This is a genomic window from Arthrobacter sp. 01T428 (genome assembly GCF_056398685.1).
Genome location: NZ_JBFTPW010000010.1, coordinates 1 through 55,644 on the forward strand (window position 1 = coordinate 1; position 55,644 = coordinate 55,644).

Sequence of the window (55,644 nt, forward strand, 5' to 3'; positions counted from 1 at the left end):
TTATCTACACTCGGAATAGTTGCGCCGTCGCTGGAGTCCTGTGATGACGGGCTTTCAGCCGACCCGAGGACAGCTCCAGAATCTGAGGGACCTGTGTGACGAGCGTCGTTCCTCCGCCCCATCATCTAAGCTTTCATACCTGCTGGTTGGGGCTCTTGTGGTTTCGGCGCTGGCCGGTTGCGGAGCCGCGCCAACTGTCGCGCCGGTGCAGGTGCCAGCTGGTAAGCCGAGCGCCGCGATGGCGGGGCTCGATACCCTTCAGATCAAGGGACGCGCTCCGATGACTGGTTACGCGCGAGCTGAGTTCGGCGACGCGTGGACCGATAGCAGCACTGCGCCATGGTCCGGAAACGGACTTTCAACGAGAGACGATGTTCTCTCCCGCGACCTCACCTCAATTGTGTGCAAGACGCCTGCTCCGAAGAAGGCCGCTCCTCATTGCGTTGTGAACTCCGGGATCTTGGCCGACCCATACACGGGGCGGACGATCCAATTTAAGCGTGGTGAGACGTCGTCGATGGCAGTTCAAATTGACCACGTTTCGGCAGAGGCGGATGCATGGCAAAAGGGGGCGCAGCAGCTCACACGCGAGGAGCGAACCGCGTTCGCTAATGATCCTCTGAATCTCATTGCCGTCGACGGTCCGACAAATCAGCAAAAGGGCGCATCAGATGCGGCATCCTGGTTACCTCCGAACAAGAAGTTCCGGTGTTCGTATGTCGCGCGCCAGGTCGCGGTGAAGGTGAAGTACCACCTGTGGGTCACAGCCGCTGAGAAGAACGCAATGACAAACGTTCTTACTTCGTGCCCTGGTCAACCGCTGCCGACTGCCGCTGACGCGACCCGCCAGCCCTAGCGCCCTGGGCTTCAAGAGGAGAGTCGTGCGAGGATCTAAGTCAGAGCCGATGACTGCTGGCGCACCATTTGGCGGAGCGCGAGCCGTGTCCCTTCGAGTTCGGTTTGGGAATTGTCGAGTTCACGCCGAATGGCCGCGTGGTCCTCGGTGGTCGCCCGAAGGGACGTCTGCAACTGGTTGTTCTCGTCTTCGAGCACGCGGAGGCGTTCTAGTAGCTCACGTTTTTCCATGGTGCTGATTTGGTCGCCCAGGTTGCGCTGGAGCCTTCGGCGGAGGCGTTCACGTTCCTCCCGGAGGTCGCGGATTTCGGCCCTGGCGTCGGCTAACTCGGCGCGAAGCCCACGGATGGTGCGATCGTCGGCTGGCTTAACAGCATCGATCGAGCGAGCGGTGCGCTGCTCGCGCATCGCGTCTTCGATTGCTGCACGGACCACCGGGTTGTTGTAAACAAACCAGGTCGACACACCTGCGCCGCGTTGCACGTCCACGAACGTCACACGCCCTTGGGAGGCAAGTAGACGCTCGATGAACGCGAGGGTGTGAGCCTGTTTCTCCGCCGCGGCGAGCTTGCGTTTCGCGACTAGCCGCTCGGTGCGAGCGGTGACGCTAGATGATGCTGTCATCGGGTCTCCGTTTGAGGGATTCAGCCGGGATCAGGAGAGTCTGCCGGGCTTTCCTGAGGTCGGAACATGCGGACTTTACCGTCTGTTGTTCTGGTTCATCGAGGGCGGCCAGTTGCTCCCGCATGGTGGAGGCGATCCGGTCATAGGACTTGATCTGCTCGTCGAGGTTGTCCAGTACCCAGGTCGCGACGTCGACGGCGAGGGCGATGGCGCGGTCTGCACGAAGTTGGGCAAGTTGCTGCTCGATCGCGGCCAGATACGACGGGTCAGGCCGATAAAAGCCGCATCCGCTGCACTGGAAGCGAATGGGACAGCTCTTTCCTCCGGCCTTGACGTTGCTCGGTTCCGTGCAGTTGCCATATGCCGTGGCAACGCTTGCGCGTTCATAGGCGATTTCGCTAGGGAACGGCGCCGGTGAGCCATGCCTATCGAGTGCCAGTTTGGCGACCAACTCGACGGCTCTCTGCTTCCGGGCCAACGTCACCCGGTAATAGCCCATTGTCGTTTCGATTTCTTTGTGGTCCATCAGGTCGCGAAGTACATCGATCGGTGTTCCGTTGTCCGCATGCCGCTGGGCGTAAGCGTGCCGGAATCCGTACGGATCGATGTTGTCCACGGGGAAGTCTGAAGCCTCCTCCGAGAACCCTGCAGCTGTGGGGAGACCCTCGATCCAGGCTACGAACGCTCTTCGGAACTGATTGGCATTCAGATGAACGCGCCGTGCACGATTCTGGGCGCCCGGCGCCGGAAACAAGTGACCCTCGGAAGCGCTTGGGATGAGCATGGTGGTCAGCCGCGCTGCCCACTTTTCGATGATTTCCGCCGTTGACGAGTCGATGGGCAGCCGTCGGCCGAGACGCCCGGCCTTGCGGTTGTCATAGATCAGTGACGGTTGGCCTTTGGAGTACTCGATGGGCCGATCCGACAACCGTGCGATCTCGCTCGGCCTGCGCCCGGTGTCTCGGAGCAATTGGTAGAAGACGCGATACATTTCGCGAAGATCTTCAGCGGTCCAACCGCTGGGTTGGTATTCCGACGAAGTCCCGAGCAGCTGAATGTGCGCATCAAGATGCGCGATCCACTCCTCTGGGATGGCGCGTCCCGGGCCTTCGTTTGTTTCTGTCCCGCCAATCATGTGGTCCGGGCCGACCGTGAATGTCCCCGGGATGGCGTCCATCAACCCAGCAGAGCGGGCGAAGTCGGTCAGTCGACGCCACCAGCCCAGAATTTTCCGGCGATGGCTGTCGGAATACGGCGTTCCCTTCGGCGACATAGCCGACTTGAATGCCTGACAGATTGCGGTCATGTCGCCAGCGGTCAATTCCGTTGGTTTGTTCCCGTTCGGGCGCCCGGACAGGACGGAACTGGCGATGGCGGCAGACTGAATGTAGCGGTGGCAATCTGTAACGGTGGGCCGTCTTGCACGGAGCACAGCAAGCGCAATGTCGCGGAGCCACCTTTGGCGGATCACGGTGAAATCGAGTTGTCCACTGACCGCAGGGTACGGGTCGTTTGGTCGAGATAGCAGCCCGACGAGCGCGCAGTCCCATATATCTCCAGCGGTGCCGTCGTCACCTTCGAACACGGTGCGCAGACGACGAACACGCTGCTGGATCGCCCGAAGCAGCGCGCGTTGCAGACCCGGAAGACCGGAGTCGGGCGCGTCCAATATCGACTCGATCCCTGCCGGGAGTTTCGTAAGCAGAAGAGCCACTTGTGCTGGTCGGATTGCCTTCCTATGCCGGTCGCCCTCCTGTAATCCGAACAGGACCTCGCTCCTGATGGAAGGTCGCAATCCCCCGAGGATAAACCGCTTGGCTCTGCCAGGTTGCCTTCGGGACCACTCGCCTGCGACGTAGGGTGGAAGGTCCTTGGAGCCGGCTAGTTGCCGCTCCTTGCGGCATCCATCACATATCCTGTTGGTGCCATCGACTACGACTTCGCACCCAGCTCGCATGCAGATTGAGATGTCTGTCCACGGATTGCCGAGCACACCCACGAACGTCCATGTTTCGGGGTTCCACTCGTCCTCCCGCCACACCGGGTCCAAGGACTCTTTCAGGAATTCCTGCCATGACAGGCGAGTAGAGGGGGGCGCGACCGGTAGTTCGAGGGCAACCGCGGTCACTGCAGGCCCCGAGCTGCGTGAACGACGGCAACAGCCTCCCGCATGCGCTCATCCGAAGCGTGCATGTAAATCGCTGTCGAGGAAGGTGAGGCATGGCCGAGGAGCTGCTGGACAACATCGACATCGGTTCCGGCCTCTACCCAGGCAGTGGCCGCGGAATGGCGGAACATGTGGGGAGTCGCACGGAAGCCGCACGCTCGACCGAGGCGAGTGATGACTTTGTAGGCGTTCGAGTAGGTCATCGGCTGGCCACGCTCAGGGCCGCCATAGTTGACGAATAAGTAGGCACTCTGTTCTTCGCCAAAACGCATGTACCTTTCATGTTGATACTCCCGGTAGTCTTCGATGAAGGTGTTCGCTACAGGCAGGTGACGCGGGCGCCGGGACTTCGCAAGTGCATCGTTCTGGTTATCGGTCCGACGTTGGACGTGGAAGTGAGCCCCGGCCACCGCGCATCCGAGTGATCGGGAATTCGGCAGCAGATGCACATCCTCGGTGCGCAACCCCAATGCTTCTCCAATGCGCGGCCCGCCGTCATGTAGCACTTTCAACAGGAAGCGGTCCCGGGCAGTAGCGGTCTTTGCCCGCAACGCTGAAACCTGCTCGTCGCTAAGAACCTCCGGGGGCCGCTCGGTGAGGCTGACCCGCAGTGCGTTGATCCTCGTCCGGCGAAACTGGCCGTTCTCTCCAGCGCCGCGGCGCGGTTGCACCCAGCGGTTCTCGACTAGACGATTCGCCACAGAAGGGTCGATGTGGCCGTCGGCGGAGCAGTAGCGCAGGAACTCCGCCACAGCCGTAAGAGACAGACTCACAGTCGCTGGCGACCGGGGCTTCCCGCCTCTGCCGGGCGCTTCTTGCAGGTGGCGCTTGTATCGCGCCAATTCGAGGATATTTACCTTTCGCCAGTCGACACCATGCTCATCGGTCCAAGTGAGGAAGACCGCCACCGCGCTCAGGTAGGCCTTGATGGTATTCGGGGAGCGCTCTCCTGCGTTGAGGGCTACTACAAAGCCCATCGCTTCCGGGTGGGGGTCGTAGCTTTCACTGTCCACGATGAGACGGGTCTTCCAGCCATCCTGAAGCAACGCCACCTCTACAATCCATGCCATGAAAGGGATCGTTGCTTACCGTCCCTTAGGAGTGTGGGATAACGAAGAGCTACGGCGTGTCGTCCTTTCGTCCCAACAGTGCCTCCTCACCTTCCAGGAGTGTAGATAACCCACGGAGGATTCCTCCCCTGCCGCGGTGGCCGCACCCAAGGAGGAGCGCGAGCCATTTACACCCGCGCAGCTGGCAGATTTGAGAAAGGCCTGGGCCGAGCTCAACCAGGCGGCCGAAGATGCCGGCGTGAACACGTTCCGCGCCTGCACGCGTGACGGGAGCTCTTGGGAGGACGAACCCGAGGCGGTGCGCCGCATGGCGGCCCTGATCAGGGGGCTCCCCGGCGCAGACAAAGCTGCATCCACGGACGGCGACCCGGCCCCGTAGGGATGGGGCTGTTAGGTCAGTGGCCGGTGCACCAGGAAGTCAGCCTGGCGACAGGTTCCTAAGAAACAGGCCGCTCGAGACAAACCCCTCCCTACGGATACAGTGCGGGCACGGGCAGAATCGTGTCGCGGAAATCTCAGAAAGTTTTGGGTGAACCGGCATCTTGAGCACTGTTCCAGTTCCTAGGTTCTCTCGGGGTCCGACGGGACTCCGGCAAGGAACCGACCTCGTTTGTGCAGGTCAGGCGTCGTCGGGCGCCACTCTAGCGTGGGGCCACAGGTGTGGGCCTAGTGATTACACCCGTCGGGGGGTGGCCGGTTAAGCCAAGCCCAGGCCGGAGCCCCCCGCCTGCACCAAAGCCCGACGGCGGCGGAGCGGGCCGCTGGCTACGGCACCAGGATGACTTTGCCCGCCCCGTGGCCGTCCATCAGCAGCCGGTGCGCCGCCGCGGCCTCCGCGAGAGGGAAGGTCTGCTGCACGTGGACGGTGAGCGCTCCGGCCTCCGTCAGCCGGACCAGCTCCAGCCGGGCGGCGTCGCGGATGGCGGCGCCGTTGTCCGCGCCGGGCGCACCGCCAAGCACCTTGATGCCGGCCCCAAATCCGCCGCTGAACCCGGCAATGGTGGCAATCCTGTCCCGGTCCGCCACCAGTTCCAGTGACACGTCCAGGGCCTCGTCCGTGCCCACCAGGTCCAGGGCGGCGTCGACGCCGCCGGGCGCCGCCGCCCGCACGCGGTCCGCCAGCCCGGGCCCGTAGGCCACCGGAATGGCCCCCAGCTCCGCTAGCAATGCGTGGTTCGCCGGACTTGCCGTAGCAACCACTGTGGCACCCCGGCTGGCCGCCAGTTGGATGGCCATGATGCCCACCCCGCCGGCGCCGCCGTGGATGAGCACGGTGTCTCCGGCGCCTACCGCCGTGGCCGCAAGTGCGTGGGTGGCAGTGACGCCGGTGAGCATCAGGCCCGCGGCCTGGTTCCAGTCCAAGGTGGCGGGTTTGGGCAGCACGGCCCCGGCGGGAACCAGAAGTTCCTCGGCGTAGGCCCCCGGCGCGCGGAACACGATGACCTCGTCACCCACGGAGATGCGCCCGGCCGGTCCGACCGCCTCCGGTCCGACGGCGGTGACGGTGCCCGCGGCCTCGGAGCCGATCCGCAGCGGCAGCCGTGCGTCATCGCGCCCGTAGGCGCCGCTGTAGACCTTGAAGTCCACGGGGTTGGTCCCGACGGCGTGGACCCGGAGGCGGACCTCTCCGGGGCCCGGCTCGCCCAGGGTCTCGTTCAAAACGGACAATGCCTCAGTGCCACCGAAGGCGGTGGCTGCCACGTAGCTGGTCATAGCCGCAACAACCCCGTGCAAGGCACCGCTATTCCGTTCCCGGCCCTCTATCGGGGCGGCGGCCGGGTGTACCTGGTCGCCGCGGTGAAATGCACTGTGAGGGGGCGCCAACAGCAACCTAGATTCGGACGGAGCCCGACCTCCTGGCTGCCTCAATAAACAACAGCTTTACGAGACAGCGCGCGCCCGGCCGGCCCAAATGATCAACGCCCCGGAATCACGCGGATGCCGCCAGACGCCGGACGTCTCGCAAAGTCGTCTCACTGCTCATCGCGTCTCGCGGCGTGTTTTGGGTATTTCCGAGACAGGATGATGGGGTGAGACAGCTCGGTTAGATGTCAGTTTCCGAAGTCGTGTGCACGTCAGAAGTCGGCTGCACTGCAGAGCAGGGAACAAACAACTCTGGCGCCTAAGCCCTAGTTGGGCTCATTTGGGGCGCGGGTTCATCTTCCGGAAGTTCCGCTTGCAGCTCCTCCGACGTCGGGGGGTTGGCGCCGGGACGGCGCACTGTGATGGCTGCTGCTTTTGAAGCCATGCGGCCAAGCGATTCCAGCACCGCCGGCGCGAGTCCATCTGTTCCGCGCATCAGGAGTCCGTATATCAAGGCAGCCATGTACGAGTCGCCAGCGCCGATGGTGTCGGCCACTACAGACTTGACCGAGGGAATGATCACCTGCGTGTCTGCCGTTGAAAGGAGGGATCCCTCGGACCCTTTGGTAACCGCCACAAGCCCGGCGCCCAGGCCGAGGATGTGCTTGGCCGTGTCTTCAAGCGACAGTCCTGGATAGAGCCACAATGCGTCCTCGTCGCTGAGTTTGACGACGTCTGTGAGGGGAACGAGATCCTCGAAGATGCCTCTCGCCTCTGACTGACTGCCGAGCAGTGCAGGGCGGATGTTCGGATCATAGGTGACGACACAGTGTTCGTGTGATTGCTCAAGGAGATCCTTTACTGCTGCCGCTCCCGGTGCCAGGAAAGTAGCTATGGATCCGGTGTGAAGGACTTTGGGAAGGATCGCGGGAGCGGTCTGCGGAAGATCCCATGCAATGTCGAAGTCATAGCTGGCTGATCCGTCCGCAGCAAGGACGGCGGTTGCCGTTGCTGTCCCGCCGCGGCCCTTGGATCCGGGCAAGAGATTGACGCTGGCGCTGCGAAGGTGCTTCTCGATAGCGTCGGCCAGATAGTCGTCACCGATTGAGGTCAACAAGGCAGTGCTCACTCCGAGCCGTCCGAGTCCGTATGCGACGTTCGCTGGTGATCCGCCGGGATGCTCGACGGTGCCCGTGGCGGAAATGACGATGTCCACAAGGGCTTCACCGACGACAATGACATCAATGGGTTGAGTGCGGTCATCGGCTTGCTGGGTCATTTGCATAAGTTAACCTTTCGGGAAGTTATCTGGGTCGTGGACAGCATTGAACTCGGACATGCCCGGGCTGTCATTTTCCGAAGTCCTGTGTACGCAATTTTCCGAAGTCGTGCACACTTTTCTGCTGCGGAACAATGGCGGGCGGGGTCGGAGTTCGCGATCGCCGTCGGCGATGGTGAACTGGAACCCGGCGCATCAAGATCAACGAAGCAGGATCTCCTGCCGCGGATATTCCACCGACGCAGAAGGGGCTCATGATCGTCCTGTGATCGACAAGTGCTCAACAACTGCATTTCCTCCAGTTGCATACAAGGACAGGGACGTCAGCGATCCTGTGGAGAAGACGGCGTCCGAGATGACGGTGTTTCCTTCGTCGACAAAGACTTCAATGGAGTTTGAGTCCAGATAGATGCTGGCGTGGAATGATCCCGTGGACAGGTCGATGGGGGCTGTCTCGACAGAAGCGAACCCATCATTGAAGGAGACTTCACCCGCACGTGTGCGGTCCAGACGTAGCATCCCCTCCATCGGGTTCAGCGCAAGACGTATCTCACCGTTCCGACCCCGGATCAGCAATCCCATTTCCTTTGCGTCCTGGGTCCGGAATTCAACATTTATGCAATTTGTCCGCTGGAAGACGCCTTCAAACCGCCGTGTGCTGTCCGACAGCCTTATTGGACCATCGTGGATGAACGGGTCGGGTCCCCTGAGGAGTTCATCGACCGCCGCACGTTGGACCAGCCGAGGGCGTCCGTTTCGGGTTGCCAAGGTGATTTCGCGTGGGAGGGACATCTGGCCCCGCCAAGGCGCCGTAGGGGTATTGGCGGCGTAGTCCCAGTTGCTCATCCAGCCGATCATGATGCGCCGGCCGCCGGGTGCATCGTTGAAGGAGACCGCCGCGTAGTAGTCCCGGCCCCAGTCCAGCCAGTCGTACGTTTTCAGGTCTTCCGGGCCCGCCGGGACAGTCGTATCGGACGCGAACGACACTCCGTTGAAGTGCCCGATAAAGTATTGTCCTGCGGAACCGCCGTTGGGACCACCGGGGTTCAGATTGACCGTCAGGACCCATTTGGTGGCGCCGGGGTCCCCGTCCAACGGGAGGGGAAACAGGTCCGGACACTCCCATACTCCGCCGGTGGCGTTGGCCGGGCCGAAGCTGCTGAGGTACTCCCACTGCATCAGGTCGTATGAACGGTAGAAGACAACTTCGCGCTGTTCAGCTTCCACTGCGGCCATGACCCAGTAGGTTCCAATCGTGCCTTCGTACTTGAACACTTTTGGGTCGCGGAAATGCGCGGAGCCCCGTGAGAGTACGGGGTTCCTTCTATATTTGGTCCACGTGTAGCCGCCATCGATGCTGTACGCCAATGATTGTGCCTGCGTTCCGCGGTGTGGCGAGGCCGCCGTGTAGGCGCTCGTGTAGATGGCTACCAAGGGTGGGTGCTCTGCGGTTCCCAGCCGACTGCTGTTCTTCGCATCGAACACAACGCTGCCGGAGAACACTTCCTCATCTTCGTCGCAGAGCAGGGACACCGGGTGCTCGGTCCAGTTCAACAGGTCCGGGGAGGTGGCGTGGCCCCAGGACATGTTTCCCCAATCCGTTCCGTAAGGATTGGCTTGGAAGTACAGGTGGTACAGGCCATTGTGGTGGATCAGGCCGTTCGGATCGTTGATCCACATGCGTTCCGCAGTGAAGTGGTTCAGCGGGCGATCGATAGTCGGTCCCGCCGGGGCTGTGACGGTGGAATTGGATGTCATCGTTTGTTCCCTCTTCCGGCGGCCCGCCGGACGTGGTGGCTCAGAACCGCTGCGCTTCGCGGACAGCGGATGTGATCGTAAGTATGGTCTCGGCCTTTGGCCGCGGCATTCTGGCGTGACGAGGCGCAGCCTGGCGGGGGCGCCGGGGATCGCAGCGCAGTTCGACACTGCGGCCTGGGAGTCTAGCCGGGTGCTCGAAACCTATGCGGGCGAGTGCACAGCCACGGATGCGCGTTCAATGGTGGGGCACGCGATCTTCACTGCGGAGTCGATGGGTGCTTCGTCCAAGCCCAGCAGCATGCGTACTCCTGCCGCTCCGAGTTCGTAGTGGGGCAGTGACACCGTGGACAGCGGAGGCCGAAGGTGGGCTGCGATCACTTCCTGGTTGTCGAATCCGACCACGGCGATGTCGTCAGGGATGGAGAGCCCGTGTTCCCGCAGTCCGTCGTAGAGCCCCATGGCCATGCGGTCGTTGTAGCAGTACACGGCGGTGACGTTGCGTTTGAGCAGCTCTTCGGTGGCGCCGTATCCGCCTTCCTGGTCCGGATAGGCTTCCATGACCAGGTGGGGGTCGAACCGAATTCCGGCAGCCTCCAGTGCTTCTTTGTACCCTTGGAGCCGTCCGTCCTTGGCGGGGGCGGGGATCGTGGCGTTGATGAAGGCGATGCGCCGGTGGCCGCCCCGGAGCAGGATTTCCGTCGCGGACCGCCCACCCTGGGCTTCGTCGGGTACGACAGCGCGGGCCGCCCCGGGCTCGGGAGAAAAGCAGTTGACGAGGACGAAGTCCGCCTCGCGCAGTGTTTCCGGGATGTCGGTGGGCCGGTGGAACCACGTCGAGTACAGGATGCCGCGTACCTTGTATTCCAGCATCATGGCGATCGCGTCCTCTTCCAGGTCGCTGTTGCCTTCGGTGTTGGCGATCAGCAGCGCGTACCCGTGTTTCCAGGCTTCGTCCTGCGCTCCGTGGATGATCTGGCCGGCAAAGGGGGTGGTGGCGACGCCGTCTGCGACCAGCCCGATGAACCGTGAGGTGCCGCTGACCAAGGTCTTGGCCATCGCGTTGGGGCGGTAGCCGAGCTGCCGGATCGCGTCCTTGACGCGTTGACGTGTCCCATCTGCGATGCGGGCGTTTTTCTTCTTGTTGATCACGAGCGAGACCGTGGCAGTGGAGACGCCAGCTGCTTCAGCAACTTCGCGGAGGGTAACCGGTTGGGCGCGGCCTATTCTGACAGGAACGCCGGGGGTGGCCGCGGTGCCTGCATTTTTCTCCTGCGAAATCATCTGTCCTCCATCGGGAGTATATCCGTCTGCCATGGCCGTCATCCCTTCGTCGCCCCGCTTTCCAATCCTTGGATCATGGCCTTGTTCAGGACAAGGAAGACCAGAAGCAAGGGCGTGATGGTGATGCAGACAGCGGCGAACGTTGCGGTCCAGTCGACCTTGCCCATTGCTCCGATGTAGTTCTGCAGCCCCAGTGGGATGGTCTTGAGCCCTTCGGAAAGCACGAAGGTGTTCGCGAAGATGAAGTCGTTCCAGATGAAGATGCTGTTCACCATGACCACCGTCACCACCGTGTTGGTCGAGAGCGGAAGGGTGATCAGCCCGAAGATGCGGTATGGGCCGGCGCCGTCGAGGGAGGCTGCCTCGTAGGTCTCGCGGGGAATGTACTCAAAGAACGACGAGAAGAGGTAGATCGACATGGGAAGGGCGAACCCCGCCAGGGGGATGATCATCGATTGGTAGGTGTCCAGCAGGTTCACGGACGAGTAGTCGATGAACAGCGGCACGAGCGCGATCTGCACCGGCACGATGATGCCGATCAGGAAGAGGCCCCGGACGAATTTGCTGAACCGGAATCCGAGGACCTGCAGGGCATAGGCTGCCATCATCCCGAGCAGGACGATCAGGAGGTTGGCGCCCATCGTGACGATGAAGCTGTTCAGGATGTTCTGGCCGAGGTTGCCGGTCTGGAACGCCCGGGCGTAATTCTCGAACGTCAACGATGTCGGCAGCGCGAACGGATTGCCCGTCGCGAAGTCGTGCTCGTTGCGCAGGCTCGTGAGGAACAGCCAGGCGAGGGGGTAGACCTGGACGATGACGATGAGGACGATCAGGACCTTCGACAGCGTGCGGAAGGCGTTTGGTTTGCGCCGCCGGAGCCGTGGCGGCCGGCTGCTTGGCGGGCCGGTGATCGGCCTGGTAACAGGGGCTGTTGGCGCGGTCATGCGTCGGCCTTTCGTTTGAGCATGAGCAAGATGAATCCGACCGCGACGAGGCACTCGACGACGATGAACACGGAGATGGTGCTGGCGTAGCCGAAGTCGGTGCTCGTGAAGGCGGTTTTGTACATGTAGGTGGTCAGGAGTTCCGAGGACTGTCCCGGGCCGCCGTTGGTCATGAGGTAGGGGATGTCGAATCCGCGCAGGCCGTAGGTTGTGGCCATGATCGTGGTGGTGATCCAGACGGGCCGGATGTAGGGAAAGCGGATTTTGGTGAACATTTGCCATTGGTTGGCGCCGTCCAGGCGCGCTGCTTCTTCAAGTTCCTGCGGGACGGCCAGCAGGGCGGCGTAGATGATGAGCATGTACAGGCCGGTGAACCGCCAGCCTTCGGGCGCCGAAACAGCCGCGAGGACAGTATTGACGTCGGAAAGCCAAGAACGTTCCAGGCCGCCGAGACCGATCCAGCCGAGGACCTGGTTGAGAAGCCCCACCGGGTCGATGGAATAGATGCGCACGAAGAGAAACGCGATGGCCACCGTCGAGATCACGGCCGGCAGGAGGTAGAGGGTCTTGATGATTCCGGCACCGCGGCGCAGCGAGGTCAGGAGACTGGCCACAAACAACGCGCCGCCCAATTGGAGGACGAGGCAGATGGCGAGGTAGCCGAGGGCGTTGAAGAAGGAGTGCCAAAAGACGCTGTCGCCGGTGAGCATGCGCACGTAATTCGCGAAACCCACGAACTCCATGTCGCTGATGCCGTTCCAGGAGAAGAAACTAAGGAACAGCGATTGCAGTATCGGGAACAGCACCGCGACGCCGTAGAGCAGCAGCGGCGGGAGCAGGAAGACCAGGACGGATAGTCGTGATCGGTTGGGAAGCATGGGAGTGCCTTTCGGGTGGGGGGCCCGGGCCCCCCACCGCTTGGGGTTACTTGAAGAACTTCGGAGCGTTTTGCGCGATGGTGTCATCCATCGTTTTTGTGAATTCGGCAGGCTTGATGTTGCCCTGTGCCAAGAGCACGAGCTCTTGTTGCAGCCTGCTGTTCGTGGTCGGGTCAAGCTGCGTGTCCCAAGGCATCGCCAGCTTCGTCCCGAGATCCTGCGCCTGGTCGACCGCCTTCTTGTAGAGCGGTGTCGCGTTGGCGGGAATCGTCGTCTGGACGTTCGTCGTGGGCGAGAGGGCGCCGGTGGCTGCGTACTCGGAGGGGTACTTGGCGAGGGCGAACTTCAGGAAATCCTTCACGAGCGGGTCAAAGGTCTTTGAGTTGACCGCCATGCCGATCCCGGAGGTCGCTACATACTCGTTGGCGGCCGTGGCGGAACCTGGCGCGGCCGGAAGCGTGAAGTAGTCGACGTCGTTACGCACCGCCGGATTCAGCTTGTCGGTCGCGAGGCTGGGCAGCTCCCAGGTGCCGATGTTGTACATGGCAGCCTTGCCGGAGGTGAACAGGTTCTGGGCGTCGGAGTACCCCTGGGACGAGAACCCGTCCTGGAAGCACCCGGCCGCTCCGAGCTGGCTTATCCAGTTGACTGCCTTCTGGCCGGTGGCGTCACTGAACTTCGCCTCACCCTTCTTGAGCTTCTGCACGAAGTCGGGTCCGGCGTCGCGGAAGGGCTGATAGGAGACGTAGCGCTCAAGGGGCCACTGGTCCTGGCCGTCAAGGGCGAGAGGGGTGATGCCGGCCTTGCGCAGGGCCGTGCACATCGCGGGAAGGTCGTCGAGTGACTTCGGCACCGATACCCCGGCCTGCTGGAAGAGTGCCTTGTTGTACCAGAAGTACTCGAGTTCGAATTGGAACGGGATCATGTAGAGGGATCCGTCGTCGAAGCGCTGGTAGTTCAGCGCATTGGGCCGGTAGGTGTCATAGACACCGAGGTCTTTGAGCAGCTTTTCGGCATCGACCATCGTGCCTTTCTTGGCGAGTTGCTGGGCGAACGGGGTCGCGTCCGTGTCGAACAGCTCCGGAAGCTTGTTCGCTGCGGCGAGAGTCTCATACTTCTGGATGTACGAGGGCCGGTCTGGGGTCGTGATCAGGTTGAGGGAGAAGCCCGGATGGGTCTGGGCGTACTCATCGGCGATCTTTTTCATGATGTTGATGACTGCACCGTCAGCGGGCCGGGACAGAAGCCACGAGATTTGCCGTGGTTTGATGTCCCCGGTGGGGTTGACGTTGGAGGGGCTGGCGGCTCCACCTCCGCCGCCGCACGCGGCGAGGGCAAGGGTGGCGACCGTTGCCACGGCTGCAGTTCGAAATAAGTTCTTCATTGAGACAATCTCCTTTGATTGGAACGGAGGTTTGGTGGCGGGCATTTAGTTGTCGGTGCGCTTACGTATCTCAAGTTCAGTGAGAGTGACGGATCCTTCGCCGGCGAAAACGCCGACCCGCCCGGACGGCAAGTTGTAGATCCTGGTGCTGAGGGCGACCTGCCGGTCTAGGACGGCGACGCACAGGTCGCCGTCGACGATGACTTCCAGCGTGTGTTCGCCGGGGGCGAGGTTGCAGGGGCGCTCGAGCTCGATGTCAAACGGAATGTCCCCGGAGACATGCCATTGCGCGTCTCCGGTGATGGTCCGCGGCCATCTGTCGAAGACGAGCCTGCCGCGTTTCGGTTCCAGGCGCAGAACGTAGGACTGGTCCCCGTCCTGGCCTGATCGGAGCAACAGCCCGCATTCGGTGGTGTGGGGGTCGATGTCCAGCACCGCCTTGGCGTAAAACTGGCTGGGCAGTTCTTCTTCGGACACGATGGCGGTGTACCCGTCCGGTACGTCCAGTCGTGCGGGCAGCTCGTTTGGCATGGTTACCGGGACGTCGTCCCAGAAGCTGTCTAGGAGTTCGTCGGCGAAGGAGAATCCCAGTGTTCCGTCGGGGTTCTGGCGTGCTTCCAGGACGGACATCGTGCCGGCCCACTGCCAGGGACCGTCGTCGGTGTTGCCTTCCTTGCTGGCGATCCATCCAAAGAAGAAGCGGCGTCCGTCGCGCTCTGCGGATTTGGATGCGTAGAAGGCGCGGCCGTCGATGCTGTCCAGGTTCGGTACGGTCCACGGGCCGTCGGGGCTCTTGGCGATGCGGTAACGGGTGGTGAACGATTCGGAAAACTCGGAGTACACCATGTACCACCAGTCACCCCAGGAGAAGACGTCTGGGCACTCGTGGGTGATGTAGCGGCGTGGGTCCCAGAATGGGTCGGTGTGCTGCCACGTCATGAGATCACTGGACACGCACTGTGCGATGACGCCGCGACGCCGTTCCGGCCCGGCGGAGTGGCGTGCCGCCAGCAGCATCCTCCACTGGCCCTTGCTTTCATCCCGGAACACGAAGGGATCCCGCCAGTCACCGGACTCGTATCCGGCCGGGGCCCCGAACGTGAGTTCCGGATGCTTTACCCAGCTCTGCATGCCATCGGTGCTCGTGGCGTGCATGACCAGCTGCAGGGGCGCACCGTCCGGGCCGAGGTTGCGGGGGTTCTGGCCGGTATAGAACAGGTGGTGGACGCCGGTGTCGTCGAGGACGATGCTGCCTGTGTACGCGTTGAAGTCCAGATCGGCTTCGCTGCCGTGATGCAGGGAAACGCCGTGGTCCTCAAACCGGGTGAGGTCCTTGGTGGTGACCAGATTCCATGAAGTGCCGGGTTTCGGGTCCGAGCGGTCTTCGTGAAGGTAGAAGAGCCAGAACTCCCCGTCCTTCTCGAAGGGGATGAGATCCCCAACCCATCCATCGGTGGGCTGGAAGAAGACTGAGCGTTTCATCTGCGCTGATGTCCATTCTGCTAAAGCGTTTGATCACTAGTAAATTAGCGTTAATTATTATGCCGGTCAAGCGTTTTAGCAAAGTTTTCTTCAGAAGGGGTTAGGCGTGGATCGCTCCTTCGCCGGCTCTCCTTCGGTCCTACGACATCCGACCTATCGAAGGCGATCGGGGCGATGCCGGACCGGTATGACTAACGCTTGACCAGGGCGAGGCGGTCGAATTTGGGCACGACCATGGTGTCCCCGTCCCGGCAGGCGGCCAGGGCTTCCCTGAGTCCGGGCCGGGCCCGGTTGGCACCGGTAAGGCCCTGGTCCGTGAAGGTCTTCTCGGGTGTCACCCCCAGAGCGACGAGGGCGTTTTTCTGGGCGGTGAGGTCTTGGCCGTTGGTGGAAACGCGCGCATCAGCTTTGCGGTTTACGCGTGTCTCGCGCACTCCAATATGGGGTCTTGGACCGGCGTGAATTGAGGTACTCAGGCCGTGCTGAACCGTGGGCACGGTGTGACCGGCGTTATCAGCGGATAGCTACGCCGCGGACCCTGCACGCTGGATCGCACGGTAAACGGTGGAGCGGGCGACGCCGAAGAGTTCGGCGATCTCCGTCGTGGTGTGCTTGCCGCCCCGGTGGAGGCTCACGAGGTGCACCTCCTGCGTTTTGGAGAGCTTGGGCTGCCGACCTCGAAGCTTGCCTTTGGCCTTCGCAACCGCCATGCCTTCACGGGTCCGGGATCGGATGAGGTCGGATTCGAACTCGGCGACCATGCCTAGGACGTTGAACAGCAGTTTGCCCACAGGGTCGTGCGGATCGTAGATGCTTCCGCCGACATTCAGAGTCACTCCCTTGCGGGTGAGCTCGTCGGCGATGTCCCTCGCGTCCGGAAGCGAGCGGGCGAGGCGGTCGAGCTTGGTCACCACCAGCGTGTCGCCGTCGCGGCACGCAGCCAGGGCCTTACCCAGTCCAGGGCGGTCGCGCTTGGTCCCGGTGAACCCGTGGTCGACGTAGATCGCATCGGCGTCCACACCGGCGGCCGAGAGGGCATTGCGCTGGGCGGTGAGGTCCTGAGAGCTGGTCGAACAACGAGCGTAGCCGATGAGCATACTTTGGACTGTAGCGTATAAGGTACCTTCACCGGGCATTAATTCGGGCAGGTTATACGGGAATCTCGCGAGGGCGGAATCCCGCGGATCTGAACGGGCTCAATGCTGCCGGGGAGGCGTCCGGTGGACGACCCGCTTACGGGCATCAGCATTCGGCGGCGTCCGACGAGATTCGCGTCCGGATCTCCGAGGCTGGGCTTGTCGGCGAAACAGGCTCACAACATGAATTCTGACCGAAGCTTCCATTCCTGCAGGATCTCCTATAGGATTTCCAATAGCATGATGTGGATCACATGGCAGCTTGCAACGGGATACCTTACCGAGCCGAAGGAAAGGAGGCAGTCGATGGATGCACACACCAACACCGCTGCGGCCCTCCTGCCGCGGAACAGTTCGGCTCCCTCTGCGGGTAGACCGGAGGATTACTGATGTCGTCGGTGGCCAGTTCAAAATTCGACGTCGCGGTGGTCGGATCCGGCGGTGCAGGACTTCTGGCTGCGTGTGCGGCCGCTGACTCTGGTTTGAGCGTAATTGTGTTTGAAGCGGATGAGTTGCTTGGCGGTACCACCGCCCTCTCCGGCGGCCAGATGTGGGTTCCATGCTCGGCGCCCATGGATCGTGCCGGATTGATTGATTCGACCGGCGCAGCTCGTTCGTATTTGCAGCGGGTCTCGCTCGGAGCGACGCACGACGAGATTTTAGAGTCGTTTCTGTCTAACGGTCCGGGAATGGTGGAGTACCTCGAAAATGATTTGAACGTCCCGTTGCTCAGTGTCGAGCGTGCCGACTATCATCCGGACTGGCCGGGCGCCGGCTTCGGCAGATCGCTTGAACCATTACCGGTTTCCACCGAAGGCCTCGGCGAATGGCGGGAACGGATGAGGTTATCGCCGGTCCGGCGTCCGGCCACGGGACCGGAATCGAGGCGTGGCATCAGTGGGGAAACCCTGAAACAGCGTGAGGCCGCAGGCATCCGTACCCAGGGCTCCGGTCTCATCGCCGGACTCGTTGGAGCAGCACTGCGGCGCAACGTGCAGCTGACGACGGGGTCCAAGGTGACCTCAGCAGTCCGGCAGGACGCTGACTGGTACTCATTAGGGGTCGACGGCCGTAACTCGACCGAGATCCTGGCACACAACCTGGTTCTTGCGGCTGGCGGTTTTGCACGAAACACCGCTCTTCGCCATGATTTCCTCCCGCTCGTCGATATCGTTCCGACCGGAGCGCCGGGATCGGCTGGCAGCGGGATGATGCTGGGAACCTCGCTCGGCGGGCATCTTTCGGGGATGTCCGAAGCCTGGTGGACCGCGGCCATATCCATTCCGGGAGAGTCGATCGAGGGGGCAGACTTCCACCGCAACGTCGTGCGCGAGCTGGCATATCCGGGTTCCATCCTCGTCAACCGCGCCGGGAAGCGCTTCGTGAATGAAGCGAGCTCCTATAACGACCTGGGAAAGGCGTTCTTCGATTTCGATGCCTCCTCCCACCTATTCCCCAACTCACACTCCTGGCTGATCTTCGACGCACAATTCAAGAACAGCAGGAATATTGCCGGCATTACACCATCCCACGACCCCCCGGAATGGATGATGTCGGCTCCGGACATCGAGACCCTAGCCAGCCGCGCAGGTATTACCCACTCCGGTTTGAGCCTCACCGTTTCGGCGTTCAATACCTATGCAAGGGAAGGAACTGATCCGGAGTTCGGCCGGGGCGCGAATGCCCACGACCGATTCAACGGAGATCCGGAGCACCAACCGAACCCCTGCCTCGGCCCTATCATCGAAGCACCTTTCTTCGCTGTTCCCGTTGGCCTTGGTGCCAATGGGACCAAGGGCGGGCTCGCCGTCGACGCGTATTCGAGGGTCCTGGATAACGGCGGCAACCCTATCGCCGGTCTCTTCGCAGTCGGTGAGAGCGCGGCCGCCCTGATGGGTCCCGGCTACGCCGGTGCCGGGGCTTCACTGGGACCAGCCCTGACAGCGGCCTACACACTTTCCCGCAAGCTAAACCCCCATCCCACAAATCGGCGCCACCATGGTTCCGCCCAGGCCACGAACGCCACCCGTTCCTGACCGGTTACGCCGCCACCCGAAAGGAGACCATTCGTGGCCACTTCCACTAATGCAATTCCGCGCCCCAAGCCACGCATCATTGTTGCCGCTTGCTTTGGGCACGCCGTCGAATGGTTCGAGTTCGGTGCCTACGGGTATCTGGCGACCATCCTCGGAACGCTTTTCTTTCCCAACAGTAATCCGGTGACGTCAGTACTCTCTGCGCTGGCCGTTTTCGGTGTCGCGTTTCTAGCGCGGCCCGTTGGCGCCATTATTTTCGGTCATCTCGGTGACCGTTTCGGGCGGCGCGTCACCCTTTCCACGACCATTCTGATGATGGGTGCGGCAACGGCGTGCATCGGCCTTCTTCCCACCTATTCGACTATTGGAGTGGCCGCGCCAACACTTCTGATCATCCTGCGTCTTCTTCAGGGGCTGTCCGCGGGCGGAGAAACCTCCGGCGCGGCGGCCTTCCTGGCCGAGTCCGCACCTGAAGGTAAGCGTGGTTTATGGACATCCAGCATCCAGGCGATCGGGATCGTTGCCTTTGTGGCCGCCTCGACCCTCGTAGCATTGCTGACCGGAGTGCTGGGACAGACGCAGATGCTGGCCTGGGGTTGGCGTATTACTTTCCTGCTGTCCTTCCCGCTTGCGGTAGCAGGGCTTTACCTGCGGTTCAAGGTCGAAGAGACGCCAGCGTTCAAGGCCGTTGTGGCCAAAGAAGAGGCCGTTCGCCAGCGCGTGCCGATCCGGGAGTTGCTGAGTCTACACAAGAAGGCCTTGCTGCTCCTCATCGCCATCGTCTCCGTCGAAGCAGTCGCATCCTACGTTGCGAAGACGTACGCCTCGACCTATCTCATTACGACCATCGGCTTAAACCCGAGCACGGCGCTGCTGTCCACCTCGGTGACACTGCTCTTCGCGGCCGCACTCGTCCCCTTCTTCGCCGTTCTGAGCGACAGGATCGGCCGCAAACCGCTTCTGCTCGGCGGAACCATCGGGCTTATCATCCTCGCCATACCGGCATTCCTGCTCATCGGTTCAGGCAGCCTGGCGGGGGCCGTCGTCGGCCAGGTCATCGCGATCATCCCCGGCACAGCCATTTCCGTAGCTGTCGTAGTGGCCCAGGCAGAACTGTTCCCGGCACGGGTGAGGTACTCCGGTGCTTCGCTGGGCTACAACGTCGCATACGCCATCTTCGGCGGGTCAGCGCCGTATGTTGCCGCAGCCCTGGTCGCGGCCAGCGGTCTTAAACTGATGCCCGCGTTCTACCTGATCGTCATCGGTCTCCTGGGACTGATCGCGATGGTCCGCCTTCCCGAAACCTACCGGAGGAGCATGATCGACGCGCCGGTGCAGACCGCCACATCGAACACTGCCGCCTGAGCTGACCGGCCCCGTCCTGACCGGTGGGGGCGCGACCGCCCGCGGCGCCCTCCCAACCGATGAAAAGAAAGATAGCCAGCATGAACCGCACTGAGCACCGATTTTCTGACCGCGTAGTCCTCATAACCGGAGCCGCCTCCGGACTCGGGTTCGCCACCGCGCGCCGGTTCGCCGCCGAGGGGGCACACCTGGTCCTTGTCGACTGGGCAGCCGATGCGCTGGAGGCGGCGGTGCGGGAAATCGGGAAGGCCGGAACGAAGGTCATCGGAATCACTGGCGACGTGTCCCAAAGAGAGACCGCAAGGCATGCCGTCTCTGCCGCAGTCGACGCCTTCGGTCGGATCGATGTCCTCTTCAACAACGCCGGTATCGACCCGTTGCCCGCCAAATCCCTCGTAGACACGACCGAGGACCAGTGGGACAGCATCTTCGGAGTCAACCTCAAAAGCGTCTACCTGTTCGTCAGGGAGACCATTCCGGTCATGAAAAAGCACGGCGGGGGCGCCATCGTCAACACCGCGTCCTCGGCCGGAATGAAAGCTTCCCCCCAAGAAGCCGCCTACGGTATCTCAAAGGCAGCGGTCATCGCCCTGACCCGTTCGCTTGCCCGCGACTTCTCAGCCGATGGGATCCGCTCCAACGCGATTTGCCCGGGCTTCCTGGAAGCCATGACCCGGGATCGGCGCGCCGGTGTCCCGGACGACCAGATCCGGGCGCGGTCCGCCAAAGCCAGCCAAATCGTTCCCCTCGGACGGGAAGGCACCTACGAGGAGGTATCCCAGGCGGTGCTCTTCCTCGCCAGCGACGAATCGAGCTATACAAGCGGGGCGGCCCTGCTCATGGATGGTGGCTGGATTGCCTGAGAACCCAGCCCCTTCAGGGGTCCCCGCGCTGACCACGGAAGGGGTCGACGCGCGCACGACGGTGCAGTACCCTGCCCTGGATACACCGGAGGTGATCGTTCTCGGCTCCGCCGGCGGGCCCACCCCCAAACACGGCCGGCGCCCGGTAGCCCATGCACTGACCCTTGCCGGCGAGGTGACCCTGGTCGATTGCGGAAACGGTGTCGTTGGTCAATACGTGGCAGCCGGCCTCGACCTGGCCAGGCTGCGCAGAATCCTCATCAGCCACCACCACATCGACCACGTCGCCGACGTCGCAACCCTCCTGCATCTGGCCTGGTCCCAGCTGGAGGGACCGGTCCACGTCATCGGCCCACCACCGCTGCGGAGGCTTTTTGACCTCCACTACGAAGCCTTCGACCTGGACATCCGGTCCAGGATGGCCGACGAGGGCAGGCCCCACCTGCGGGACCTGGTGAAAGTCACGGAAATTGACCAGGACTGCACACTCGAGGACGGGGAAGCAACCATCACCGCCGTGCTCGTTGATCACGGGCCTATCGAGCATGCCTTCGGCTACCGGATCGACCAAAATGGAACCAGCCTATGTTGCTCCGGGGACACCCGCCCCTCGCCCGCACTGAGCCGGCTGGCAGCCGGGGCCGACCTCCTGATCCATGAGACAACCTACCTGACGAACGCCCGCGATCACTTGCCGGCCGCCCGCGCCGGACATCTCCTGGCCCGGATGCGTGCGGTCCATAGTGATCCGGTCGGAGCCGGACGGGTAGCAGCAGCAGCCCAGGTCGGAGGCCTTCTGCTCAGCCCCGTCGGGGCGTTCGGACCCGTCTCCGATGCAGAAATACTGCGCGAGGCTGCCACCGAATACACCGGCCCCATCTGGGTGGGCCACGACCTTTTACGAATCACGCTTCCACGACGAGGAGACAGCTAGTTCCATGACGATCTACAGCACCGGCGGCGAAGCCGTCGTCAGCAGCCTGAAAGCCCACGGGCTGACCACGATTTTTGGGCTTCCGGGAGTACAGAACGACTGGCTCTACAACGCCTTCTACGATGCGCGGGACGACTTCACCGTCATTCACACCCGCCACGAGCAAGGCGCCGGCTATATGGCCCTGGGCCACACCATGGCAACTGGAAAACCCAGCGTCTGCAACGTCGTCCCCGGCCCCGGGGCGCTGAATGCCGGCGCGTCACTGGCCACCGCGTACGGCCTGAACGCCAAGATGCTGTTCCTGACCGGCCAAATTCCCCAAAAGGCCATCGGGCGCGGACTGGGCACACTGCATGAAGTGCCTGACCAGCCGGGCATGTTGCGTTCCCTGAGCAAACACTACGACCGGATCACCCACCCCGCCGAAGCCGGAACGAAGATCGCCGCCGCCGTCCGGGCGATGAACACCGACCGCCCCCGCCCGGCCACCCTGGAAGTACCCATGGACGTCCTCCAGCTCCGGGCACCGGTACCGGAGGCGGGTGTCCCGGCAGAACCGACACCCGACGTCATCGACACTGAGGGCCTGGACAAGGCGTTAGCCGTACTGGCCAGCGCCAAAAGACCAATGATTTTTGTCGCCAACGGTGCCCAGAATGTTTCCGTCGAAGTTACCCGACTTGCCGAAATCCTCCAGGCACCCGTGGTCGGATACCGGACTGGACGAGGCATCGTCGACAGCCGACACCCTTTAAGCTGCTTCCTGCCCGAGGCCAAGCCGCTCTGGGCCGACACCGACGTCATCATCGCTCTGGGCGCCAGCGCTCGATCAGCTCTGCAGGGATGGGGGAAAGGTGGCCGGACCCTGATCCGGATCGACGTGGACCAGACCGTCCACGAACGGTACGGCCAACCCGAAGTGGCCATCACGGGCCGGCTCGAATCCCACCTCCCGCTGCTTATTGAAGCGCTGGAAAAGAAGGGTGTCCGCGGGGATGACCTCACCGAGGTCATGAGGGACATTCATTCGGCCTGGAAAGAACGCAGTGCCGTACTCGACCAGCAAAGAAGCTTTCTCAATGTCATCCGCGAGGGATTGGGGGAGGATGGCATCTTCGTCGACGAACTGACCCAGATCGGATTCGCCAGCCGGATCCTGCTGCCTGTCTACAAACCGCGCACCTTCATCTCCACCGGATATATGGGGACCCTGGGCTACGGGTTCCCCACCGCGCTGGGCGCCAAGGTAGCCAAACCGCAGACCCGCGTCCTCTCCGTCACCGGTGACGGCGGCTTCATGTTCGCGGCAACCGAACTTGCCACCGCAGTCCAGCACAACATAGGCTTGGTCACCGTCCTTTTCAACAACAACCAATATGGCAACGTCCAACAGATGCAACGGGACCTCTATGGCGGGAAAGTCATCGCCACAGACCTGCGCAACCCCAATTTCGAAGCATTCGTCACCTCCTTCGGCGCCGTCTACAGTCGGGCCACCTCGCCGGCCGAACTCGCCCCGGCCCTCGAGTCGGCCTTCCGCTCCGGAAAACCGACCGTGATCGAAGTCCCCGTCGGAGACATGGTCAGCGTGGATCAGTTCCGGTGAAATCCATGCCGAGAACCGCCCCCGTCCCGTACCTCCAGGAACTATGGGACCGGCTGCCCACCCTTCAGTGCGTCGTGGTCGTCGGGCTTCCAGGCACCGGGAAAAGCCTGCTCGTCCGGGAACTTGCCCGGGCCGCGGCCGAAGCCGGACGCCGCAACGCATTGCTGCAATGGGACGTGTGCCGGGAATCCTGGGACACCCACCCGGCAGCTTTGACCAAATACCCGGAAATCGACGGGGTCACCCACAAGGCCATTCGGGTCGCTATGGGGGCCTGGCTCCGGTCCGCCGTCGGAAACTGGTTCGCCACCCACGAACCGGGGACGGACCTCCTTGTCGTCGAAGCACCGCATATCGGCGGACGGTTCTCCGAACTCGCCCACGTCATCCAGGACGACGCCGAGCCACACTTACAGGGAGCGGGGGTCCTGTTCGTGGTAGTCGCCCCCAACAGGGAACTTCAGCTGACGCTGCGAAATCAGCGGGCTACAGACCTGCAGAAGAACGGCGACGGCTATGAGCACAAGAACGCATCCCCTGACCTGCTCGATGAGCTAACCGAGGAACTGCGCGGGCCGGCCCGCGACCTGGGCCTAAGCCAAAGTGACAGGCCCGGCTATGACCCGGAACTCTACGCAACCCTCATGCAGCATGTTCTGCGGCACCGGCGCACTCTCGTCGTCCGGCCCGACCGACTTTTCGACGTCACGGGTTCCGTTTACACCCTGGCCACCAACACGGAACGGCTCTGGCCCGTCGAAGCGCAGGTCAACCGATCCCTGGCCTACGCCGATTCGCTGACCGGGACAGAGCTTGAAAAACACGTTGGCGACTGGTTCAGAACCTGAAATTCCGTCTCCGGCGGGGAGGCGTGGGTGAGCGTCCGTGGTTCGCTCCCCACGCCCCTTCTGCTCTCCGGCACTACAAACTAAGCCACGGCGCGGGCGTTCAGTTTCTCCTGCACACGCCGTACCAGCACCAGCGTGTGGTCCCGGCAGATCTCTTCCAGTGCCGAATCGGCCTGACCGCGCTCCAAGGCCTCCAGGATCCGGGCGTGCGCCTCTATGGTCTCCTTGCCGGCCGATAAGCCAAGGGTCTGGATAATGATCCCGCGCTCCCGGGCAAAGACCAGACTGCTGACGGTGTCAGCCCACTGCGAAAGCCGGTTGACCTCCTCGACCAAACGACGGTTGGGACAGTGGCGATAGATGAGGCCGTGGAAGGTCCGATTCAGTATCGACCACTCGTCGAAGTCATAGCCGTCCAGGGCCACCTGCAACTGTTCGTTGGTTTGCCGAAGGGCGACCAGGTCCGCTTCGGTCAGACAGGGCGCGGCCGCACGTGTAGCGTACGCCTCCATGACGGCTTTCATTTCCATGAGATTGAACCAGTCCTCCTTGGAGAGCTGGACAATGGAGGGACCGGAATTCGCCCCGTACTCAACGAGCCCCTCCGCTTCCAAGCGACGCAGCGCCTCCCTGATCGGCGCCTGGCTGACCCCGATCTCCTTGGTCAGGGAATCGATCACGAGGCGTTGGCCCGCCGAGTACTCAGAGTTGACGATGCGCTCGCGCAGGATCTGGTGTGCAAACTCAACCTTCGATGGAGCCACCGATGTCGTCATGTTTCCCTCTCTTTGCCGTGCTTCCACCCCACGGCAGGCTAAGGCCGGAAGGAGGCAGAGGGCGCAGCCCGTTGCCGTATAGCTAATCCTATGGGATCCCGGCCTTGTGGTGCGACGCCAGAAGCCTAAAGCCCTCCCGGAGACGGGGATGGTGGGCGAACCCGTCAGCTGGGTTCGCATCACTCAGAGCCCCTTTGGCCGGGATTCGACAACTCGACCCAGCGCTTCAAGCGTTTCGCCCACCTGTTCCGGCGTGCCGACCGTGATGCGGATGCCTTCCGGATCACCCATCGCGTTACCGGGGCGGACGATGATTCCTTCTTCTTCAAGGGCCTTGGTGAAGCTTTTGGCATCTCCGACGCGTACATAGACGAAGTTCGCATGGGATTCCAGCGGGTTGAAGCCCAGGGTCCGCAATCCGTCGCCCAGCCTGTCCCGGCCGTGCCGGTTCAGGTCCACACGGCGGCCCAGCTCTGCCTCGTCCTGGAGACTGGAGAGCGCCGCTGCCTGAGCGACGCTGGACACTTCATAATTGCTCTGGACTTTGAGGATAGCGGCGATAATTTCTTCGGATCCGGCGAGGTAGGCCACCCGCAGGCCAGCAAGGCCATAAGCTTTGGAAAAGGTGCGAAGTGTAACGAGATTGCGGCGGCGGAATGCCGTGTCGGCAATCGTGTCGGGATAGCCTGCGAAGTCCGCGTATTCGAAGTAGGCCTCGTCAATGACTATTGTCACCCTCTCGGGGACGGCCCCGACAAAAGCCAGCAGTTCGTCCCGGGTGGTGATGGCCCCGGTCGGGTTGTTGGGGTTGCAGACGTAGACGATGCGGGTCTGTTCATTGATCAAGGCCAACATCGCGTCGAGATCATAGCTTCCGTCTCTCCGCACAGGCGCGCTCAGGGTGGAAGCGCCCTGCTTGCGGGCATCCAAAGCGTACGCATGGAACGTCGGTGAGCATATGACAATATTTGTCCCCTCGTCCAAAAGGGCCACGGAGAGGTGATGGATCAGACCAATGCCGCCCGCCCCGACAGCCACGGATTCCATGTTCAAGCCAAGCTTGGCGGCCAAAGACCTGCGCAGTGTCCGGAAACCGGACTCCGGGTAAAGATTCGCCCGTTCCATCTGAGCGTTCGCCGCCACGATGGCAGACGGAAAGGGGCCATACGGGCCCTCATTTGCAGCCAGGCCCAGCAGCTGACGCTTTTGGAGGCCGTCAGCGGAAGCATCCCGAACACTGCGCCCCGCACTATAAGGCGGCAGGTCCTCTATGCTGGTCCGGATCCGCGGCCCGGTGCCCATTTCAGAAAGTGCTGTGTGCGCCTTCACTATTCCCTCACTGTCCTATAGAGTTTCCTATATGATCTTAGCGAAGGATCCGGAGAACAACAATGCTTGATACTGCAAACCTCAGCGGCTTTTTCGCCGGCGGCCGGTGGATCCCCTCCACGGGGACCGAGCGTCTCGGCGTTTACAACCCGGCAAACGGCCAACTTACCGGCGAACTGGCTTCAGCCAGCAGGAACGATGTCGACCATGCCTGCCAAGCCGCCCTGGAGGCCTTTCCCCGCTGGAGCAGGACAGACCCCCAGGAAAGGGCCATCCTGATCAACAGGATTGCCGAGGGTCTTGACGCCCGAGCGGAAGAGCTTGCAGACGGCATCACCGCCGAAGTCGGAACACCGCGGCACAAATGCGTTCAGATGCAGATAACCCCGGCCATCGGTGCCTTTGCCGGCGCCGCCCGACTTGGACCCGACATCCTGCGGGATGCGCAGTTGGATGCAACGGTGGTACGTCCCGTTCCGGTGGGCGTAGTGGCCTGCATCACGCCCTGGAACTATCCCCTGTACCAAATAGCGACCAAAGTAGCAGCGGCTCTCATGGCAGGATGCACCGTCGTCCTCAAGCCCAGTGAGGTGGCGCCCTCCAGCGTAATGGTACTGGCCGACGTCGTGGCGAAGGCAGGAATTCCCGCCGGTGTCTTCAACGTAGTTTTCGGAGACGGCCCCAACACAGGTGAAGCCCTCATCAGCCACCCTGCCATTGACTTCGTTTCGTTTACCGGATCCACACGAGCCGGAGGACGGGTCGCGGGAATCGCTGGCCAGCACATCAAGCAGGTATCCCTGGAACTGGGCGGCAAATCTGCCAGCCTCGTCCTTCCCGACGCGGACCTGAACCTGGCCATATCCAAAACGTTGGACAAATGCTTCCAAAATTCCGGACAAACCTGTGCCGCCCTGACCCGGCTGCTCATCCCCGCCAGCCGTATCGACGAAGTGACAGTGTTACTGAAAAACCAGGTCGCATTGTTCCCGACCGGTAATCCCGCGGAGAGGCAAAGCGTCCTGGGCCCCCTGGCAACGTCCGATCAACGGGACAAGGTCCTCGGACTCACCTCAGCCGCCCGCGGAGCAGGTGCTGTGCTGCTCGCGGCCGGGGCCGTATCCGGGCCGGCAGGCGGATACTACGTGCCTGCGCAGGCTTACCTCACCGACGCCGACGACAGGTTGGCCCAGGAAGAGGTCTTCGGTCCCGTCCTTGCCGTTGTCCCTTACGCCGACATCGACGACGCCATACGCATCGCCAACAACTCTCCGTACGGGCTCAGCGGCGCGGTTTGGGGGCTCAAGCGGGAGGAAGCCGGACGTGTCGCGGCAAGCATCCGAACCGGAAGCGTTTCCATCAACGGCGCCCCCACTCATCCGGACGCACCCTTCGGCGGCTTCCGGATGTCCGGGTTTGGACGCGAACGCGGGCCACGCGGCATCGAAGAATTCACGACAACACAGTCCGTTCACTTCTAACCGGAGGCATAAAACTGACGACGGACGGTCAGAACCCATCCTCGTCGAGGGCGTCCCGGTAAAGGATCCCTCAACGGACATCTTGCAAGCCACATTGGCACGTCGATCGAATCCCACCTGGCCCTCGACGAGTACGCATTTACGAAAGTAGGCTCAGGCCAAACGCCTTGTCAGCGTTTTGTGCTTCGGGGAAGAAGATGACGATGAGCGGTATTGACGATCTCATGGCGGAGTCCAATGACCGCTGGGCAGACGCGACGAGAAGAGCCCAGGGCGTCGAGGACAATGGCCTGGGTGAGCCCGTGAAAACCTATTACACCCGCTATTTCCCTGCCGGATTCTTCATCCTGGTCGCGGCCGGGACCATCGGCGGAACCCTGGCTTTCCCGGGCTCACCGGAGAGGTGGCCGACCTTCCTGACCTTCGGGATTCTCCTTGGATTTCTCGGCGCCCTGATTGGGGGCTTGGTCTACAACGCGAAGAAAGTGGTACCTGCAGCAAAGTTGGGGAAGATCGATGTGTTGCTTTCCCTGGAAAACGAGGAAAAGAAGCAGGTCCGTCGTCAGATCGCAGAGAAGGCACCCATCGATCCGGAACATCTTTCGGTCACCCGGGCCGCCGCGGTGCAATTACGTAAGGGCCTCGCCACGCAGCTGCTCCTGGCGCCGTTGTATCCGCTTATCTTCATTCCCCAAGTCATGAACTTAGCTCTCCGCGGTGACAGTCTGTTCGCTTGGCTGATGGCAATTGGTGTGGGAGTAGTGGTGGCCGGGATAGGGTTTCTCGCCCGTGACTTCCGGCGGGCGGGCCGGTTCCTTACACGCACAGCCGAGCAAACAGCCCCAGGCAACGCGCCGCTTTAATGTTCCAAAAGCGAACGTTGAACGGGACCGATTCGCTGCAGCGTGGGTCCCGGATGAGGATCCCTCAGCGTGCGCCACTGAGCTTCGCGCTGTGGCCAGCAGGGGACGTTTTGATACGCCGGTCGTGTGGTTTCGTGCTGCGCGTGGCGTTCGGCAGAGCCGCGCGTGTTGCATACTGTTCCGATGATGGGACGAACTTGGGCGGGGTTTAGGAAAAAGCGGACACCGCACGAGGTGTGGTCAGACTGGAAGGCTGCGGATGAGGCGGGAGACGCCGGCCTTGCGACAGTTCTGGCCTCCGAGCTGCTGGAGCTGACGCCCGAGTCCTATTACAGCTGGTTTCAGGCCGGTCTGCTGTCCAAGGCCCTTGGCAACTGGCCGGAAAGTCTGGACCGCAACACGCGGGCGCTGAAACTCTTCACTTCGAAGGATGCCGAGGAGTTCAACGGCGCCAATCCTGCTGCCTGGAACATGGGCATCGCATCAACAGCATTGGGTGACTGGTCCAAAGCCAGGGATGCGTGGACCGCCTACGGTCTGGATAGGTTTCAGGCCGAAACCGGGCCCATCGACGTCGACTGCGGCATGGCTCCCGTCCGGCTCAACCCCGACCAGCCCAGCCTCCCTCACCAGGTCCTGTTTTCGGTCGGGAAGACTGAGGTGGTCTGGTGCTGGCGCCGGAGCCCGGCCCATGCAATCATCGCGAGCGTTCCCCTGCCGGAGTCCGGCCATCGTTTCCGAGATAAGGTCCTGCACGACGGCGAACCCAAAGGGACCCGACGGCTCGATGGACAGGAGGTGTCGGTCTTCGACGAGCTGGGACGTCTTGAAGAATCCGGTCTTCCTACATGGCAGGCCCAGATAGTCGGTGCGACCGCCGATGATGTCCAGGCACTGTCGGACCTCCTCGGACAGCGGGGACTCGGACTCGACGATTGGTCCGGGATCCGGCTGATGTGCTCGAAATGTTCGCACGGCGCACCCGAGGACGGACACGACCACATCCACACCACGTCGGAGGATGCGATACGACTTGGACTCGCCGGCCACGAAGCAGACCTCGGCGGAGTTATAGACGCATGGCTGGCCGGCAGGCACGGAATCGACGTGCTGAACCTCGACCTGCTCTGGTAGTCCCCACCATTCGGTCAGCCGATTCACAGAGCTCGGCCCCGCTTCCGGATTTTTCGGCGGCTGCGGCGGTGCGACAGCCTCTGTGTGCTCCCCTGATGCGGGCGGCACAATCAGCAACGTGCGTTTAGGGATCGCCTTCCGGGCAGTCGTGACACCGCTGCTACATTGGGCAAATGACTGCTGACGTGCAAAACGTGAAGAACGCCCTCGCCTCGATCTCGGACCATTGGCAGCCGCACCGGCTGACCAGCATCAACGACTACGACATCAAGCTCGTGAAACTCCAGGGCGAATTCGTTTGGCACACTCATCCCGATACTGACGAATTGTTCATGGTGATTTCCGGCGAGCTAACAATCCAGCTCCGCGACCGAAATGTGATACTCGGCCCCAACGACGTTTTCGTCGTACCCCGCGGGGTAGAGCACTGCCCCAAGGCAGTAGCAGAAGTCTCAGCTCTCCTCATAGAGCCCAAAGGGACAGTGAATACCGGAGACGCCGGCGGCGACATGACAGCAGAGCTGCAGGAGTTCGACGTCTCGAACGACGTCCGTTGAACCATCGGCTTACGCGCGGCGAGGTGACAGTCAGTGCTGCAATGAAATGCCGCCATTTAGCGCTGAGATTCATACCCTTGAGGTTGTGAACGCGGTAGCCTCGAAACGTGCTCCGCGCGCGGATGCGGCACCAGCCGCAATCGATAGGGTCGGTGTACCGTCAGGAACAAGTCCCCACGGCGCCGGACATCACGTACCAGACTCTTCGTCGCACCCAGGGGAGACTCAGCGACTTGTTTGAGGAGAGATGACAACAGTGGGAATCACCCCAGGCGCCCTGGTCGCAGTCTTTGTCACCCTGTTCGTGGTCTTTGTCGCGCTGTACGTCATCCGCCGAAGGAAGTGATCACTCGGCGGCCAAGCCCCTCAGCCCGCGTTCACAACCTCACGGGGAAGAACAGCTAAGGAAGCTGATTATCCGGGAATTCACTACCGACACTTTGACCACGATAGCGGGGTCCGCGCTGTCGTGGTCGTAATCGCTGCGAACTCGTTCTCTTTCTGTGCTCGATGGAGCGTTGAGTGCCCGCCGATCCTTAAGCGGACACCCGCACTTCTTTGATGGGACATTTTGGCTGATTGGTGGAATCTCGAGATTGACATGCTCCACGTGCTCGATTGAGAGGTAGCCCATGGATGAAGCAGATCGCATCCGGAATCGATCACTTGAGCTTGGGCGCACGCATGAACGCGCGGGAGACATCGCGTTGGCCGCCGCGTTGACGTTCCACTCATCGGCGATGAACGGGGGTGTGCTAGATGCTGTGGAACGCCGAACAACAGAGTTGCTTCAGGCGGCTCAGGCCGCGTTTGTCCGGCTGGGCCTTGAACCGGCGGCCAAGATCATCGCAGACGTGCGAACCGAAATCGATGCCGGCGCACTAGACGACGACGAACGGGCCGAGCAGCTCGAGCGGTCAGCCGACGAAAGATACAACAGCCTTCTCCCATCGGACGCTGCCTTGGAATCAGCATTTCGGGTGCGGCTCGTCGAATTGCCCGAGGCTTTCTCGCCGGCGTGACTCACCATGGTCAAGATGGGTTAGGCGGTTGTGTCGAGGCGTCTCGCACGCGGATCGGCTAACGGGCGGTCGAAGAAAAGGTCGAACTGGCCACGAACGCTTCCTGAGCCGGTCCGCGCGTTCTACGGTTACCGTATGGCTCGAATGACACCGCAGGAAGCAACGGCCGTGAATATATTGCTGGGGTACTTCGCCGGCAGGCCCGAGTTACCACCGGCGGAAATTGTGCGGTCCCTCGAGATCCTCGCAAATCGGGCCCACAACCGGCTGCAGGGTGGCTGGGACGAGTTCGCGGTGCGTCGCCAATGGCCATACGCCTATGAAGAAGACGTCCAGGCGCAAGAAGGCGCAGACGAGCCTTCCGAAGACTGAACTTGAGAGTCAGGGTCATCGCCGGGTACTTCTCCTGGAGCGGCGCGAAGCGCCCGGGAAATTGGCGTTTCGTGTTGCTACCGTCCGAAGCCCCTGCCGGCCTGGGGCTCGCCTCTGTGCTGCGGTGGGCGGGTTGTTGAGGCGGCGCGGACGGCGGCCAGGGTTTCGCTGTCCACGAGCGGCCCGTCAGGCTTTGCCCGGCCCTTCGTTGTTTCCAGTTTGGGGCCGGCGTCCTTGTCGGCTACCCGGTACACGAGGTATTCGCTGACGCATCCGTAGTCGATGGCCACGGCGGCGGCGTTGGCCGCGCAGATGGATTCCTGTGCATCGGGCGTGGTGAAGAGCGAGGCCGGGAAGGACTGCGGAACCCACCGGCCTCCAAGCTCGGCGTCACGGCCGGTGGCCGTGCCGTTCCCGGCCTCAAGGTAGCCGCGTTCCCACCGCCCCAGGGTGCGGGCCTCGCTGACCGCCCGGGTGGTCTCGACGTCGGCCACCTTCACGTCGTAGCCGGCGGCCTGCAAAGCGTCCAGCTGCGCACGGGCGTTCTTCTCACCTGAGAGCGTGCCGTCAATGATGATGTTGTCCCCCCGGTCAAGGGCGTCCCGGATCGCTTTCTTGGCCAGGATGGAGGATTCGTTGTGGACCAGGGCCGCCAACTCGCGCGGGTAGAACTTCTCCCCCGCTGCTTCCAGCTTCCGGACCTCATCCGGAACCAGGTAGCCGTCATAACTGCCGTCGGCAAGGGCCGTCACCAGCAGCTCGTCTTTGAAGTCATCGGGGTTGATGGACAGCCAGTGCCCCGGGCCCGTCCGGGTCTGCGCGATCAGCGCATCCTGGGCGGTGGACTTCCCCGCCCCCGGGGGGCCGGCGAGGACGATGGCCTTGCGGTTGCGCAGCACTTCCGGATGCGCTGCGACGAAAGCCGTAAGGATCGCGTTGTGCAGGGCCCGTCGTTCCTGGCGCGGCTGCTGCCGTTTGACGTTGAACCATTCCGGGTTCTGGGTTGTCGCGTGCCGGGAATGGGCCGTCAGCGGTCCGCCGTCAGCGCACAGGCGTTCCAGATGGGCACGGTGCGCGGCGGCCCGATCGTCAATAGTCACGCTCTACAGCGTAGTCACGGCAACTCCGGAGCGTCCTCCGCCGCGTCCAGGATGATGTCGTAGGCCTCCCCGTCGATCAGGCCCTTGTCGAAAGCCTCCCCCACCTCTTCGAACGTTCCGGGAGGGTCCGGGGGAAGGATCGCCTTCCACTCCATGGCCAGCTGTTCCGTATGGTCCGGGGCTTTCACATAGGGCCACGCGGACAGCTGGCGGATCATCTCGTCACGGTCGATGTCGCCGGCAGCGTAGCGCTCCGCGATTTCGTAGGGGCTGGCTCCGCTGAACCCTTCCGGGATCGCCTTCACGCCCCTGGATTCAGCCTTCGTCAGCGCCTGGCTGATGGCGGACTGGGTGATATGCAGGGCGCGGGCTATCTCGCGCTGGCCCAATCCCTGCTGCACCGCTTCCCGCAAGGCCCGGATGTAGTCCAGGCGGCCCAGGTCCTCACGGGCCAGCGCGCGGCGGGCCAGGTCAATGGCGTGGTCGGGGCTGGTGATCGTCATATCCGAACCTCCTATATTAGTAAGCTTATCAGGCCTGCCAGAAGCACCTCTTTAGCCACCGCGGGTTATTGTCGGTGGCGGGCTTCTTCTTCTTTGGAGCGGCGCCCGGTGCGGGCGCTCCCCGGCGGCAGCGGTTCCCAGGGTTTGCCATTGTTGTGCCGTCGCTGCAGCCGGCGGACTTCCTTGAGCGTGGCGGCCTCGATCAGCTCCGAGATGGAGGCGTATCCCTCAAGGTGGCCGGCGGCCGCGAACGCCGCCCGGACCTGGCCGGCATCCGCCGTCGCGAAGTACGGGGAAAAGCTCTCGGGTTTGGCCTTGCTCACTCCCCCGCGCCCTTCGTCTCCGGGGAAACCCGCTGGAGCAGGGCGTTGTGGACCTTTTCAAGGGTGGCGGCGCGGACCTCGGCCGTTGACAGTCTGCGTGCCGCGTCCGCGGCCTCCTTGGCGGCGGCCCGCTCGGCCTCCCGGGAATCCTCCAGCTGCTTGCCGATCACGGCAAGCTGGCGCTCCAATGCGCCCCGCTGCGCCTCGAGGCGGGCTATCTCCCCGGCATGGGCGGCCGCGGCAGCATCTTTGTCGGCGGCTGCCTTGTCCAGGTCCGCGACGAGCTCGGCAATCTCCTGGTCCTTGTCTTTGCGTTCCTGTGCCCAGACCGCTTCCACGGCCGTATGCCGTTCAGCGGCCAGAGCGGATGCTTCGGCCCAGCAGACCCCGGCCAGGCGTGCCGCCTGCTCCAGCAGGGCCGCCGGAGTGGCGGCGACCTGCCCGTCCGCGGCCTGTTTTTCCTCGGCCCATTCCTTCAGGTACCGGGTGGCGTCGGCGTTGGACACCCCGGCGGCCGCGCGGACCGTCGACACGGTGGGCCGACGCTCGGCACTGATCTGCTCGGCCGCGGCATACACACGGTCCTTCACGCTCGACGTCATCAAAAGCACCTCTTCGATTCTTGAAAGTAGTAGGAGTAGTAACGATACTACTCCTACTACTACGAATTCTGAAGGTTTAGAACGGCGGTTCGGAGTCCGCGCCGTTGCCCCACCCGCCGGCATTGCTGCCGGGCTGCGTGGCCCACGGGTCATCCTGCGGGAGGGACTGGCCTGTTCCGCTAGGCTGGGTGGTGCCGCCCTGGCTGCCGAAGCCGTTGCCCCCCGGGGCCGCCGCGTTGGGTGCGGTTGACTTTGGCGTTGGCGTAACGCAGGCTCGGGCCGATCTCGTCTACCTCGAGCTCAATGACGGTGCGCTTCTCGCCTTCCTTGGTTTCGTAGGAACGGCTCTTCAGGCGGCCTGAAACGATCACGCGCATGCCCTTGGTGAGGGTTTCGGCGACGTTTTCAGCTGCTTCGCGCCATACCGACGCGCGGAGGAACAGGGTTTCCCCGTCCTTCCACTCATTGGACTGGCGGTCGAACGTGCGCGGGGTCGATGCCACGGTGAAGTTCGCCACCGCGGACCCACTTGTCGCAACTGTAGTGGGTTCATTCTTCCGCCCTTCCCCCTTCAACCCGCTCGATGCCTTCGCCCAAAAGGATCTCAACGGCACTCGGCCCGTAATGAATTTTCCTCAGGATTCCTGAAGAATGTATTGTTTCTCTGACATTCTTTCGTTCTGGCCGAAGTGAGGCGCGCGTGGTTAAGCTTGCGGTCGTTCGCTCTGCCATGGCGAGGCACTCCATGTCTCCGCAGGAGCTGGATGATTTCGAGCAGGAGCTCGTGGACCAGTACGCGCTGGCCATGGCGGCCTCGGGCATCAGCGATGAATACATTTCGCAGGAGCGGTCCGTGGTTTTCGCCTTTCTGCGTCACCTTGGAAACTATCTCTGGACCGCTGAACCGGCCGATGTCGACAGGTTCTTGAGCATGGAGCGAAAGACCAAAGGGCTGGCGAAGAGTACCGTCCACGGCAAAGCTGGAACGATCGCACGGCTTTTCGACTTCCTCGCAAGCCGGTACCAGGGTGAGATCCATCAACTCACGGGCCACGTGGTGACTCAACCCGTTGACGAGTTCAACCGCCCCGCGAAGGCAGACTATGGCGGGATGATCCGTGTACCGCCTTCCGGTGTCGAAGTAGAGACGCTGTTTTCGGGCTGGCGCGAGGCCCTGCCCGAGGCGCGTAAGTACCTGCCAGCGGCAAGGGACTACTTAGCTGCCTCCCTGTGGCGGCGCGTTGGCCTCCGAATCAGCGAAACGGTGATGCTCGATATCCGCGATTGGCGCCCCGACCTGGGCGAACAAGGCAAACTACATGTCCGCTTCGGCAAGGGCAGCATGGGCCGCGGACCAAAGACCAGGATGGTGCCGGCGATCAACGGGGTCGATGGACTACTGAATTGGTGGCTCACGGACGTGCGCCACCAATTCGGTGATGATTGGGAAGATCCCGATGCGCCCCTGTTCCCGAGCGAACGGAGGGACCCGGAACTGGGGCGAAGCCGCAGGGCCGGGGACGACGCACTGAGATCCGGTTTCGCCAAGGTGGTGGGCATATGGCTTCCTCATTGGTCCGGGAGGCTTACTCCCCATGGGATGCGCCATTTCTGTGCCTCGTCGATGTATGAGCGAGGGATGGACCTTAAAGCCATCCAGGATCTGCTCGGACATGAATGGCTGTCCACGACCACCCGCTATATCCACGTCCACGATAATCATGTGGAGAACGCGTGGGCGGTGGCCAATGAACGAGTCGCGCTGCGATGGGAAACGGGAAAGAGGTGAAATAAATGCGTTGGAATCTACGCATGAAATCTGCCGAACGCGGTATCTGGAAATCGACAGAACTGCGACGTCGGCTGGCGGATGCAGGGCTTGAGATCAGCGCCGGGAAAATGTCGGCTCTCTGGACTGGTAATCCGACCTCGATCCGGCTGGATGACCTCGACATCATCTGCCACGTCTTGGACTGTGAACCGAACGAGTTGCTGATCAGGGAGCCGGACGCGGTCGCGTCCCGCCGCCCGCCGCAGGAAAAGATCACAGCCGTTGGCGGCCAGGTCATCACTCCCCGTCTGGGGCGCAACCGCACTCTTCCGCCCGCGTGAGTGCCCCACGGACCTGCCCGCGGTGCTCTGCCCGCCCTGTAGCGACGGCGCAATCCACCTACTGCTACGAGTGCAGGCCAGGCGGCGCCGTTGCGCCCCCACCCTGCCGCAAATGCGGTTCCACTGAGCGGTACTACTCCGGCGGACTTTGCCAGCGATGCCACCGCTATGCACCCCAAGTGATCGACAGCTGCTTAGATTGTCTCGGCTGGGGCGTCACCCGCCACACAAGCTGGATCTGTCAAGGATGCAGAGGTTGGCGGCGCAGATTCACAACCATGAGCCCTTGCTTATCCTGCCGCGAGACGAAGTACGTGAGCCCCGATGGGTTCTGCCGCCTGTGTTGGCGCACCTCAGTCGGCGCCCGTTCCCACGGAAACGGACCCAGCAACCTCGAAATGAACCAACACGGTCAGCAGTTGTACTTCGTCGGCCTGATCTGGCGGCAGCGCCAAATCAAACCCCGACCGGCCGCACCCACCGCGGCCCATCACAAATACCCCGTTGGCCACGAGCAGATGGCGCTGATCCACCTGCCGCGCGATCTCTCACGCCTACCCGTTCATCCGGAGCCGCCCGACCCCGACTTTGTTCTCCTGCTTGACCAAGTTGCTCGGCATCATGCCCGCAAGCACGGATGGAGCAAGACAAGGAACATCACTGCACGCCAAGGGCTTCGAATCCTCGCCTGCATCCAGGACACTCCGGGTTCACCGATCAAGGCCAGCCAAGTAGAACTCTTGGACTCTGCCGTGTTCGCCCATCAACCGATCCTGGACATCCTCGAAGGGGCGGGGCTGTTGCAAGACGATCGATCGCCGTCGATTATGGCGTGGTTCGACACAAAGGTTGCCGACCTTCCGGAACCCATTGCCACGGAACTGCGAGTCTGGTTCGAGATCATGCTTCACGGCAGCTCAAAGGCCCCGCGATCGCGTCCGAGATCGCAGAGCACCATCAAACTACGGATCCGTTCGGCTGTCCCGGCTGCGCGTGCGTGGGCCGATGCGGGCCGCAATTCCTTACGGGAAGTCACACGCGAGGACGTCGATCGCGTCTTGCCCTCCCAGGGAAGCGAACGGGTACTAAGCGGAGCAGCCCTACGATCGCTCTTCCGCACGATGAAAGCAAAGCGCCTCGTCTTCGTTAACCCCACAACGCACACAAGGACAGGGAGTCCTGAAACCCGCATTCCGCTGCCCATCAGCGAAAGCTCGATGCGCGCCGCCCTCGACTCCGACCGCCCGGCCAGGACCGCTTTGGCCACGCTGATCGGCTACCACGCCCTTCGAAGCGAGCAAGTCCGGGCACTACTCCTCACAGACATTCGAGACGGAAAGATTCATCTACCGGACCGCCGAATCCCACTGGCACCGCCCGTTCGCGACAGTCTGTCCGCATGGCTGGACCACCGCACTGCCAACTGGCCAGAAACCATCAACCCACACTTGTTCATCAGCAAACAAAGCGCCGTTCGAACTACCCAAGTCAGCAACGTCTGGGTGATTGAAAACCTCGGGCTGTCACCGCAGGCACTCCGCGCAGACCGGATCCTTTACGAAGCCCAAACGACCAAAGACATCCGCAGGCTCTGTGACCTTTTCGGTCTCAGCGTCAAAGGAGCTGAGCGCTATTTCAGCGGCCTGGATCTGACGCTGTCTTAGCCGCACTCCTGCACCCCTGCATGAAGGATCTAGCCGACATACGGAACTTGGGATTTGTGAAACCTTTTGGACGGAGGCGGCGTACTTAGCGGGATTGTCTCGTGTGTCGGGTGGCTATCCTTGCCCGGCTGGCTCTGCAAGGGCGTCAGGAGGTCCCGGTGATCGTGGTCCAGATGCCGATGGCGCCGGCGACGACCATGATGGCGGTTGTGGACCAGCCGAGGGTGGCGGCAAGTTTTCCGTTGCGGTATTTGCCCATGAGGTCTTTGTCGCGGGAGATGAGCATGGTGACTATGAGGAACGGGGCGGCGGCAATCCCGTTGATGATGGCGCTCAGGATCAGCAGTCCGATGGGGTCGGAGTCGAAGAGGCTGATGATGACCCCGCCGATGGTTCCCACCCCGAGCAGCACGTAGAAGGTGCGTGCCTTGCTGGGGCGACGATCGAAGCCCCACTCCTTGCCGAGCAGGCCGGCCAGTCCGGCGGAGCCCGCGGCGGCCAGAACCGGGACTGCGAGGATCCCGGAACCGACAAAACCGGCTGCGAAGAGGAACTTGGCGGCCGGACCCACGATGGGTTCCAGTGCTTTGGCGGCGTCTGCTGCGGTCTTGACGTCCGTGCCGTTCCTGCCCAGGGTTGCGGCCGTGGCCGCCATGATGGCGAACATGACCAGGACGGAGAAGAACATCCCGGTGAACACGTCCGCGCGGGCGTTGCGGAGCTTGCGGTGAGCGTCGGGCTCGGAGTGCTCGCCCAGCCCGACGGCGTTATCACCTCCGAGGTCTTCTTCCCGGAGCTCCTCGATCCGGTGCGCGCTTTGCCAGAAAAACAAGTAGGGGGAGATCGTGGTGCCCAGGACCGCGACGATCAGGCCCAAGTAATCCAGGCTGAACCGGAACTGAAAGCCAAGGACGCCCTTCGCAACATCGCCCCAGTCGACGTGGGCTACGAAAAGGACCGCCACGTAGGCCAACAGGGCCAGGCAGAGCCATTTGAAGATCTTGGAAATGATCTCGAAACCGCCGGCGATCAGGACGACGGCGATGCCGACTCCAGCGATGGCGCTCCAAAGCTGGGCCGGGCCCGTGCCGAGCAGTTCCATGCCCTGTCCGATCGCCATCAGGTCCGCCGCCGCGTTCAGGGTATTCGCCGCGAGCAGGGCCACGATCAGGATTCCGATCACCACCCGTGGCTTGCGCGAGAACTTCCGGCGGGCCAGCCTGCCCAGGCTGTCCCCGGTGGCCAGGGCGGTGCGGTCGCAGATTTCCTGCACCGCCATCATCATCGGCAACGTGGCAGGAGCCGTCCAGAGCATCCCGTTGGAGAACGTCGCCCCCGCCTGGGCGTAGGTCGCGATTCCCGACGGGTCATCATCGGCCGCGCCCGTGACCAGGCCCGGACCGAGCAAGCCAAGGAATCGCCGGACCGGCGACGCCTTCCTCCCAGAAGAGTCCGGCCCCGATCCGGAAGGATGCTCCCGCCGGTCGTCATCGACCGTGGTCGACAGGGGGTCTGGTTCGGCAGCCTCAACCGAGCTCATTCTTCTCTCCTGCTCTTCATGGACGCTAAACAATAAGCATGCTTACTACCCCCGGTTAGGACCTATCGTAGAGCAAGGATGCTTTCGGTGGGCAACCTCGGGGATTCTTTCGAACCCGCCCTGCGCTACGGGGCATGGAGATCCCGGCCGGCAACCGCAGGCCAAAGCCCCACAGTTGACCATGTCACTCACCACCGGGCAGAGAGTGTGGTTCGGGCAGGCAGGTCCAGTGAATCGCGGACCCCGGCACGATGAAAAGGGGCCGAAAGAGGCACCGAAACCGCTCCCTTGTCGGCTGCGGTGTCGGGTCAGCCGCGCCACACCACCGTGATGGCCTCGCCGGCGGGCACGGCGCTGATGTGCAACGACACATCCAGGCCCTGGGGATCACGGCACGGGTCGCTGCCGGTGTCCGCGATGATTTCCTGGATGAGCTGGTTCAGGGCAAGGGCCATGGCCCGCCCCCAGTCGGCCGGATGGGTGCTCGTGGCCTCCACCGTCACCGAACGGGCGGACCTTGTCGTTACTTCAGGGTCTGTCTGCATGCCGGCTCTCCATCGGGAAACTGCACAGGAAGTGCAGGTCCTCGCCGCGCAGACAGACCTCCGTCAAGGCCGGGTGGGTCATTTTGGTTCGCCGGTTCCGGCGAACGGACCCCCGCACCTTGTCGGCCCTCCGCAGTGGGGTTTGACCCATTTTAGGAACAAAGAGCCGGACCGTCCACGCCGGGGGTATCCATCCGTCCTGGCGGGTGGCCTCTCAAGGGTCCCCCTCTGCCCCCAGGCCCCGGGCGCGGCAGGTTCCGTCGAGACCAGACTGCCTCGGCCCGGGAGCTGGAGCCCGGTACGGTTGGAACAAGTGATGTTCAGAAATGGTGGGCCGCGGTGATCTCGCACTTTCAACAATTCCTCAACGAAGCAACCGTCCGGGATCCCGGGCCGCCTGTCCTGCTGGGCCCGGACAGCTTCTACGGCCTGTACATAAGCTGGTGCCTGATCCACAAGATCAACCCGGTAGCGGTCACCGAGTTCCGGGCCGGCATGCGCCGCTGCGGCATCGACGTCCACCGCAGCGGGCTGGCCATGACCGGGCCTGCCGCGGCCGACTACATCCTGGCCACCGACCCCGACCCCAACTGAACACCCGAACGAAAGAACAACGACGTCGCGACAAGTCCCGATTAGTGTTCCCGGGGCAACAGGCGCAACCGAGCCATGAAGCCCGCTCCTCTTGCAGCCTGTCGCGCATCCGTGAGAGCGGTAGCCGGTGGGGCCGAGTTGCGCCAACTCACCCTCGACGTCGACACCACGAAGCGTCGCTATGGGGCGACACTCCCCTGGGTGCAGTTTTGCCGGGGCGGTCCTGGGGCGAGGCGTGGGGGATTCTCAAGCTTTGTTTGGCGGCGGCGACTTTCCTCGCGGGTGCGCCGGCCCGGTCGCATCTGCCCTGCGGGGATGCCGGGCCATTTCCTTCCGCCGTTGTGCTTGCGCTGCAGCCGACCGAGTTCCCGCAGGGTGGCTGCTTCGACGAGGTCGGTGATCGAGGCATAACCCTCGAGGTAGCCGACCGCGTTGACGGCGGCTCGGATCTGGTCCGTGTCCTCCTCGGTGAAGTACGCGGAAAGGGACTTGGTTTTCTTGGGAATCGGCATTCTTCGCTTCCGACCTTCGACGCTTGTCGCCGGTCTCAGCGCGGGGGTTCCGCCGCTGCGCCCGGCAGACTGCCCCATCGGGCCGGGTTTGCGTCCTTGCCGAACCACGGGTCGTCATCGGCGTAACCACCGGGATTGACAGCCGGATCGTCCGCCGGGCAGACGCTTTCCTGGCCGGCCGAGGTGGACGTCGCCCGGAGGCCGGCCCTGGGCCTGGTAGGAGCGGCTGCCGTGTAGCGGAGGGACACGGCAACCTCGTCGGCCTCGAGCTCCACCACGGTGCGCTTCTCCCCCGCTTTCGTCTCATACGTCCGCGGCTTCAACCTGCCGGAGACAACAACCCTCGAACCCTTGGTCAGGGACGCAGCGACGTTCTCCGCCATATCCCGCCACACAGTGGCACGAAGGAAAAGTGTCTCGCCGTCCCTCCACTCGTTGGAGGCCGAATCGAACGTACGGGGGGGTCGAAGCAATCGTGAAGTTCGCGACCGGAGTGCCTTCAGTTTTCCCGAACCCACGGGAAACTGGCGTAAAGCGGAGTTCGGGGTCGTTGGTCAGATTTCCGATCACTGTGATGGTGGTTTCGCCGGCCATGATGTGGACCTTCCTTGGGACGTTGGTGGGTGTGGATTCGTCGGTTTCAGGGGTGTCTTGCTCGGTGTCGTACCAGGGGGCCGCGGGGTCCGGTTCCACCAGGTAGGGGTCGATGATGGGGACGTTGATGGTTCTGGAGGGGTTGGCTTCTTCTCCGAACCAATCCACGTCAGGGTCGAACCGGCGGGGGGTGAGAGCGAACCTATCATCCCCGCAGGCGCTCATTTGGCTTCAGCCTTTTCGCTGGCGGCTGCGATGGTTCGTTTGTGGTTCACGACTGCCTGGGTGAGTTTGTCCATGCGGGCCCCGGCCCAGTGGTCCTCGTCATCCGCGTTATTCACAATGACTGGCGCCTGGGAATAGCCGAGGTCTTCGGTGATGTACTCGAAGGCCGCCGGCACCTCGGTGATGTCCACGGCGTGGTAAGTGACGCCGTTGCGGTCAAAATGCGCTTTGACCTTGTCGCAGTTCGGGCAGTCCGGCTTGGTGTAGACGGTGTATTCGGCGGGAGCTGAAGCTGGGATTGAAGTCATTTTCAGTACCTGGTTTCGTATCAAATTAGTTGCGTTCGCCTGGGTGACTTTCTACCTCAATTCTACCGTTTTTCATATGAAAAACAAGGAGTTTTTCCCTTATTTTACGGGGATGTTGATGACAAATTTTGTGCGGTCCTTGCCATTACCTGGATCACGAGGGACGGTGATCATCGCCGCCGGTAACTGTGGTAATCACCGCCCCTCAACGACGGAGGGAGCCCCCTGAGCGCATTCATAGCTGGCCATGTTCCAAGGCGGATTAACGTACCTGTCCCTGCCCGCTCCCCCCGCTGTGCTCATCCCGGCTGAAAGAACCCCGCCCGGCTGTTCGCGAGTCGGCGACGGAGGTCTTGTTCTCTTCGCCTCCGGCCTCAACACGCGGACAGTCCGTGCCGATCTCTGTCCTGGCCCGAACGCACGGTCACGAAGGGCGGGGATTGGATGCGATTTAGACTGGCGTCATGGCTGAGAGCGTGCCGCGGTCGTTGCGGCCTCCTGTCGCTTTGGCGTTGGCGAAAGCGGTGGAGGCCATCCCGCCCGCCGGCGCTTTGCCCGGCGAGCTTATCTTTGAGCCCAAGTGGGACGGTTGGCGCGCATATGCCCTGGTTGGAGCAGAAGAGGTGTTGTTGTTTTCGCGGCAAGGCAAAGACCTTTCCCGGTACCTGCCTGAGCTCGTCTCCGCTCTCACCCAGCAGGCGCCTCCGGGCTGTGTGATCGATGGTGAGGCCGTGGTCTGGTCCAAGGGACGGCTGGACTTCGAGGCCCTGCAACGGCGCCTGGTCACTTCCAAGGCAGGCCTCGCCGGGATGGTCAGGGAACTGCCGGCGTCCTATGTGGCGTTCGATCTTCTTGCGGTCGCCGGCCACGACATCAGGGAAGTTGTTTGGTCCCGCCGTCGGGAGCTTTTGGAAGAACTCGCCCGGACCTGGGTTCCGCCGCTGAACCTCTCTCCCGTCACAACAGACAGGGAGCTCGCGGAGCAATGGTTCCGGGACCTGCCCTCCACAGGGGTGGAAGGGTTAATGATCAAGAGCAGCGTCCAGTCCTACATCGGCGGAAAAAGGATCTGGCTGAAGGCCAAACACATTGCGGATCTTGAGGTGGTGTGCGGGGCTGTCATCGGGCCCATCGACCGCCCGACGGAAATCGTGGCGGGACTGCCCATCCATGACGAACTGCGGATTATTGGCCGCGCGCCCCTGAGTCAGGGAGACAGCCGGATCTTGGCGCGTTGGCTCCGACCGGCCGGAGGTCCACATCCTTGGCCGCGAACAGTCAAAGGAACCACGATTGACCGGTTCAACCGCGACGCGTCGCCGGTCGACCTGACGCTCGTTGAGCCGATCGTCGTTGAAGTTGCCGCCGACGCAGCATGGTCGGGCCGAGCCTTCCGCCATGCTTTGCACTTCCGTCGAGTCCGCGCCGAACTGGATCCGGCCAAGGTCGAAGTGCCCGCGAACCTTCCGACAGGCGAATCAGGGTCGTAGTTTGGCCGGAATACCCGCACTTCAACGAATAGATTCGGGATCTGCCCTTGCCCTTCGCCTGGATTATCCCGTCCCGGCTACAACCGTTTGCGGCCACGGCGGCGCCGGTAGGGCAAAGACTTACAGACCACGGGAAACCTGGATGACGGCTCGCCCGGGAGATGGCGGCACGCCGGGTCTTTTCTGTGGATGACCCGTCGCCGGCTGTCCACAGCGGCGTGCGGTTGGGCGCGGGAGGCTGTGGGCAACCCGTGCACAAGCACCCCGGCCTCGAAGAGGCGGGCCCCATGGCTGTCACTCCTGGCTTCTAGGATGGATCTCCGACGTGGGCGAGGGAGAAGGGGAAGCATGGAGGATAACGGGCGGCCGCGGGCCAGCGCCTGGCAGATCGCGGGCGTCTGGATCGCGGCTGCGGCGCTGCTGTTGACGGCGGCACGGGCGGGTCTGGATCTGTGGCATCTGGTCGGACATTGACCGCTGGGCGGCGGGTGTTCCGCGCGGCGGACGCGCTTATGATCAGGTCTTCCTCGTCATGGCACTCGGCGGAGTGGTCCTACCGGGCCTCATCCGGCGACGGTGCGGCGCATCTTCCGGGCGGCGCTGTCCTGATGACGGGCAAAGGGGCGGTGTCGAAAAACCGGTATTCCCCCGCGGGAACGCGGATTGTTCCGGCGGCCTCCGCTTTCTCCCGGATGAAATCGTGGTCGTCCCGGGAGAGGACCACCTGCCCGTGCGGGTCACACGCGATTTCCCCGTGTGCGTCCTTGGTGAACTTGGCCGACATGGCGGGGGGCAGGAGCAGACATGCCGGATTTTCCAGAAGCCATGTCCGGGTCTCGGAATCGAGCCGGTCCCACTCGTCCTTGAGGCTCATGCTCGTGAATACCGCCTTCCTGTCTGGGCTTTCCTGAATGTGAATTCCGTCTAGATTACCGCTGGCGTCAAGCCGATGACAGGACGCCCCTGCACATTCTCGGCGCGCCTTGTTATGTTGGGAGCGTCCCGCCTGGTCTCCCATCAGGCGGGACCTTTCGTTCCCTTGGAGGCGTTCGGCTGCCAAAGGATCGGTGCAACGAAATCCCTCCAGGAGGATCTGCATGTGCGGTCGCTACGCAAACGTCAAGGATTTGAACCAGTTGGGCCTGGAGTTCGGTGCGCAGCTGCGCGCCGGGGTCGGGGAGCCCGCGCCGAATCTGGACGTACGCCCGACGACGCCGGTGCCTTTTCTGCAGGGCCGGCTTGGCGACGACGGGGTTGTGCGCCGGGAGCTGTCGGTTGGCCGCTGGGGCATGATCCCCACCTTCGCCAAGGCTTTTGAATCCAAGTTCGCTACCTTCAATGCCCGCAGCGAGGACGTTATCGACAAGCCGACGTTCAGGGCCTCCGTCCCGCGCTGGCGGGCGGCTGTCCCGGCGGCCAGCTATGCGGAGTGGAAGAAGTCCGGGCCCAAAAGGACGGACCCGAAGCAACGCTACGAGATCGCGCCGGGCGACGGCGGGACCATCGCGTTTGCCGGTCTGTACGCGCCCTGGCGCAACACGGCAGTGGAGGACGAGTCGGACCGGGATGCCTGGCTGTCCTGCACGATCCTGACCATGCCCGCTCCCCCGACGGACACAGACCATCCAGCACTCGCGCAGCTGGGGGCATTGCATGACCGGCTGCCGGTGCCCCTGGCTGCCGGTACGATCGATGCCTGGCTGGATCCCCGGGACAAGGACGGTCTTGGCCTGCTGGACCTGGTGCGCGGTGAGGCGTACGACGTCGCCGCAGACTGGGCCCTCCGGCCCGTCGAGCTCGTCAAAGACGACGACGGGCAGCAACGCCTGGAAACGGTGGCCAATCCCGTCGTCTGAAGCCCCCGTACCGGCCGGAGACTGGTTCGAGTCGGGGCCTGGGCTTACACTCAAATATCGAACATATATTCGATAACTGTTTGAGGGTGGTGGGCCATGCCGTTGACGGTCATGGGCACAGTCGGAACGGTCACCGGGCCGCTCCTCATGGCCCCGCTGACTGTCGAAGCCGGCTTCCCCTCGCCTGGGCAGGACTATTACGACGGGCCTGTTGATCTCACCCGCGAGCTGGTGAAGGACCCTGCCGCGACGTTCTTTGTGCGGGTATCCGGGTCTTCGATGGAGAGTGCCGGGATCAGCGACGGTGACGTGCTGATCGTGGACCGTTCCCTCACCCCGAAGCATGGCGACGTCGTGATTGCCGTGCTCGACGGGGAACTGACCGTGAAGCGGCTGATCATCGATCGGCACGGGGTGATCCTGCGCCCGGAAAACCCGGCCTTCACGGAGACGAGGGTGCCCGAACTGGCACAGCTGGAAGTGTGGGGGGTGGTGAAAATGAGCCTTCACTACCTGGTCGATCACCGCCGGGCGCAAAGTGCATGAACTCGTCGCACACGTGGACATGAACTGCTGCTACGTCTCATGCGAGCGGCTGTTTGATCCCTCATTGGAGGGCCGGGCGGTTCTTGTTCTGTCCAATAATGACGGCTGCGCGGTCAGCCTCAGCCCGGAAGCGAAGGCCCTCGGCATCACCCTGGGGACGCCTTGGTTCCAGATCGCGCCCCGAGCCAAGGAATGGGGACTGATCCAAAAAAGCAGCAACTACGAGCTGTACGCCGACATTTCACGTCGAGTCATGGAGATAATTTCGCGTTATAGCGCTTGGATCGAAGTATATTCGATTGATGAAGCATTCCTTGGACTCGGACCCCGCGGCGCCGAGGGTGATCTGGTGGCTTTCGGCCGCCGGATCAAGGATGAGATCCGGCACTTGGTCGGGGTACCGGTCTGCGTCGGCATCGCGAGAACGAAGACCCTCGCAAAGTTGGCGAACAAGACCGCCAAGAAGCTGCCAGTGTTCGGCGGAGTCTGCGTCTGGGAGGACACCCGCGCGCAGTGGCGTGCGCAGCTGCTCGCGGGCCTGCCCGTATCCGAAGTCTGGGGCATCGCGGGAAGGTTGACGCGCCGTCTGGGGGCGATGGGCATCTTCTCGATCGCGGACCTCGCGGCCGCCGACCCGGTGGCCATCCGCGACAAATTCAATGTCGTCGTGATGAGGACAGTCCTCGAGTTGCAGGGCACACCCTGCATCGACTTCGAAGAGGAAAAGCTTGGCAAGGAACAGCTGATCTTCAGCAGATCCTTCGCGGAGCCGATCACCACCAGGTCAGCCATGCGGCAGGTGCTCTCCGTCTACGCACAGCAAGGATCCGCACGCCTGGAGAAACACCACCAGAAGACCAAGATCCTCACGGCATTCGCGGGGACCAGCGTCTACAACGCCTATGACAAGAGTTTCCCGTCCGTTTTGGTGCCGTTGCCGGCGCCCACGTCGGACCCGGTGGTGCTGGCGAAGGCCGGCCAGCAGCTCCTGCCGAAACTGGCCGAGGGCATGAAATACGTCCGGGCCGGGATCATGCTCACCGCGCTCTCCCCCGCCACCGGGCAGGAGGCGTTCGAACCGTTCCGTTTTGCCCACGAAGACCAGGGCATCAGCTCCCTCATCGAGGAAGTGAACCGCCGGCACGGCCGCGGTCTCGTCGGGCTTGGCTGCGGCGGGCTGCGTCCGGGGCCTTCCTGGCAGATGAAACGGGATTTCCTCTCCCCCAGGGCAACCACGCACTGGGACGAGCTGGCCGTCGTGAAAGCCTCCTGACCGCCCCGCCCTAAGGCAGAATTACACCGTGGAAGTTGAACTGACGATTGAAGGCCCGGACGGCGAGCAGAGCCGCGTCAGCGCCCCCGGCGCCACCTACGATGACGCGCTGGCCAAGGCCACAGAGCTCGTCCCGGAGGGGTACCGGCGGATCGTCATCCGCAAACACCCCGACTGACGCACGAACGGCTTGACCTGAATTCCCAACCTCGCCAGCACCTGGCGTCGCCGAGCGCTTATCGAGACGCCCTTTCAGGAAACAGGAGGAGATCAACAATGTCCGCAACGCTGAAGCTGACGCACAAAACTATCGGAGTGGAAGTCCGCCGCGGCACGTACGACGTTGTGGTCGACGGGAAACATGCCAGGACCCTCGAACTGAACGAGACCATCGACATACCGGTCGAACCCGGGCATCACACCCTGCAAGTCCGCAACGGCCGAAACTCCAGCCGAACCAAGGCCTTCGACGTCGCCGAGGGCGAAATCGCCAGCTTCCGGTGCAGCGGAAAGAGCATCTTGCCGATCTTTCTCTTGTCCTTCGTCGTTCCCAGCCTGGCGCTCTCGCTCAAGCGCGAGTAGACGCAAGCCGCCGAACAGAGCGCCATCGGACCGCCCGCAGGCGCTGATCCGACGAGTAGCGTGAGGCTTATCAACGTGCGAGGGAACTCACCGACGACGGCGCCGAACAGCGCTTCCTGCTCTCGCTGAGGGATTTATGGAAAGACCCCGTGTGGGCGGTGAAGACTTTTTGCCTACATATCCAAGTCGTCCATGTCGAACTCGTCAGCCATGTCGCCGAGTACGAGGTAGTCCCCGGCAGCATCCCGGAACCCGTAGTCAGTCCAGTACCGGCGCAGGGCAACCTTCGCCGCCGCGTGTTCCGGCCTTCCTTCCTCCGAGCCGTCGTCCGTGAGAACCGGCGCCGCCTGAAGGACTACCAAGGCCGTGGCCCGACCGACGGTGTTGAGGATCGCTTTCAGGATCGCGTGGCCGGTCCGGTTGCCGCGGAACCTGGGATCGATCCACAGGGAGGACAGCACCAGCAGGTCCCCGTCCCGATCCATCCCCGCGGCCTCCATCAGGTCCGGCCGCTCCGTGGTGAGCATCTCGGCTACGTTTGCCATCTCCTGGTCGACCGCGTCCAGCGTGAGCAACAGGTTGATCATCCCCGCGTCGGGCACAATACTAAAGCGCGCATCGCCGACATGGACTTCCTCGCCGTCGCCGTCGTCATCGTCGTCCTCCCAGACGGTCCCGCCCACCGAAACGGTCCAGTTCATGGGGTAGTCCTCCGGGTCGTGCTCCGGGCCAGGGACGCCCCGGTACTCACACCGGTAGTCGAAGGTCAGGTACTCGGGATCAATGGCGGCCATGGCGCCCTTCGGGGATGTATGGAGCGTGCACCGGTCACGGGCAGTCTATGTCGGGAACAATCCACGCGGCCCACTAACTGAAAATTCCATGACGGCGATCCGAAAAGACGTCTTTCAATGAACTGAGACATACCGTTTTGCGGGTGGGACCCAAGTACGCCTGAAACCTGCCACGGGCCAAGCCGTTCCAGGGATACGGGGCCGTGGGAACTTCAGATAACACGAACTCAAAGGTCCGGTAAGCCTCTCAAAAACTTCAGATACCGACCGGGAAGCCGGTCCTACGCGCGCATGAATCAGGGGCCGAAGCCTCTGTGGGGATACTGCATTAGTTTCGAAAAGCATGCTCCACTGACGAACGTGACAGGCTTTCAGGCCTACTTGGGCCTCACCCCCATTTGGGAAATGTACCGCGCTAACGCGCACTACGACGAAGCTTCGGACAGCTACAAGGGCGAAGGAGTAGTTGACTACTCCCGGCCATGCAGCGGGACGTCTCGCACTCAACGGGTGAGAAATGAACCTCCACCCAGCGCATTCCAGCTGGCGGGGCGTTTCTGCTACCAGCCACGGCGAGCCAGCCCTGAACCTGCGCACGGACGCAGTGGCCGACCAGTATGTGTGGTGACCGGCCTGCTACGGGTCTGGTGTTAGGCGCCCGTGGCGACTCTGCGGAACAGGTAGATGCCCATTACCTGGCCCTGGTGACTGGTCATGTTCCCGTGCAGGAGGTTGGTAGTTGACGAGTCGGTCTGTAGGAAAACATAGCCGGTGTGCTCGAGATGCCATCCGACCGATTCAATCTGCCCGAGGATGCCTCCAAGTGCACCTCCGAGTCGGATCTTCCCTTTCTGGAACTGATTCACTGGAAGCTCGAGCTGAAAGAAACCATCGCCGTTGCGGTATGCCGCCTCGGCTCTTCCCATCGGGCTGGCTGCGTACGCTGCCTGTGCCTGCTGCTGCTGCTGAGCGCGGGTCTGTTCTTCTCGCGCGGCCTGCTCTGCCAATTTCTGCTGATCTGTCATACCCCAAGCCATCGGATTCCCCTTATTCGTTGTCCTGACCGTGAAAGACTATCCGCTGCCCTGGCCAGAAAACGATGTCTTTGTCTTAGCACGGAGAAGACGTCAGCGAGGCTGAAGCAGGGTAGGTAAGGCGGGGGCCCGTGACAGGTTTCAGGCGTACTTGGGTCCCACCCGTACCTGGGGTGCAGCACAGCGGAAGCGATCCTGATCCCGGGGTTATGCCCATTGTCGTCAGGCGGAGCCCTCCGCACAGCTCAAGGCTGTCCACACTGTGCACAACCCCGGGCCGGTCTGGAATCAACCGGCTGCGGGACTGTCCTGAGGCGGCAGTCGCCCCCCGCTGCACCGGTGAAACAACCCCCGAATATTGTCTTGCAATATCCCCGTTATTGTGAGACAATATTCGTATGGCGATCAGGTGGGCGGGCAGCGCAGACAAACATGGAATTGCCCGTGAGGATGCGTTGAATGCGATCCTGAACCAGATCTACCACGTCGAGCAATTCGATGAGCCGCGCGTGGAATCGGGTGCACGTCCGGATCTGTTTATCGGCCCTCCCGGGACCGCCGGATGATTCTCGAAGTCATGGCAGTCATTACACCGCCCGACGACATCCTGGTCTTCCACGTGATGGAGGCGAGGCGGAAGATACTCGACATTGCCGAGAGAGGAGCAACGGAATGAGTGAGAAGAAGACAAAGGGCGGCCAGGACCTGAGCCAGGAGGAACAGGCCCGCTTCCATGCCCTGGGGGAATGGGCGGAGACCGCCGACATCGGCCCTGACGCCCGCATCACCAAGGCGTCCGGGCCAGGTGCCGGACGTGCCCTTCTGGAAGCAGCACTGGGTTCCCCCGAGGCGGTGAAGAGAGCTGTGGGCAAGCCGTCCCTGAGCAGCACGGGAACGTCCCCGTCCCGGACCGTCCGGCTTCCGAAGGACATGGACGCGCAGCTGCTCGCCCGGTCCGAAATGGAGCACCGCAAGCCCAGCGAGATCCTCAGGGAAGCACTGGCCCAATACCTTGCCAAAGCCTCCTGAGGGCAAGGTAGCTGATTGACGGGCACCCTCGAGGTGCCCGCCAGCCCTGACAGCAGGCCGGATCTGATCCGTGCCGGTTCCTGGATGTACGAAGAGGCGGATTTGGAGCTTTTTTAGCTGCCGGTGTTCTTTGTCTCCGGGGAGACGCGCTCCAGCAGGGCGTTGTGGACCTCCTCAAGGGTGGCGGCGCGCACTTCGGCCGTCGCCAATCTGCGTGCCGCGTCCGCGGCCTCTTTGGCAGCGGCCCGCTCGGACTCCCGCGAATCCTCCAGCTGCTTGCCGATCACAGCAAGCTGGCGCTCCAACGCGCCCCGCTGCGCCTCGAGGCGGGCAATGTCCTCGGCATGGGCAGCCGCGGCAGCGTCCTTCTCGGCGCTTGCCTGGTCCAGGTCGGCAACGAGCTCGGCGATTTCCTGGTCCTTGTCTTTTCGTTCCTGCGCCCAGGCTGCCTCGACGGCGGCGTGGCGTTCAGCAGGCAGGGCGGATGCTTCAGCCCAGCAGGCACCGGCCAGGCGGGCCGCCTGCTCCAGGAGAGCCGGCGGCGCAGCTGCGACCTGACCGCCCGCGGTCTGCTTTTCCTCGGTCCATTCCTTCAGGTACCGGGTGGCGTCGGCGTTGCTCACGCCGGCGGCCGCGCGGACCGTCGATACGGTCGGCCGGCGCTCGGCACTGATCTGCTCGGCCGCGGCATAGACGCGGTCTTTCACGCTCAATGTCATCAAAAGCACCTCTTCGATCCGGTCGGTAGTAGTAGGAGTAGTAGGAGTAGTATCAATACTACTCCTACTACTACCAATTCGGCTGGTGTTCAGAGCGCGGTTCGGATGCGGCGCTGCACCCCCAGCACTCGAGCTTCGGCCCCTGCCTTGCCCCTTCGCCTGGATCGTCTCGTCCCCCGTGCTGAAACGGCTGTGGCCACGACGGCGGCTGGACCGGCAGCGCAAGACTTACAGACCATGGGAAACCTGGATGACGGCTCGCTCGGGAGATGGCGGCACGCCGGGTCTTTTCTGTGGATTGCCGTCACCGGCTGTCCACAGCGGCAGGCGGCCGGGGGCGCGAGAGGCTGTGGGCAACGCGTGCACAAGCACCCCGGCCTCGAAGCGGCGGCCGGTTTCACGATGCCCACGGCCAGTTACGGCATCATCCCCATCGAGGAAAGACGCAGCGGATCTGGAGCAACTCATCGCCGCCGCGGACATCGCCTTGTACATGGGCCAAAAGCCTTGGCCGGAACCGCTCAATCATCGGGGCCTCCTACACCTAGCCTTGGGGCAGGACTCATGTGCGGCGGATCCCCGACGTCCACCGTGGCTAATGAGCCGGCTACTCGCTTCCACTACCCGGAAGGTACAAAGTGGCCGCCCCGATCACTCGAAAACTACTTGATCGAAAACTTAGCCAATCTTGAAGAATTCCTTGCGGAGTCCTTGCAGCTTCCTAAAGCTCGACGTGGAAAGTAGAAGTCAACGGACAGCAAAGTCCCGGTCTCACGGGCTTCAAGAAACGGAAAATCATCATGGGTCTCAACCTGAAAACCACCACCGGCAAAGTCATTGCTTCCCTGGCCCTGGTTGGCACTGCTGCCGGCGTGGCAGGACTCGGAACCTACGGTGCCTTCACCTCCAGCACCTCCGCCAGCAACACCGTTGCCTCCGGCACCGTGAACATCGCCCTCGGTACAGCCGGCACCGCCGGGAACCGGCTCAGCGTCGCCGCTTCCGGACTGGTCCCCGGCGACACCGTGCAGCGCACGGCCACCCTGGCCAACGCCACCGGAAACCAGACGCTGTCAGCGATCACACTGACCACCTCGGCCCTGCCGACCACCAAACTGGACACCGACGCGACCAACGGCCTCCAGATGGTGGTCGATAACTGCTCCGTCCCGTGGACCGAGGCCGGCACCGCCCCCGCGTACACCTACACCTGCTCCGGCACCACCACCTCGGTACTGGCTTCCCACGCAGTCACCGGCTCGAACCTCGCCCTGGCCAACCTCAACACCGTCAACGCCGGCCAGACCGACAACCTGCGGGTCACGCTGACACTGCCGGCAACGGCAGACAACACTTTCCAGGGGCTGAGCAGCACGGTCAACTTCAACTTCACCGGCACCCAGCGCACCGCCACCAACAAGTAGCTAAGCAACGCCGATCGATTCGGCACCGGCCCTCCGCCCTCGCACCCAGACATGGACACCCTGACACAGGGACACGAGGCGGAGGGCCACTTACAGGAACGGAGACCCGGCCATGACCGCAACCCTGGTCCGCCACACGGAGCGGGTCTCCCCGGCAGCCGTAACGACGGCGACCCCCGCCACCGACAAGCCCGGCACCGACAAGCCCGGTGCCGGTAAAAACCCGGGAGTCGGGTCCAGGTTTGCCCGGGCCATCGTCAGCGTCATCACGACCACGGTCATGGTCGCTGCGGTCGCTGCGTTTCTGTTCCTCGCCGTCGGGCCCCGCGTCCTGGGCTACCAGACCAGCACCATGCTCACCGGCTCGATGTCGCCGCTGATCAACCCGGGAGACGTGGTTGTCACCGTACCCGTCGCGGTCCAGAACCTGAAGGTCGGGGACATCATCACCTACCACATTCCGGTGGAGGACCAGCGGGTGGAGACCCACCGGATCATCGACCTGGCCGTGAACAGCCAAGGCACCGCCACCGTCCGCACCAAGGGCGACGCGAACAACGGCGCCGACCCCTGGACAGCAACGTTGGCTGGAGGCCAGGTTGACCGCCAGATGTTCACCGTCCCGTACCTGGGCAACGCGATCCGCGCTCTTCGTGATCCCGTGGTCCTGAAGGTCCTGATGTACGGAGCTCCGGCCGCCCTGGTGGTCATGGTGCTCGTCTCCATCTGGCGGAAAAAGCCCGAAGGCGACGACGCCGTGGACGCCGGCACCGCTGGGGATGCCGGTCAAAGGCGGGCCCTCCCGGCCTTTGACCGTCGCCCGCTCAAGCGCCTGGCCAGGGAAATGAAGAGCAAAGAGGCCGCCAGGAACTTTGCGGACACCTATACCAGGATGCTGCCCCAGCGGGTGGAGAAGATCAGCCACGCCCTGACAACCGGTAACAGTGACCTGGCCATGGATGCGGTGCTCAGCCTGAAAATCAGTTCCTCGATGGTGGGGGCGCTCCGGATGGAACAGCACTGCGTCCTCCTCGAACACGCCCTGGTCATGACCGACCACACAGCGGCGATTCAAGCCGGGGAACTCGTCCGCCAGCACCAACCACAGTTGGAAAAGGCCCTGAGCGGCCACACCACCTGCGCCGCATGAAATCCTCTTCAAAGAACCGAACCGGGTGCCGTGCCCTTACCGCATGAAAGCGGTAAGAATGGAACGGACCACCAGGCCTGACAGAAAGCCGCTGACCTTGCGTAGAAGCCGGAGCACCGCAGACGCCGGGCGGACGCCTGCGTCCGGGCGCGTCGCCGCGGTCCTGGCGGCGGCCGCCGTCCTGATCTTCGCCCCCGGCATCGCGCAAGCCGCGTTCACCGGAACGGCCACAGGACAAACGAGCGTCGGGACCATGTCGCTGCCGGCCCCGACCGGCGCCAGTGTTGCGGCCAGCTGCCCCCCAGGGCGCAAGCTGAGCATCACTGTGAATAGCTATGGAACCGTCCCGCGGGCCACCGGCTACGATTTCACCTTGACGGACCCCAACGGTGCCGATGTTCCAACGTCGGGCGGGACATATTCCCAACACCCAGCCGCTGCAGGCACCTGGACCTACCAGATCCACGGGCTGTACCAGGCATCTCCCGGCAACGTCTGGAAGGGCCAGCCCTACACAGGCACCGTCGTGTGCTGACTGACCGGCCCCACGAGAACAAATGGAGCAGCCATTGACCAAGGATCCCGACCACTTCAACCCGGCGCTTCGGAACAGCGCTGCCGTGCTCGACAGGACGCGGCTGGAGCGTCTGGTTGAGGAGCATTCCTCGAGATCCAGGACCGTGGGTGCCTTGACCGGTATTTTGGGTTTCCTCCCGGTCCAGGTCTGCATCCTGGGTGTTGCTTTGGAACAAAATGACCGGGAAGCCGCCCAGGCAGCGGTCACATCCTTAAACTCTCTGGCAGCCGCTATCGGTGCCAGCCATCTTGAACTCGATGGCCGGCTGATCGACGCTTCACTGCGGGCCGGACGTGTGCAAAGGGCCCGCCGACTGTGGCCCCGTCTCGGCGAAGACATAACGTCCCTGGCTGAAGCGCTCTCACCGTTGCTGGCCGGGGGTGGACACCAGTTCAGTGCCTTGCCACCAAGCGACTCCGGTGTCTGCCAGGGAAAAAATCTGAGGCAACGGACGGATTCCTCCCCGAACCGCAGCAAGTTCCCAGGTCGCCGTTAATGCAGACACGGCGCATTTAGGTTTCCGCGGCAGCCTCGGAGTTCCCATCCACCCTCCAGCCTCCGCGTTTCAAACGGTCCCGCTGGCCGGCTCCCACGCTGCCCGGTCGTGCCCTCCCGGACTGCGTCGTGCTTTTGGCCCGGTGGACGGGGAAGATCCTGAGGCTCGATGCGGACTACAGCCCACCGGCAGAAAGGCAAAA

The 55,644-nt window shown here is 62.8% G+C and carries 56 protein-coding genes and 3 pseudogenes; 30 read left to right on the forward strand and 29 right to left on the reverse strand.

All coding sequences use genetic code 11. The features are described from left to right. Positions 1-43: 43 nt before the first annotated feature. Positions 44-856, forward strand: a complete 813-nt coding sequence (locus AC1DJB_RS12745) for an HNH endonuclease family protein (RefSeq protein ID WP_476910394.1) — start codon at positions 44-46, stop codon at positions 854-856. Positions 857-891: 35 nt separating this feature from the next. Here the strand turns inward: AC1DJB_RS12745 and AC1DJB_RS12750 are convergent, their stop codons facing one another. The 3 genes from AC1DJB_RS12750 to AC1DJB_RS12760 form a co-directional block, all read right to left on the reverse strand. Beyond that, positions 892-1,479 carry a DUF6262 family protein gene (locus AC1DJB_RS12750; RefSeq protein ID WP_476910395.1) on the reverse strand — a complete coding sequence of 196 codons (588 nt, stop codon included), beginning with the start codon at positions 1,477-1,479 and terminating at the stop codon, positions 892-894. Then, a complete protein-coding gene (locus AC1DJB_RS12755) occupies positions 1,463-3,193 on the reverse strand; it encodes a tyrosine-type recombinase/integrase (RefSeq protein ID WP_476910396.1) in 1,731 nt (576 codons plus the stop codon). The genes AC1DJB_RS12750 and AC1DJB_RS12755 overlap by 17 nt, the downstream gene beginning before the upstream one ends. 410 nt (positions 3,194-3,603) lie before the next feature. Further along, positions 3,604-4,698, reverse strand: coding sequence for a tyrosine-type recombinase/integrase (locus AC1DJB_RS12760; protein ID WP_476910397.1), 1,095 nt, complete (start codon positions 4,696-4,698; stop codon positions 3,604-3,606). Positions 4,699-4,852: 154 nt separating this feature from the next. Here AC1DJB_RS12760 and AC1DJB_RS12765 point away from each other — a divergent pair, with 154 nt between their 5' ends. Next, positions 4,853-5,095: a hypothetical protein gene (locus AC1DJB_RS12765; RefSeq protein WP_476910398.1), complete on the forward strand. Its 243-nt coding sequence runs from the start codon at positions 4,853-4,855 to the stop codon at positions 5,093-5,095. Positions 5,096-5,481: 386 nt separating this feature from the next. On the opposite strand, the gene AC1DJB_RS12770 is transcribed toward AC1DJB_RS12765, so the two are convergent. The 10 genes and pseudogenes from AC1DJB_RS12770 to AC1DJB_RS12815 all read right to left on the reverse strand — a co-directional run bounded on the left by AC1DJB_RS12770 (position 5,482) and on the right by AC1DJB_RS12815 (position 16,622). Continuing rightward, on the reverse strand, positions 5,482-6,429 hold the full coding sequence (locus tag AC1DJB_RS12770; RefSeq protein WP_476910399.1) for an NADP-dependent oxidoreductase: 948 nt from the start codon (positions 6,427-6,429) through the stop codon (positions 5,482-5,484). Between the two features lie 409 nt (positions 6,430-6,838). Further along, on the reverse strand, positions 6,839-7,804 hold the full coding sequence (locus AC1DJB_RS12775; RefSeq protein WP_476910400.1) for a carbohydrate kinase family protein: 966 nt from the start codon (positions 7,802-7,804) through the stop codon (positions 6,839-6,841). A gap of 246 nt (positions 7,805-8,050) precedes the next feature. Further along, a complete protein-coding gene (locus tag AC1DJB_RS12780; protein ID WP_476910401.1) occupies positions 8,051-9,556 on the reverse strand; it encodes a glycoside hydrolase family 32 protein in 1,506 nt (501 codons plus the stop codon). Positions 9,557-9,757: 201 nt separating this feature from the next. Continuing rightward, positions 9,758-10,837: a LacI family DNA-binding transcriptional regulator gene (locus AC1DJB_RS12785; RefSeq protein ID WP_476910530.1), complete on the reverse strand. Its 1,080-nt coding sequence runs from the start codon at positions 10,835-10,837 to the stop codon at positions 9,758-9,760. Between the two features lie 38 nt (positions 10,838-10,875). Continuing rightward, positions 10,876-11,781, reverse strand: coding sequence for a carbohydrate ABC transporter permease (locus AC1DJB_RS12790; RefSeq protein ID WP_476910402.1), 906 nt, complete (start codon positions 11,779-11,781; stop codon positions 10,876-10,878). Further along, on the reverse strand, positions 11,778-12,659 hold the full coding sequence (locus tag AC1DJB_RS12795; RefSeq protein ID WP_476910403.1) for a carbohydrate ABC transporter permease: 882 nt from the start codon (positions 12,657-12,659) through the stop codon (positions 11,778-11,780). The genes AC1DJB_RS12790 and AC1DJB_RS12795 overlap by 4 nt, the downstream gene beginning before the upstream one ends. 46 nt (positions 12,660-12,705) lie before the next feature. Further along, complete coding sequence (locus AC1DJB_RS12800; protein ID WP_476910404.1) at positions 12,706-14,043, reverse strand: ABC transporter substrate-binding protein; 1,338 nt, start codon at positions 14,041-14,043, stop codon at positions 12,706-12,708. A gap of 45 nt (positions 14,044-14,088) precedes the next feature. Continuing rightward, positions 14,089-15,525, reverse strand: coding sequence for a glycoside hydrolase (locus AC1DJB_RS12805; protein ID WP_476910405.1), 1,437 nt, complete (start codon positions 15,523-15,525; stop codon positions 14,089-14,091). Between the two features lie 206 nt (positions 15,526-15,731). Next, a pseudogene (locus AC1DJB_RS12810) lies at positions 15,732-15,959 on the reverse strand (recombinase family protein); the annotation flags it as partial. Between the two features lie 90 nt (positions 15,960-16,049). Beyond that, positions 16,050-16,622: a recombinase family protein gene (locus AC1DJB_RS12815; protein ID WP_476910406.1), complete on the reverse strand. Its 573-nt coding sequence runs from the start codon at positions 16,620-16,622 to the stop codon at positions 16,050-16,052. A gap of 437 nt (positions 16,623-17,059) precedes the next feature. On the opposite strand from AC1DJB_RS12815, the gene AC1DJB_RS12820 reads away from it, so the two are divergent. The 6 genes from AC1DJB_RS12820 (at position 17,060) to AC1DJB_RS12845 (ending at position 24,316) form a co-directional block, all read left to right on the forward strand. Beyond that, complete coding sequence (locus AC1DJB_RS12820; RefSeq protein WP_476910407.1) at positions 17,060-18,697, forward strand: FAD-dependent oxidoreductase; 1,638 nt, start codon at positions 17,060-17,062, stop codon at positions 18,695-18,697. A gap of 33 nt (positions 18,698-18,730) precedes the next feature. Continuing rightward, positions 18,731-20,062: an MFS transporter gene (locus AC1DJB_RS12825; RefSeq protein ID WP_476910408.1), complete on the forward strand. Its 1,332-nt coding sequence runs from the start codon at positions 18,731-18,733 to the stop codon at positions 20,060-20,062. Positions 20,063-20,142: 80 nt separating this feature from the next. Further along, complete coding sequence (locus AC1DJB_RS12830; protein ID WP_476910409.1) at positions 20,143-20,925, forward strand: SDR family NAD(P)-dependent oxidoreductase; 783 nt, start codon at positions 20,143-20,145, stop codon at positions 20,923-20,925. Continuing rightward, positions 20,918-21,859 carry an MBL fold metallo-hydrolase gene (locus AC1DJB_RS12835; protein ID WP_476910410.1) on the forward strand — a complete coding sequence of 314 codons (942 nt, stop codon included), beginning with the start codon at positions 20,918-20,920 and terminating at the stop codon, positions 21,857-21,859. The genes AC1DJB_RS12830 and AC1DJB_RS12835 overlap by 8 nt, the downstream gene beginning before the upstream one ends. A gap of 4 nt (positions 21,860-21,863) precedes the next feature. Continuing rightward, positions 21,864-23,468 carry a thiamine pyrophosphate-dependent enzyme gene (locus AC1DJB_RS12840; RefSeq protein WP_476910411.1) on the forward strand — a complete coding sequence of 535 codons (1,605 nt, stop codon included), beginning with the start codon at positions 21,864-21,866 and terminating at the stop codon, positions 23,466-23,468. 5 nt (positions 23,469-23,473) lie between these two features. Next, the gene (locus AC1DJB_RS12845; RefSeq protein WP_476910412.1) at positions 23,474-24,316 is read left to right on the forward strand and encodes a hypothetical protein; all 843 of its coding nucleotides are present in this window, start codon (positions 23,474-23,476) and stop codon (positions 24,314-24,316) included. 80 nt (positions 24,317-24,396) lie between these two features. Here AC1DJB_RS12845 and AC1DJB_RS12850 read toward each other — a convergent pair whose 3' ends face one another. Both AC1DJB_RS12850 and hisC read right to left on the reverse strand, forming a co-directional pair. Next, positions 24,397-25,092 carry a GntR family transcriptional regulator gene (locus AC1DJB_RS12850; protein ID WP_476910413.1) on the reverse strand — a complete coding sequence of 232 codons (696 nt, stop codon included), beginning with the start codon at positions 25,090-25,092 and terminating at the stop codon, positions 24,397-24,399. 183 nt (positions 25,093-25,275) lie between these two features. Then, positions 25,276-26,394: a histidinol-phosphate transaminase gene (hisC, locus tag AC1DJB_RS12855; RefSeq protein WP_476910531.1), complete on the reverse strand. Its 1,119-nt coding sequence runs from the start codon at positions 26,392-26,394 to the stop codon at positions 25,276-25,278. 89 nt (positions 26,395-26,483) lie between these two features. On the opposite strand from hisC, the gene AC1DJB_RS12860 reads away from it, so the two are divergent. The 6 genes from AC1DJB_RS12860 (at position 26,484) to AC1DJB_RS12885 (ending at position 31,850) form a co-directional block, all read left to right on the forward strand. Then, the gene (locus AC1DJB_RS12860) at positions 26,484-27,902 is read left to right on the forward strand and encodes an aldehyde dehydrogenase family protein (protein ID WP_476910414.1); all 1,419 of its coding nucleotides are present in this window, start codon (positions 26,484-26,486) and stop codon (positions 27,900-27,902) included. 203 nt (positions 27,903-28,105) lie between these two features. After that, positions 28,106-28,765 (forward strand): hypothetical protein, encoded by a 660-nt coding sequence (locus tag AC1DJB_RS12865; RefSeq protein ID WP_476910415.1) that lies wholly within the window; start codon positions 28,106-28,108, stop codon positions 28,763-28,765. Positions 28,766-28,948: 183 nt separating this feature from the next. Then, a complete protein-coding gene (locus tag AC1DJB_RS12870; RefSeq protein ID WP_476910416.1) occupies positions 28,949-29,899 on the forward strand; it encodes a tetratricopeptide repeat protein in 951 nt (316 codons plus the stop codon). A gap of 173 nt (positions 29,900-30,072) precedes the next feature. After that, a complete protein-coding gene (locus tag AC1DJB_RS12875; RefSeq protein WP_476910417.1) occupies positions 30,073-30,456 on the forward strand; it encodes a cupin domain-containing protein in 384 nt (127 codons plus the stop codon). Between the two features lie 632 nt (positions 30,457-31,088). After that, complete coding sequence (locus AC1DJB_RS12880) at positions 31,089-31,478, forward strand: DMP19 family protein (protein ID WP_476910418.1); 390 nt, start codon at positions 31,089-31,091, stop codon at positions 31,476-31,478. Between the two features lie 135 nt (positions 31,479-31,613). Continuing rightward, a complete protein-coding gene (locus AC1DJB_RS12885; RefSeq protein ID WP_476910419.1) occupies positions 31,614-31,850 on the forward strand; it encodes a hypothetical protein in 237 nt (78 codons plus the stop codon). Positions 31,851-31,927: 77 nt separating this feature from the next. Here AC1DJB_RS12885 and AC1DJB_RS12890 read toward each other — a convergent pair whose 3' ends face one another. The 5 genes and pseudogenes from AC1DJB_RS12890 to AC1DJB_RS12910 all read right to left on the reverse strand — a co-directional run bounded on the left by AC1DJB_RS12890 (position 31,928) and on the right by AC1DJB_RS12910 (position 34,953). Further along, positions 31,928-32,950 (reverse strand): zeta toxin family protein, encoded by a 1,023-nt coding sequence (locus tag AC1DJB_RS12890; RefSeq protein WP_476910420.1) that lies wholly within the window; start codon positions 32,948-32,950, stop codon positions 31,928-31,930. A gap of 14 nt (positions 32,951-32,964) precedes the next feature. Beyond that, positions 32,965-33,453 carry a hypothetical protein gene (locus AC1DJB_RS12895; protein ID WP_476910421.1) on the reverse strand — a complete coding sequence of 163 codons (489 nt, stop codon included), beginning with the start codon at positions 33,451-33,453 and terminating at the stop codon, positions 32,965-32,967. Positions 33,454-33,518: 65 nt separating this feature from the next. Then, positions 33,519-33,776, reverse strand: a complete 258-nt coding sequence (locus AC1DJB_RS12900) for a ParB family protein (protein WP_476910422.1) — start codon at positions 33,774-33,776, stop codon at positions 33,519-33,521. Then, positions 33,773-34,378: a DNA-binding protein gene (locus tag AC1DJB_RS12905; protein ID WP_476910423.1), complete on the reverse strand. Its 606-nt coding sequence runs from the start codon at positions 34,376-34,378 to the stop codon at positions 33,773-33,775. The genes AC1DJB_RS12900 and AC1DJB_RS12905 overlap by 4 nt, the downstream gene beginning before the upstream one ends. 76 nt (positions 34,379-34,454) lie before the next feature. After that, positions 34,455-34,953, reverse strand: a pseudogene (locus AC1DJB_RS12910) (single-stranded DNA-binding protein). Between the two features lie 170 nt (positions 34,954-35,123). Between AC1DJB_RS12910 and AC1DJB_RS12915 the strand changes: the two are divergent. From AC1DJB_RS12915 to AC1DJB_RS12925, 3 genes are all read left to right on the forward strand, one after another. Next, positions 35,124-36,167, forward strand: a complete 1,044-nt coding sequence (locus AC1DJB_RS12915; protein ID WP_476910424.1) for a tyrosine-type recombinase/integrase — start codon at positions 35,124-35,126, stop codon at positions 36,165-36,167. 23 nt (positions 36,168-36,190) lie between these two features. Further along, entirely contained in the window at positions 36,191-36,490 is a 300-nt protein-coding gene (locus AC1DJB_RS12920; protein ID WP_476910425.1) for a helix-turn-helix domain-containing protein, read from the forward strand. 398 nt (positions 36,491-36,888) lie between these two features. Further along, positions 36,889-38,154, forward strand: a complete 1,266-nt coding sequence (locus AC1DJB_RS12925) for a hypothetical protein (RefSeq protein WP_476910426.1) — start codon at positions 36,889-36,891, stop codon at positions 38,152-38,154. Positions 38,155-38,299: 145 nt separating this feature from the next. On the opposite strand, the gene AC1DJB_RS12930 is transcribed toward AC1DJB_RS12925, so the two are convergent. Together AC1DJB_RS12930 and AC1DJB_RS12935 are read right to left on the reverse strand one after the other, a co-directional pair. Further along, positions 38,300-39,694: an Nramp family divalent metal transporter gene (locus tag AC1DJB_RS12930; RefSeq protein WP_476910427.1), complete on the reverse strand. Its 1,395-nt coding sequence runs from the start codon at positions 39,692-39,694 to the stop codon at positions 38,300-38,302. 308 nt (positions 39,695-40,002) lie between these two features. Next, the gene (locus AC1DJB_RS12935) at positions 40,003-40,239 is read right to left on the reverse strand and encodes a hypothetical protein (protein ID WP_476910428.1); all 237 of its coding nucleotides are present in this window, start codon (positions 40,237-40,239) and stop codon (positions 40,003-40,005) included. A gap of 339 nt (positions 40,240-40,578) precedes the next feature. Here AC1DJB_RS12935 and AC1DJB_RS12940 point away from each other — a divergent pair, with 339 nt between their 5' ends. Beyond that, the gene (locus AC1DJB_RS12940; RefSeq protein WP_476910429.1) at positions 40,579-40,833 is read left to right on the forward strand and encodes a hypothetical protein; all 255 of its coding nucleotides are present in this window, start codon (positions 40,579-40,581) and stop codon (positions 40,831-40,833) included. 179 nt (positions 40,834-41,012) lie between these two features. Here AC1DJB_RS12940 and AC1DJB_RS12945 read toward each other — a convergent pair whose 3' ends face one another. The 3 genes and pseudogenes from AC1DJB_RS12945 to AC1DJB_RS12955 all read right to left on the reverse strand — a co-directional run bounded on the left by AC1DJB_RS12945 (position 41,013) and on the right by AC1DJB_RS12955 (position 42,472). Further along, positions 41,013-41,345, reverse strand: coding sequence for a ParB family protein (locus tag AC1DJB_RS12945; RefSeq protein ID WP_476910430.1), 333 nt, complete (start codon positions 41,343-41,345; stop codon positions 41,013-41,015). A 35-nt stretch (positions 41,346-41,380) separates the two neighbouring features. After that, positions 41,381-41,939: pseudogene (locus tag AC1DJB_RS12950) on the reverse strand (single-stranded DNA-binding protein). 221 nt (positions 41,940-42,160) lie between these two features. Next, positions 42,161-42,472, reverse strand: coding sequence for a glutaredoxin family protein (locus AC1DJB_RS12955; RefSeq protein WP_476910431.1), 312 nt, complete (start codon positions 42,470-42,472; stop codon positions 42,161-42,163). 464 nt (positions 42,473-42,936) lie between these two features. On the opposite strand from AC1DJB_RS12955, the gene AC1DJB_RS12960 reads away from it, so the two are divergent. Next, positions 42,937-43,962 carry an ATP-dependent DNA ligase gene (locus AC1DJB_RS12960; RefSeq protein WP_476910432.1) on the forward strand — a complete coding sequence of 342 codons (1,026 nt, stop codon included), beginning with the start codon at positions 42,937-42,939 and terminating at the stop codon, positions 43,960-43,962. A 553-nt stretch (positions 43,963-44,515) separates the two neighbouring features. Here AC1DJB_RS12960 and AC1DJB_RS12965 read toward each other — a convergent pair. Beyond that, a complete protein-coding gene (locus AC1DJB_RS12965) occupies positions 44,516-44,836 on the reverse strand; it encodes a hypothetical protein (protein ID WP_476910433.1) in 321 nt (106 codons plus the stop codon). Positions 44,837-45,059: 223 nt separating this feature from the next. On the opposite strand from AC1DJB_RS12965, the gene AC1DJB_RS12970 reads away from it, so the two are divergent. The 5 genes from AC1DJB_RS12970 to AC1DJB_RS12990 all read left to right on the forward strand — a co-directional run bounded on the left by AC1DJB_RS12970 (position 45,060) and on the right by AC1DJB_RS12990 (position 48,219). Then, positions 45,060-45,818, forward strand: coding sequence for an SOS response-associated peptidase (locus AC1DJB_RS12970; protein ID WP_476910434.1), 759 nt, complete (start codon positions 45,060-45,062; stop codon positions 45,816-45,818). Between the two features lie 96 nt (positions 45,819-45,914). Then, positions 45,915-46,364, forward strand: coding sequence for a LexA family protein (locus AC1DJB_RS12975; protein WP_476910435.1), 450 nt, complete (start codon positions 45,915-45,917; stop codon positions 46,362-46,364). A 19-nt stretch (positions 46,365-46,383) separates the two neighbouring features. Then, entirely contained in the window at positions 46,384-47,637 is a 1,254-nt protein-coding gene (locus tag AC1DJB_RS12980; protein WP_476910532.1) for a Y-family DNA polymerase, read from the forward strand. 28 nt (positions 47,638-47,665) lie between these two features. Beyond that, positions 47,666-47,815 (forward strand): hypothetical protein, encoded by a 150-nt coding sequence (locus AC1DJB_RS12985; protein ID WP_476910436.1) that lies wholly within the window; start codon positions 47,666-47,668, stop codon positions 47,813-47,815. Positions 47,816-47,913: 98 nt separating this feature from the next. Continuing rightward, entirely contained in the window at positions 47,914-48,219 is a 306-nt protein-coding gene (locus AC1DJB_RS12990; protein WP_476910437.1) for a hypothetical protein, read from the forward strand. Positions 48,220-48,392: 173 nt separating this feature from the next. Here the strand turns inward: AC1DJB_RS12990 and AC1DJB_RS12995 are convergent, their stop codons facing one another. Beyond that, positions 48,393-49,013: a hypothetical protein gene (locus AC1DJB_RS12995; RefSeq protein WP_476910438.1), complete on the reverse strand. Its 621-nt coding sequence runs from the start codon at positions 49,011-49,013 to the stop codon at positions 48,393-48,395. A 650-nt stretch (positions 49,014-49,663) separates the two neighbouring features. Beyond that, entirely contained in the window at positions 49,664-50,038 is a 375-nt protein-coding gene (locus AC1DJB_RS13000; RefSeq protein WP_476910439.1) for a hypothetical protein, read from the reverse strand. Between the two features lie 407 nt (positions 50,039-50,445). Here AC1DJB_RS13000 and AC1DJB_RS13005 point away from each other — a divergent pair, with 407 nt between their 5' ends. Further along, positions 50,446-50,613, forward strand: a complete 168-nt coding sequence (locus AC1DJB_RS13005; RefSeq protein ID WP_476910440.1) for a hypothetical protein — start codon at positions 50,446-50,448, stop codon at positions 50,611-50,613. Between the two features lie 106 nt (positions 50,614-50,719). Next, a complete protein-coding gene (locus AC1DJB_RS13010) occupies positions 50,720-51,076 on the forward strand; it encodes a ribbon-helix-helix protein, CopG family (protein WP_476910441.1) in 357 nt (118 codons plus the stop codon). 113 nt (positions 51,077-51,189) lie between these two features. Here AC1DJB_RS13010 and AC1DJB_RS13015 read toward each other — a convergent pair whose 3' ends face one another. Then, complete coding sequence (locus AC1DJB_RS13015; protein WP_476910442.1) at positions 51,190-51,795, reverse strand: DNA-binding protein; 606 nt, start codon at positions 51,793-51,795, stop codon at positions 51,190-51,192. Positions 51,796-52,595: 800 nt separating this feature from the next. On the opposite strand from AC1DJB_RS13015, the gene AC1DJB_RS13020 reads away from it, so the two are divergent. The 4 genes from AC1DJB_RS13020 to AC1DJB_RS13035 all read left to right on the forward strand — a co-directional run bounded on the left by AC1DJB_RS13020 (position 52,596) and on the right by AC1DJB_RS13035 (position 55,442). Then, positions 52,596-53,219 carry a TasA family protein gene (locus AC1DJB_RS13020; RefSeq protein WP_476910443.1) on the forward strand — a complete coding sequence of 208 codons (624 nt, stop codon included), beginning with the start codon at positions 52,596-52,598 and terminating at the stop codon, positions 53,217-53,219. A gap of 112 nt (positions 53,220-53,331) precedes the next feature. Beyond that, complete coding sequence (locus AC1DJB_RS13025; protein ID WP_476910444.1) at positions 53,332-54,369, forward strand: signal peptidase I; 1,038 nt, start codon at positions 53,332-53,334, stop codon at positions 54,367-54,369. Positions 54,370-54,412: 43 nt separating this feature from the next. Next, positions 54,413-54,904, forward strand: coding sequence for a hypothetical protein (locus tag AC1DJB_RS13030; RefSeq protein ID WP_476910445.1), 492 nt, complete (start codon positions 54,413-54,415; stop codon positions 54,902-54,904). 34 nt (positions 54,905-54,938) lie between these two features. Further along, positions 54,939-55,442: a hypothetical protein gene (locus AC1DJB_RS13035; RefSeq protein WP_476910446.1), complete on the forward strand. Its 504-nt coding sequence runs from the start codon at positions 54,939-54,941 to the stop codon at positions 55,440-55,442. The last annotated feature ends 202 nt before the right edge of the window (positions 55,443-55,644 follow it).

Coding starts and splice junctions, on each gene's coding strand:
- AC1DJB_RS12745 (WP_476910394.1), top strand. CDS start 44: ATGACGGGCTTTCAGCCGACCCGAGGACAGCTCCAGAATCTGAGGGAC.
- AC1DJB_RS12750 (WP_476910395.1), bottom strand. CDS start 1,479: ATGACAGCATCATCTAGCGTCACCGCTCGCACCGAGCGGCTAGTCGCG.
- AC1DJB_RS12770 (WP_476910399.1), bottom strand. CDS start 6,429: ATGACCAGCTACGTGGCAGCCACCGCCTTCGGTGGCACTGAGGCATTG.
- AC1DJB_RS12775 (WP_476910400.1), bottom strand. CDS start 7,804: ATGCAAATGACCCAGCAAGCCGATGACCGCACTCAACCCATTGATGTC.
- AC1DJB_RS12780 (WP_476910401.1), bottom strand. CDS start 9,556: ATGACATCCAATTCCACCGTCACAGCCCCGGCGGGACCGACTATCGAT.
- AC1DJB_RS12785 (WP_476910530.1), bottom strand. CDS start 10,837: ATGATTTCGCAGGAGAAAAATGCAGGCACCGCGGCCACCCCCGGCGTT.
- AC1DJB_RS12790 (WP_476910402.1), bottom strand. CDS start 11,781: ATGACCGCGCCAACAGCCCCTGTTACCAGGCCGATCACCGGCCCGCCA.
- AC1DJB_RS12795 (WP_476910403.1), bottom strand. CDS start 12,659: ATGCTTCCCAACCGATCACGACTATCCGTCCTGGTCTTCCTGCTCCCG.
- AC1DJB_RS12800 (WP_476910404.1), bottom strand. CDS start 14,043: ATGAAGAACTTATTTCGAACTGCAGCCGTGGCAACGGTCGCCACCCTT.
- AC1DJB_RS12805 (WP_476910405.1), bottom strand. CDS start 15,525: ATGAAACGCTCAGTCTTCTTCCAGCCCACCGATGGATGGGTTGGGGAT.
- AC1DJB_RS12815 (WP_476910406.1), bottom strand. CDS start 16,622: ATGCTCATCGGCTACGCTCGTTGTTCGACCAGCTCTCAGGACCTCACC.
- AC1DJB_RS12830 (WP_476910409.1), top strand. CDS start 20,143: ATGAACCGCACTGAGCACCGATTTTCTGACCGCGTAGTCCTCATAACC.
- AC1DJB_RS12840 (WP_476910411.1), top strand. CDS start 21,864: ATGACGATCTACAGCACCGGCGGCGAAGCCGTCGTCAGCAGCCTGAAA.
- AC1DJB_RS12845 (WP_476910412.1), top strand. CDS start 23,474: ATGCCGAGAACCGCCCCCGTCCCGTACCTCCAGGAACTATGGGACCGG.
- AC1DJB_RS12850 (WP_476910413.1), bottom strand. CDS start 25,092: ATGACGACATCGGTGGCTCCATCGAAGGTTGAGTTTGCACACCAGATC.
- hisC (WP_476910531.1), bottom strand. CDS start 26,394: ATGGGCACCGGGCCGCGGATCCGGACCAGCATAGAGGACCTGCCGCCT.
- AC1DJB_RS12860 (WP_476910414.1), top strand. CDS start 26,484: ATGCTTGATACTGCAAACCTCAGCGGCTTTTTCGCCGGCGGCCGGTGG.
- AC1DJB_RS12865 (WP_476910415.1), top strand. CDS start 28,106: ATGAGCGGTATTGACGATCTCATGGCGGAGTCCAATGACCGCTGGGCA.
- AC1DJB_RS12870 (WP_476910416.1), top strand. CDS start 28,949: ATGATGGGACGAACTTGGGCGGGGTTTAGGAAAAAGCGGACACCGCAC.
- AC1DJB_RS12875 (WP_476910417.1), top strand. CDS start 30,073: ATGACTGCTGACGTGCAAAACGTGAAGAACGCCCTCGCCTCGATCTCG.
- AC1DJB_RS12880 (WP_476910418.1), top strand. CDS start 31,089: ATGGATGAAGCAGATCGCATCCGGAATCGATCACTTGAGCTTGGGCGC.
- AC1DJB_RS12885 (WP_476910419.1), top strand. CDS start 31,614: ATGGCTCGAATGACACCGCAGGAAGCAACGGCCGTGAATATATTGCTG.
- AC1DJB_RS12895 (WP_476910421.1), bottom strand. CDS start 33,453: ATGACGATCACCAGCCCCGACCACGCCATTGACCTGGCCCGCCGCGCG.
- AC1DJB_RS12905 (WP_476910423.1), bottom strand. CDS start 34,378: ATGACGTCGAGCGTGAAGGACCGTGTGTATGCCGCGGCCGAGCAGATC.
- AC1DJB_RS12915 (WP_476910424.1), top strand. CDS start 35,124: ATGTCTCCGCAGGAGCTGGATGATTTCGAGCAGGAGCTCGTGGACCAG.
- AC1DJB_RS12920 (WP_476910425.1), top strand. CDS start 36,191: ATGAAATCTGCCGAACGCGGTATCTGGAAATCGACAGAACTGCGACGT.
- AC1DJB_RS12925 (WP_476910426.1), top strand. CDS start 36,889: ATGAACCAACACGGTCAGCAGTTGTACTTCGTCGGCCTGATCTGGCGG.
- AC1DJB_RS12930 (WP_476910427.1), bottom strand. CDS start 39,694: ATGAGCTCGGTTGAGGCTGCCGAACCAGACCCCCTGTCGACCACGGTC.
- AC1DJB_RS12935 (WP_476910428.1), bottom strand. CDS start 40,239: ATGCAGACAGACCCTGAAGTAACGACAAGGTCCGCCCGTTCGGTGACG.
- AC1DJB_RS12945 (WP_476910430.1), bottom strand. CDS start 41,345: ATGCCGATTCCCAAGAAAACCAAGTCCCTTTCCGCGTACTTCACCGAG.
- AC1DJB_RS12955 (WP_476910431.1), bottom strand. CDS start 42,472: ATGACTTCAATCCCAGCTTCAGCTCCCGCCGAATACACCGTCTACACC.
- AC1DJB_RS12960 (WP_476910432.1), top strand. CDS start 42,937: ATGGCTGAGAGCGTGCCGCGGTCGTTGCGGCCTCCTGTCGCTTTGGCG.
- AC1DJB_RS12965 (WP_476910433.1), bottom strand. CDS start 44,836: ATGAGCCTCAAGGACGAGTGGGACCGGCTCGATTCCGAGACCCGGACA.
- AC1DJB_RS12970 (WP_476910434.1), top strand. CDS start 45,060: ATGTGCGGTCGCTACGCAAACGTCAAGGATTTGAACCAGTTGGGCCTG.
- AC1DJB_RS12975 (WP_476910435.1), top strand. CDS start 45,915: ATGCCGTTGACGGTCATGGGCACAGTCGGAACGGTCACCGGGCCGCTC.
- AC1DJB_RS12980 (WP_476910532.1), top strand. CDS start 46,384: ATGAACTGCTGCTACGTCTCATGCGAGCGGCTGTTTGATCCCTCATTG.
- AC1DJB_RS12990 (WP_476910437.1), top strand. CDS start 47,914: ATGTCCGCAACGCTGAAGCTGACGCACAAAACTATCGGAGTGGAAGTC.
- AC1DJB_RS12995 (WP_476910438.1), bottom strand. CDS start 49,013: ATGGCCGCCATTGATCCCGAGTACCTGACCTTCGACTACCGGTGTGAG.
- AC1DJB_RS13000 (WP_476910439.1), bottom strand. CDS start 50,038: ATGACAGATCAGCAGAAATTGGCAGAGCAGGCCGCGCGAGAAGAACAG.
- AC1DJB_RS13005 (WP_476910440.1), top strand. CDS start 50,446: ATGGCGATCAGGTGGGCGGGCAGCGCAGACAAACATGGAATTGCCCGT.
- AC1DJB_RS13010 (WP_476910441.1), top strand. CDS start 50,720: ATGAGTGAGAAGAAGACAAAGGGCGGCCAGGACCTGAGCCAGGAGGAA.
- AC1DJB_RS13015 (WP_476910442.1), bottom strand. CDS start 51,795: ATGACATTGAGCGTGAAAGACCGCGTCTATGCCGCGGCCGAGCAGATC.
- AC1DJB_RS13020 (WP_476910443.1), top strand. CDS start 52,596: ATGGGTCTCAACCTGAAAACCACCACCGGCAAAGTCATTGCTTCCCTG.
- AC1DJB_RS13025 (WP_476910444.1), top strand. CDS start 53,332: ATGACCGCAACCCTGGTCCGCCACACGGAGCGGGTCTCCCCGGCAGCC.
- AC1DJB_RS13030 (WP_476910445.1), top strand. CDS start 54,413: ATGAAAGCGGTAAGAATGGAACGGACCACCAGGCCTGACAGAAAGCCG.